Annotated in this window: 36 protein-coding genes and 1 pseudogene; 23 read left to right on the top strand and 14 right to left on the bottom strand. The window is 73.7% G+C overall.

Features of this window, described 5'->3' with window-relative positions; translation table 11 throughout:
• Window positions 1-234: 234 nt before the first annotated feature.
• Complete coding sequence (locus AC0680_RS15970; protein WP_384431233.1) at window positions 235-876, top strand: superoxide dismutase; 642 nt, start codon at window positions 235-237, stop codon at window positions 874-876.
• A 155-nt stretch (window positions 877-1,031) separates the two neighbouring features.
• On the opposite strand, the gene AC0680_RS15975 is transcribed toward AC0680_RS15970, so the two are convergent.
• Window positions 1,032-1,676, bottom strand: a complete 645-nt coding sequence (locus AC0680_RS15975) for a mycothiol-dependent nitroreductase Rv2466c family protein (protein WP_478628736.1) — start codon at window positions 1,674-1,676, stop codon at window positions 1,032-1,034.
• Between the two features lie 133 nt (window positions 1,677-1,809).
• Here AC0680_RS15975 and pepN (AC0680_RS15980) point away from each other — a divergent pair, with 133 nt between their 5' ends.
• Window positions 1,810-4,398, top strand: a complete 2,589-nt coding sequence (gene pepN / locus AC0680_RS15980; RefSeq protein ID WP_478628739.1) for an aminopeptidase N — start codon at window positions 1,810-1,812, stop codon at window positions 4,396-4,398.
• Between the two features lie 124 nt (window positions 4,399-4,522).
• Window positions 4,523-5,545 carry a hypothetical protein gene (locus AC0680_RS15985; RefSeq protein WP_478628741.1) on the top strand — a complete coding sequence of 341 codons (1,023 nt, stop codon included), beginning with the start codon at window positions 4,523-4,525 and terminating at the stop codon, window positions 5,543-5,545.
• 41 nt (window positions 5,546-5,586) lie between these two features.
• Here the strand turns inward: AC0680_RS15985 and AC0680_RS15990 are convergent, their stop codons facing one another.
• Window positions 5,587-7,332 (bottom strand): TIGR03767 family metallophosphoesterase, encoded by a 1,746-nt coding sequence (locus AC0680_RS15990; protein ID WP_478628743.1) that lies wholly within the window; start codon window positions 7,330-7,332, stop codon window positions 5,587-5,589.
• 444 nt (window positions 7,333-7,776) lie between these two features.
• Between AC0680_RS15990 and AC0680_RS15995 the strand changes: the two genes are divergently transcribed.
• Window positions 7,777-8,808, top strand: a complete 1,032-nt coding sequence (locus AC0680_RS15995) for an aspartate-semialdehyde dehydrogenase (protein WP_478628746.1) — start codon at window positions 7,777-7,779, stop codon at window positions 8,806-8,808.
• A 75-nt stretch (window positions 8,809-8,883) separates the two neighbouring features.
• On the opposite strand, the gene AC0680_RS16000 is transcribed toward AC0680_RS15995, so the two are convergent.
• A complete protein-coding gene (locus AC0680_RS16000) occupies window positions 8,884-9,408 on the bottom strand; it encodes a DUF1203 domain-containing protein (protein WP_478628749.1) in 525 nt (174 codons plus the stop codon).
• Between the two features lie 185 nt (window positions 9,409-9,593).
• Here AC0680_RS16000 and pepN (AC0680_RS16005) point away from each other — a divergent pair, with 185 nt between their 5' ends.
• Complete coding sequence (gene pepN, locus AC0680_RS16005) at window positions 9,594-12,158, top strand: aminopeptidase N (protein WP_478628752.1); 2,565 nt, start codon at window positions 9,594-9,596, stop codon at window positions 12,156-12,158.
• A 179-nt stretch (window positions 12,159-12,337) separates the two neighbouring features.
• Here pepN (AC0680_RS16005) and alc read toward each other — a convergent pair whose 3' ends face one another.
• From alc to AC0680_RS16045, 8 genes are all read right to left on the bottom strand, one after another.
• Window positions 12,338-13,489: an allantoicase gene (gene alc, locus AC0680_RS16010; protein WP_478628753.1), complete on the bottom strand. Its 1,152-nt coding sequence runs from the start codon at window positions 13,487-13,489 to the stop codon at window positions 12,338-12,340.
• A 131-nt stretch (window positions 13,490-13,620) separates the two neighbouring features.
• Window positions 13,621-14,595 carry a LysR family transcriptional regulator gene (locus AC0680_RS16015; protein WP_478628756.1) on the bottom strand — a complete coding sequence of 325 codons (975 nt, stop codon included), beginning with the start codon at window positions 14,593-14,595 and terminating at the stop codon, window positions 13,621-13,623.
• Between the two features lie 29 nt (window positions 14,596-14,624).
• Entirely contained in the window at window positions 14,625-15,626 is a 1,002-nt protein-coding gene (locus AC0680_RS16020) for a DMT family transporter (protein ID WP_478628758.1), read from the bottom strand.
• Window positions 15,627-15,749: 123 nt separating this feature from the next.
• On the bottom strand, window positions 15,750-16,727 hold the full coding sequence (locus tag AC0680_RS16025) for an acyl-ACP desaturase (RefSeq protein ID WP_478628761.1): 978 nt from the start codon (window positions 16,725-16,727) through the stop codon (window positions 15,750-15,752).
• A gap of 271 nt (window positions 16,728-16,998) precedes the next feature.
• Entirely contained in the window at window positions 16,999-17,241 is a 243-nt protein-coding gene (locus tag AC0680_RS16030) for a hypothetical protein (RefSeq protein ID WP_384431200.1), read from the bottom strand.
• 59 nt (window positions 17,242-17,300) lie between these two features.
• On the bottom strand, window positions 17,301-18,989 hold the full coding sequence (locus tag AC0680_RS16035; RefSeq protein ID WP_478628765.1) for an alpha-L-fucosidase: 1,689 nt from the start codon (window positions 18,987-18,989) through the stop codon (window positions 17,301-17,303).
• Between the two features lie 130 nt (window positions 18,990-19,119).
• Window positions 19,120-21,252 carry a 4-alpha-glucanotransferase gene (malQ, locus tag AC0680_RS16040; RefSeq protein WP_478628768.1) on the bottom strand — a complete coding sequence of 711 codons (2,133 nt, stop codon included), beginning with the start codon at window positions 21,250-21,252 and terminating at the stop codon, window positions 19,120-19,122.
• 6 nt (window positions 21,253-21,258) lie between these two features.
• Window positions 21,259-21,528, bottom strand: coding sequence for a hypothetical protein (locus AC0680_RS16045; protein WP_384431191.1), 270 nt, complete (start codon window positions 21,526-21,528; stop codon window positions 21,259-21,261).
• Window positions 21,529-22,011: 483 nt separating this feature from the next.
• On the opposite strand from AC0680_RS16045, the gene AC0680_RS16050 reads away from it, so the two are divergent.
• Complete coding sequence (locus AC0680_RS16050; RefSeq protein ID WP_478628931.1) at window positions 22,012-24,963, top strand: beta-N-acetylglucosaminidase domain-containing protein; 2,952 nt, start codon at window positions 22,012-22,014, stop codon at window positions 24,961-24,963.
• A gap of 87 nt (window positions 24,964-25,050) precedes the next feature.
• On the opposite strand, the gene AC0680_RS16055 is transcribed toward AC0680_RS16050, so the two are convergent.
• Window positions 25,051-25,587: an HNH endonuclease gene (locus tag AC0680_RS16055; protein WP_018538909.1), complete on the bottom strand. Its 537-nt coding sequence runs from the start codon at window positions 25,585-25,587 to the stop codon at window positions 25,051-25,053.
• Between the two features lie 286 nt (window positions 25,588-25,873).
• Between AC0680_RS16055 and AC0680_RS16060 the strand changes: the two genes are divergently transcribed.
• The 7 genes from AC0680_RS16060 (at window position 25,874) to AC0680_RS16090 (ending at window position 34,334) form a co-directional block, all read left to right on the top strand.
• Complete coding sequence (locus AC0680_RS16060) at window positions 25,874-26,965, top strand: mechanosensitive ion channel family protein (RefSeq protein WP_478628772.1); 1,092 nt, start codon at window positions 25,874-25,876, stop codon at window positions 26,963-26,965.
• A gap of 333 nt (window positions 26,966-27,298) precedes the next feature.
• A complete protein-coding gene (locus AC0680_RS16065; RefSeq protein WP_478628775.1) occupies window positions 27,299-28,438 on the top strand; it encodes an ROK family transcriptional regulator in 1,140 nt (379 codons plus the stop codon).
• 88 nt (window positions 28,439-28,526) lie between these two features.
• Window positions 28,527-29,867 carry an ABC transporter substrate-binding protein gene (locus AC0680_RS16070; RefSeq protein ID WP_478628778.1) on the top strand — a complete coding sequence of 447 codons (1,341 nt, stop codon included), beginning with the start codon at window positions 28,527-28,529 and terminating at the stop codon, window positions 29,865-29,867.
• Between the two features lie 190 nt (window positions 29,868-30,057).
• Complete coding sequence (locus tag AC0680_RS16075; protein ID WP_478628781.1) at window positions 30,058-31,011, top strand: carbohydrate ABC transporter permease; 954 nt, start codon at window positions 30,058-30,060, stop codon at window positions 31,009-31,011.
• Window positions 31,012-31,017: 6 nt separating this feature from the next.
• Window positions 31,018-31,926: a carbohydrate ABC transporter permease gene (locus tag AC0680_RS16080; protein ID WP_478628784.1), complete on the top strand. Its 909-nt coding sequence runs from the start codon at window positions 31,018-31,020 to the stop codon at window positions 31,924-31,926.
• 183 nt (window positions 31,927-32,109) lie between these two features.
• Window positions 32,110-33,351 (top strand): 6-phospho-beta-glucosidase, encoded by a 1,242-nt coding sequence (locus tag AC0680_RS16085; protein WP_478628786.1) that lies wholly within the window; start codon window positions 32,110-32,112, stop codon window positions 33,349-33,351.
• Window positions 33,342-34,334 carry an N-acetylglucosamine kinase gene (locus AC0680_RS16090; RefSeq protein WP_478628788.1) on the top strand — a complete coding sequence of 331 codons (993 nt, stop codon included), beginning with the start codon at window positions 33,342-33,344 and terminating at the stop codon, window positions 34,332-34,334. Before AC0680_RS16085 ends, AC0680_RS16090 begins: the two co-directional genes overlap by 10 nt.
• Window positions 34,335-34,489: 155 nt before the next feature.
• On the opposite strand, the gene AC0680_RS16095 is transcribed toward AC0680_RS16090, so the two are convergent.
• On the bottom strand, window positions 34,490-34,843 hold the full coding sequence (locus AC0680_RS16095) for a hypothetical protein (protein ID WP_478628792.1): 354 nt from the start codon (window positions 34,841-34,843) through the stop codon (window positions 34,490-34,492).
• 181 nt (window positions 34,844-35,024) lie between these two features.
• On the bottom strand, window positions 35,025-35,684 hold the full coding sequence (locus AC0680_RS16100) for a FadR/GntR family transcriptional regulator (RefSeq protein WP_478628794.1): 660 nt from the start codon (window positions 35,682-35,684) through the stop codon (window positions 35,025-35,027).
• A gap of 318 nt (window positions 35,685-36,002) precedes the next feature.
• On the opposite strand from AC0680_RS16100, the gene AC0680_RS16105 reads away from it, so the two are divergent.
• The 10 genes and pseudogenes from AC0680_RS16105 (at window position 36,003) to AC0680_RS16150 (ending at window position 52,666) form a co-directional block, all read left to right on the top strand.
• Window positions 36,003-37,376: a hypothetical protein gene (locus AC0680_RS16105; RefSeq protein WP_478628795.1), complete on the top strand. Its 1,374-nt coding sequence runs from the start codon at window positions 36,003-36,005 to the stop codon at window positions 37,374-37,376.
• A 26-nt stretch (window positions 37,377-37,402) separates the two neighbouring features.
• On the top strand, window positions 37,403-38,425 hold the full coding sequence (locus tag AC0680_RS16110; protein ID WP_478628934.1) for a glutamate ABC transporter substrate-binding protein: 1,023 nt from the start codon (window positions 37,403-37,405) through the stop codon (window positions 38,423-38,425).
• A 183-nt stretch (window positions 38,426-38,608) separates the two neighbouring features.
• The gene (locus tag AC0680_RS16115; RefSeq protein WP_478628797.1) at window positions 38,609-39,934 is read left to right on the top strand and encodes a hypothetical protein; all 1,326 of its coding nucleotides are present in this window, start codon (window positions 38,609-38,611) and stop codon (window positions 39,932-39,934) included.
• A complete protein-coding gene (locus AC0680_RS16120; RefSeq protein ID WP_478628800.1) occupies window positions 39,931-42,516 on the top strand; it encodes a serine/threonine-protein kinase in 2,586 nt (861 codons plus the stop codon). Before AC0680_RS16115 ends, AC0680_RS16120 begins: the two co-directional genes overlap by 4 nt.
• A gap of 1 nt (window position 42,517) precedes the next feature.
• Window positions 42,518-43,906 carry a protein phosphatase 2C domain-containing protein gene (locus tag AC0680_RS16125; protein WP_478628803.1) on the top strand — a complete coding sequence of 463 codons (1,389 nt, stop codon included), beginning with the start codon at window positions 42,518-42,520 and terminating at the stop codon, window positions 43,904-43,906.
• A 2-nt stretch (window positions 43,907-43,908) separates the two neighbouring features.
• A pseudogene (locus tag AC0680_RS16130) lies at window positions 43,909-44,136 on the top strand (hypothetical protein); the annotation flags it as partial.
• An 86-nt stretch (window positions 44,137-44,222) separates the two neighbouring features.
• A complete protein-coding gene (locus AC0680_RS16135) occupies window positions 44,223-45,734 on the top strand; it encodes an FHA domain-containing protein (RefSeq protein WP_478628805.1) in 1,512 nt (503 codons plus the stop codon).
• 133 nt (window positions 45,735-45,867) lie between these two features.
• The gene (locus AC0680_RS16140) at window positions 45,868-46,272 is read left to right on the top strand and encodes a globin (protein WP_478628808.1); all 405 of its coding nucleotides are present in this window, start codon (window positions 45,868-45,870) and stop codon (window positions 46,270-46,272) included.
• 168 nt (window positions 46,273-46,440) lie between these two features.
• Entirely contained in the window at window positions 46,441-49,875 is a 3,435-nt protein-coding gene (locus tag AC0680_RS16145; RefSeq protein WP_478628810.1) for an FtsX-like permease family protein, read from the top strand.
• A 61-nt stretch (window positions 49,876-49,936) separates the two neighbouring features.
• Window positions 49,937-52,666 carry an FtsX-like permease family protein gene (locus AC0680_RS16150; protein WP_478628813.1) on the top strand — a complete coding sequence of 910 codons (2,730 nt, stop codon included), beginning with the start codon at window positions 49,937-49,939 and terminating at the stop codon, window positions 52,664-52,666.
• The last annotated feature ends 143 nt before the right edge of the window (window positions 52,667-52,809 follow it).

The raw sequence follows: 52,809 nt of genomic DNA on the forward strand, positions 1-52,809 counted from the left end.
AAACCCACCACCCGAACCCCACCCCCCTCCCCCCCCCCCCCCCCCCCCCCCCCCCCCCCCCCCCCCCCCCCCCCCCCCCCCCCCCCCCCCCCCCCCCCCCGCCTCCGTCTTTGGGACCAGGAAACCGCCCGCAACCGACCGGAGATCATTCCTGCTGATAGCGTGCTCTTGCACATCGATTGCAACTACTGCACTGCTACTACTGCATGTACGCAGCTTGGAGGCGGGATCGGCATGGCGACCTACACACTTCCGGAACTCCCCTACGACTACTCGGCGCTGGCGCCGGTCATCAGCCCCGAGATCATCGAGCTGCACCACGACAAGCACCACGCGGCGTATGTGAAGGGCGCCAACGACACCCTCGAGCAGCTCGCCGAGGCGCGCGACAAGGACCAGTGGGGCAGCATCAACGGCCTGGAGAAGAACCTCGCGTTCCACCTCTCCGGCCACATCCTGCACAGCATCTACTGGCACAACATGACCGGCGACGGCGGCGGTGAGCCGCTGGAGAAGGACGGGGTGGGCGAGCTGGCCGACGCGATCGCCGAGTCCTTCGGCTCGTTCGCGAAGTTCAAGGCCCAGCTGACCAAGGCCTCGGCCACCACCCAGGGCTCCGGCTGGGGCGTGCTGGCCTACGAGCCGGTGACCGGCCGGCTGATCGTCGAGCAGATCTACGACCACCAGGGCAACGTCGGTCAGGGCTCGGTTCCGATCCTGGTCTTCGACGCCTGGGAGCACGCGTTCTACCTGCAGTACAAGAACCAGAAGGTGGACTTCATCGAGGCCATGTGGCAGGTCGTCAACTGGCAGGACGTGGCCAAGCGCTACACGGCCGCCAAGGAGCGCGCCCACAACCTGCTGCTGGCGCCGTAGCCGCCCAGGATGCGTCCCGCCTCGTGATCGTCTTCTCACCTTTCGCCGGGCGGGCGGAGTAACGGCGAGGCCCCACGAGTGGGGGCACCTCCCAGCGATAGCTGGGGGAGTGACTCGTGGGGCCTCGCCCATGCGCCGACGGCGCGGTCCGGACGTCAGCCGAAGACCGGCGGCTGGGTCCGCGTCCGCTTGATCTCGTAGAAGCCGGGGATCGACGCCACCATCAGCGTGCCGTCCCACAGCTTGGCGGCCTGCTCGCCCTTGGGGGCCGGGGTGACGACCGGGCCGAAGAAGGCGATCTGCTCGCCGTCGGATCCGGGGACCGCGATGACCGGGGTGCCGACCTCCTGGCCGACCAGGTCGATGCCCTCCTTGTGGGAGGCGCGCAGCTGTGTGTCGTAGGTGTCCTTGTCGGCGTACTCGATCAGGTCGGCGGGCAAGCCGGCGTCTTCGAGGGCGGCGGCGATGCTCTCGGGGTTCACACCGAGGCCCTCGTCGTGGAAGCGGGTGCCGAGCGCGGTGTAGAGCCGGCCCACGGCCTCGTCGCCGTGCAGCTGCTGGGCGGCGATCACCACCCGGACCGGGCCCCAGGCCTTGCCGCCCGGGCGCATGTTCGCGCGGTACTCCTCCGGCAGCGTGTCGAGTTTGTCCTCGTTGAGAACGGCCAGGCTCATCACATGCCAGCGCACCTCGACCGGGCGGACCTTCTCCACCTCCAGCATCCAGCGGGAGGTCAGCCAGGCCCAGGGGCACAGCGGGTCGAACCAGAAGTCTGCCGGGGTCTTCGCGGTTTCGGACAAGGGTCTCGTCTCCTCAGGCAAGCCGTGCTGGGTCTGTTCTCGGTCGTGCTGTCCGGTGGCAGGTTCAACCGTCGGGGGGCGTGCCATGATTCCCCGTGTTCGATATTCGAGACGAGGACGAGGGAGTCACGTCGTGCCAGGTGAGAATCTGTCCCGGGACGAGGCACGTGAGCGGGGTCGACTGCTGAGCGTCGACGCCTACGACGTGGCGCTCGACGTCCGCTCAGCGGTCGGGCAGGGGCAGGCCGCGGCCACGTTCCGGTCCCGTACGGCCATCCGCTTCCGCTGCGCCGAGCCGGGCGCGTCGACGTTCGCGGACCTGCTGGCGCCGTCGGTCACCTCCGTCACCCTCAACGGGCGGGAGCTGGACCCCGCGGCAGTCTTCGACGGCACCCGGATCGCGCTGGACGGCCTGGCCGCCGAGAACACCCTCGTCGTCGACGCGCAGTGCGCCTACAGCCGCACCGGCGAGGGGCTGCACCGCTTCGTCGACCCCGAGGACGGCGAGGTCTACCTCTACACCCAGTACGAGCCGGCCGACGCGCGCCGGGTGTTCGCCAACTTCGAACAGCCCGACCTGAAGGCCCCGTTCACCTTCGAGGTGACCGCTCCCGAGGGGTGGGTGGTGCTCAGCAACGGCGCCCAGGAGGGCGACGCCGAGGCCGGGACGCACCGGTTCGCGCGGACCCGGCCGATCTCCACGTACATCACGGCCGTCGTCGCCGGCCCGTACCACTACGTCACCGACAGCTACCGCCGCACCTTCGACGACGGCACCGAACTGGTCGTCCCGCTGGGCGCGCTGTGCCGCAAGGGGCTGGCCAAGCACTTCGACGCGGACGACGTCTTCACCGTCACCAAGCAGGGCCTGGACTTCTTCCACGAGCACTTCGACTTCCCCTACCCCTTCGGGAAGTACGACACCGCGTTCGTACCGGAGTACAACCTCGGTGCGATGGAGAACCCGGGGTGTGTCACCTTCCGCGAGGAGTTCGTCTTCCGCGGGAAGGTGACCGAGGCGTCCTACGAGCGCCGGGCCAACGTCATCCTGCACGAGATGGCGCACATGTGGTTCGGCGACCTGGTGACCATGCAGTGGTGGGACGACCTGTGGCTCAAGGAGTCCTACGCGGACTTCATGGGCGCCTTCGCGCAGGTGGAGGCGACCCGCTTCACAGGCGGCTGGATCACCTTCGCCAACCGCCGCAAGTCCTGGGCCTACCGCGCCGACCAGCTGCCCTCCACCCACCCGGTCACCGCCGACATCCGCGACCTGGAGGACGCCAAGCTCAACTTCGACGGCATCACCTACGCCAAGGGCGCCGCGGTGCTCAAGCAGCTGGTGGCGTACGTGGGCCAGGACGCGTTCCTGGAGGGCGCTCGGCGCTACTTCAAGCGCCACGCGTACGGCAACACCCGGCTGGCGGACCTGCTGGCGGTGCTGGAGGAGACGTCGGGCCGGGACATGGCGGCCTGGTCGCGGTCCTGGCTGGAGACCGCGGGCGTCAACTCACTGACCCCTCAGGTCACTTATGACGCACACGACCGGATCACCGAGCTGAGCATCCTGCAGGAGGCGGCCCCGGAGCACCCGGAGCTGCGGCCGCACCGGGTCGCGGTGGGCCTCTACCGCCGCCTGGACGCGGACTCGGCGCTGGTGCGCTACGCCCGCGCCGAGGTCGACGTCACCGGGCCGCGGACGGCCGTGCCGGAGCTGGCCGGCTCCGAGCGGCCCGAGCTGATCCTGGTCAACGACGAGGACCTGACGTACTGCAAGGTCCGGTTCGACGAGGGGTCGCTGGCCACGCTGCGGGCCCGCCTCGGCGACCTGCCCGACCCGATGGCGCGGGCGCTGTGCTGGGCGGCGCTGTGGGGCCTGACCCGCGACGGCCTGATGCCGACCCGCGACTACCTCAACCTGGTGCGGCGGTTCGCCGGCCAGGAGACCGACATCGGCGTACTGCAGTCGCTGCACGGGCAGGCCCAGACGGCGCTGGAGCACTACTGCGCGCCGGACCGCCGCGAGGCGGCCGCCCGCGAACTGGCCGAGGGCGCGCTGCACGAGCTGCGGCTGGCCGATCCGGGCAGCGACCACCAGCTGACCTGGGCCCGGCACTTCGCCGCGGTCGCCACCACCCCCGCCGACCTCCAGCTGCTCGAGGGCCTGCTGGACGGCACGGCGAAGATCGACGGCCTGGAGGTGGACCAGGAGCTGCGCTGGTCGTTCCTGGAGCCGCTGGCCGCGCACGGCCTCGCGGACGAGGACGTGATCGCCGCGGAGCTGGCCCGGGACGACACCGCCTCCGGCAAGCGCCACCAGGTGCGCTGCCTGGCGGCCCGCCCGTCGGCGGAGGTCAAGGCGCAGGCGTGGGCGGACGTGGTGGAGTCCGACGCGCTGTCCAACGCCCTGGTGGAGGCGACCATCGCCGGTTTCGCGCAGCCCGGGCAGCGGGAGTTGCTGACGTCGTACGCCCCGCGCTATTTCGCGGCGATCGAGCGGGTGTGGCGGGAGCGGTCCATCGAGATCGCGATGGACGTGGTGCGCGGGCTGTTCCCGGCGTGGCTGGTGGAGCGCGCCACCCTGGAGGCCGCGGACGGCTGGCTGGCCGCGCACGCCCAGGCGGCGCCCGCGCTGCGCCGGCTGGTGCTGGAGGAGCGGGACGACCTCGCCCGGGCGCTGCGCGCACAGGCTTGTGACGAGGCGGCCGGGCCCAGGCCGTAACCCCGGCTGCCACCAGCCCTTTTCGGCAGTCGAACGCCCGTACTTTAGCCCAGGATTGTCCGGTTTGAGGTACGGGCGTGTAACAGCGGTTAGGGGGCGGAGCGGGTGCGGGAATCTCGCGGTCATGAACCACGACACCCCGCTCTCCCCCCTCCCCCTCCAGCACCTCTCCGGGCTCCGCAGCCGGGTGCTGACCACCCGTCAGCTGCGTGAGCACGGCGTCCCGGCGGCGGAGCTGACCGAGCGCTGCCGCCCCGGCGGCTGCTGGCAGCAGGTCCTGCCGGGCGTCTACCTGCTCCACCCGGGGCCGCCCACCAGCGAGGAGCGGCTGCAGGCGGTGCTGCTGTACGCCAGCCACCGGGGGCCGTCCGTGCCCCGCCAGCCCGGCGGGTCCGGCGACGCCCCCGAAGCGATGATCACCGGTCTGGCGGCGCTCGCCCTGCACGGCTTCTCCGAGGCTCCCCCGCTGCTCGTGCTGGACCGCATCGAGGTGCTGGTCGCCCGCACCCGGCGGCTGCGCTCGACCGGTTTCGCGCAGGTCGTCCGGGCCGTGGACCTGCCGGTACCGCAGCAGGTCACCGGCGTGCCCACCGCGCCGGTGCCCCGCGCGCTGGCCGACGCGGTCGCCGGGCTCAACGACGCCGCGGCGGTGCGCCGGCTGCTGACCGAGGCGGTGCGCGGCGGCCACAGCGAGGCGAGCGCGGTGGTACGGGAGCTGAGCCGGGCGCGGCTGCTGACCCGGCCGCACGTGGTGGACGCGGTCGACGCCCTGCTCGCCGAGGGCCGGGCGCTGGCCGAGCAGCGGCTGTACGCCATGGTGCGCGAGCACGGCCTGTCCGAGCCGCTGTGGAACGTCGATCTGCGGCTGCCGGGCGGGCCGCACCTGGGCGGCGTGGACGCCTACTGGCCGGAGCACGCGGTGGCCCTGGAGATCGACACCCGTGCACCGCGCCCCGAGGAGGACCCGCTGCACTCGGCCTTCGACCACAAGCGCGAGCATCTGGAGCGGCTGGGCATCACCGTCGTCCGCTGCCTGCCGCGCACCCTGCGCGAGGCCCCCGCGGAACAGGCCGCGGTGGTCCGTACCGCCCTGATGGCGGCGCCGGAACGGGAGCCGAGCGCCTATGTGGTGGCGCTGCCGCGCTGAGAGCCCGGCTCCGTCCCCGCCTCCGGCTCCGTTCCCGTCCGTCAGCGCCGCTTGAGCAGCAGCTCGACGTTGCGGTCCCGGGCCGTGCCCACCAGGTCCGTACGGGCCGCGGGCGCGTTGAAGGACAGCTCGCGGTAGAGGGCGGCCAGCCCGGTCTGCGAGAGGTCGGTGAAGTCCGTGCGGTGCGGGGCGGCCGACTCCACCAGCGTGGTGATCAGCGACAGCGTCCCGTCGTGGTTGTCCACCAGCTCGACGACCCGGGCCAGCTGCGGGAAGTCGATGTGCGAAGCGGTGGAGACCTCCCAGAAGGTGCCGTGCGCGGTGATGTCGTTCTTGTGGCTGTGGCCGTTGATCCAGCCGACGACCGAGGGATGGGCGGCCAGCAGCTCGACCAGCTCCGCGCCGCCGTACCGCTTCTCGTGCGGCCGGGCCGGGTCGGGCCGGGTGTTGTTCATGGTCTTGCTGGTGTGGTGGCTGAAGACCAGCACATGCGCCTTCTCGCCCCGCTCGTTCTGCTTCAGCGTCCGCTCCAGCCAGCGCAGTTGGGCCTCGCCGACCGAGCCGGTGTAGTGGCCGCCGGGGTCGGTGGTGTCCAGGCTGATGCCGAGGACGTCGTCGGAGACGCGGAAGGTGTAGTAGAGGCGGCCGGAGTCCAGGTGCGCCGCGGTGTAGCCGTGGCCGTGCGGGCCGGGGCCGGTGTGCGCCGGGTCGAGGTGGGCGCGCAGGTACTCGGCGCGGGTGAAGGGCGCGCGGCGCGGGTCGGGGGTGACGTTCCGGGCCTGCCGGGCGTGGCTCTTCAGCAGCCGCTTGAAGTCCTCGCCCTTGGGGTCGAGGCCGTTCTTGACCGCCTTCCACACCTTGGCGGCCTCGGCGGCGGGCAGCGTCTCCAGCTTGCGGCCCCCGGTGGCGACCTCGGTCCAGAACGGATCACCGGGCGCGTAGCACCCGCCGGGCAGCGAGTCGTGGTTGCCGACCGTGGAGTACCAAGGAAGCCGCAGCCCGGGGCTGTGGACCGTGCGGATGGCTGCGTCCAGGAACCCGTGCAGCCGCGGGAAGCCCAGCTGCTTGTCGGCGTCGCGCAGTGCGCTGTCCGGCTGCCAGTACAGCTTCAGCCCGCTGTCCTGGACGCCTTCGTAGCGGCGCGGGTCGCCGGAGTTGGGGGTGATCCGGCCGCCGCTCATCGCGGTCAGGAACCACGCCAGCTCCAGCTTGGAGTTGTTGTCGGTGTTGTCGCCGGTGGTCATCACGAAGGACAGCGGGGCGCCGGTGGCGGGCCCGCCGGGCAGCGCGTTGACCCGCTCGATCAGCGAGACCACGCCGGCGACGGACAGCGCCTCCTGCGGCCGCCAGGCGCTCGCGGTCTCGGCGCGCAGGTACTCGTAGCGCAGCGGGCTCTGCACATCGACCAGGTGCAGGTCGGTGAACTGCACGAACGACGCCAGCGCGGTGCGCCGCCGCTCGCGCCCGCCGTGGGCGGCGGCCAGCTCGGCGCGCACGACCCGGTCCCAGCCGGGGCCGTCGGCGAGCCGGCGGTAGCCCCCGCTGCCGCGCGGGGCGGCGGCGGAGCCGAGGGTGGTGCCCCTGGCGTAGGGCACCCGGGGGACGGCGGGGGCGTCGACGGCGACGGGCGCGGCCGGGGCCGGGCCGGGGGCGGCGGTGGCGGCCTGCGCCGCCCGGTCGGGGCCGACGCCGAAGGCGAGCCCGAGCCCGGTGGCGGCGCCGACGGCTCCGGTGGCGGCGAGGAACGTACGGCGGTCGAAAGTGGCGGCGGACCGTATACGGGACATACGCGAGGCTCCCCGAGTGCGAACGCAAAGGCGGCCGGGACCAGTGGTGGCGGGAGTGGGACCGCTCGTCGCCCTCCAGCACAACTGCCCTGTCACCAGGGATGGTTGGCATCCGGAGTGACCTGCGCGTGAACGCCACCGCAACGCGGGGAACCCATCACCGCACAGGGATCTGCCGGCCACCGGCCCGCCACACGGCCCTGCCCGGGGGTGCGACCGGCGGTCACCGTGCGTTCACTCCGCGGGGTATCAGGAGGGCCACACCCCGACCCGGCGAACGCGCTCCACTACGACCCGAGTACGCTGCGTGTCCACCCGGTCCCTCGACCCTCCACAGACTGGAATGGATTGGACAAGGCGACGGGTGTCACACACATGATGGAGGCACTACTGAGCAGGTGTTCTGGAGCAGTCACCGAAGCCAGGCCAGAAAGAAGGAGTCCCATGAGGGTCGGAATCGTCGGAGCCACCGGACAGGTCGGCGGCGTGATGCGGGGCATTCTCGCCGAGCGGAACTTCCCGGTCGAGCAGCTGCGGCTGTTCGCTTCGGCCCGGTCCGCCGGACGCACCCTGCCGTGGCAGGACACCGAGATCACGATCGAGGACGCGGCCACCGCCGACTACTCCGGGCTCGACATCGTCCTGTTCTCGGCCGGCGGCGCGACGTCCAAGGCGCTGGCGGAGAAGGTCGCCGCCGCGGGCCCCGTCGTGATCGACAACTCCTCGGCCTGGCGCCGCGACCCCCAGGTGCCGCTGGTCGTCTCCGAGGTCAACCCGCAGGCGATCACGGACCGCCCCAAGGGCATCATCGCCAACCCGAACTGCACGACCATGGCCGCGATGCCGGTGCTGCGCCCGCTGCACGACGAGGCCGGCCTGGTCTCGCTGGTCGTCGCCACCTACCAGGCGGTCTCCGGCAGCGGTCTGGCCGGTGTCGAGGAGCTGGACGGCCAGGTCCGCAAGGCGGTCGAGCAGGACGCCACCAAGCTGACGCACGACGGCTCGGCCGTGGAGTTCCCCGCGCCGGACAAGTACGTCCGCCCGATCGCCTTCAACGTCCTGCCGATGGCCGGCTCGATCGTCGACGACGGTCTGAACGAGACCGACGAGGAGCAGAAGCTCCGCCACGAGAGCCGCAAGATCCTGGAGATCCCGGAGCTGAAGGTGTCCGGCACCTGCGTCCGCGTCCCGGTCTTCAGCGGCCACTCGCTGCAGGTCAACGCCCGCTTCGCGCGTCCGATCAGCCCGGCACGCGCCCAGGAGGTGCTGGCCGGCGCCCCCGGCGTCGCCCTCTCCGACGTGCCCACCCCGCTCCAGGCCGCCGGCCAGGACGCGTCCTTCGTGGGCCGGATCCGCCGGGACGAGACCGTCGACAACGGCCTGGCGCTGTTCCTGTCCAACGACAACCTCCGCAAGGGCGCGGCGCTGAACGCCGTCCAGATCGCGGAGCTGGTCGCCGCGGAGCTGCGCGGCTGACCGCACCCGAGCACACCGAGTGCCCGTACGGACCCCTGTCCCGTGCGGGCACTCGCGCGTTCGGCGGCGGGCGGCTCAGCCGGCCCGCCGGACCTCGAACTGGAAGCAGCCGTACTCGACGGCGCGTACGTGCACCAGCGCCACCTCCGGGTCGGCGAAGGCCTCGGCGAAGGCCGCGTCGAACCCGGCCCCGGCGTCCTGGGGGATCTCCAGGAGCCGCCCGCCGACGATCTGCCCCCGGGCGTCGTAGCGGCGCAGGGTCCGCAGCGCTCCGGGCCGTGCGAAGGGGTAGCCGGCGGTGTCCCCGTCCGGCCCGGCGCACTCCTCGGCGTGGATGAACACCGGCCCCTGTTCGTCGTACGCGCCGGGAGCGGCTCCCGTCCGGGCCGCCCAGCGGCGCAGCGGCGCATAGGACACCAGCGCGACCCGCTCGCCGGCCCGGATCTCCCGAAGGCAGCAGCGCAGCGGGCTGCCGACGGAGTCCACCGGTACGCCGTCCTCGCGGGCGAGGTACGGCTCGAGGGGCCGCCCGGCGTCGTCGGCGACGCGGAGTTCCTTCAGCGCGGTGGCGGGGATGGGGTGCGGGGTGTAGGTCGTCATGCGTCCAGCGTCGTCCGCGTGGGCGGCGATTACCGGCGGCTTTCGGACGCCGCGTTCGTGGCGGGCCGTTCCCCGGCCCCGGCGCTCGCGCCTGCCACTCACCCTACTCACGGGTCACAGCGCCGGCCGCGTGGAAGGATGGCCGAAGAGTCCGATGCGACAACCGATGCGAAGGAGATGACCGGGTGCCTGGCACGAATCTGACCCGCGACGAGGCGCAGGCGCGGGCGCGGCTGCTGACCGTGGACGCGTACGAGATCGATCTCGACCTGTCCGGTGCGCAGGAAGGCGGCACGTACCGGTCCGCGACGACGGTGCGGTTCGATGTCGCGGAGGCGGGCGCCGACTCCTTCATCGACCTGGTGGCGCCGGCCGTGCGCGAGGTGGTGCTCAACGGCGCCGCGCTGGATCCGGACGAGGTGTTCAAGGACTCGCGGATCGCGCTGCGCGGGCTGCCGGCCGGCCGCAACGAGCTGACGGTCGTCGCGGACTGCGCCTACACCAACACCGGCGAGGGTCTGCACCGTTTCGTGGATCCGGTGGACCAGCAGGCCTACCTCTACACGCAGTTCGAGGTGCCGGACGCGCGGCGGGTGTTCGCCTCGTTCGAGCAGCCGGACCTGAAGGCGACGTTCCAGTTCACCGTGAACGCCCCGGAGGGCTGGACGGTGATCTCCAACTCCCCGACGCCGGAGCCGAGCGGGACCGTCTGGCGCTTCGAGCCGACGCCGCGGATCTCGACGTATGTCACCGCGCTGATCGTCGGCCCGTACCACAGCGTGCACAGCTCCTATGAGAAGGACGGGCAGTCGGTGCCGCTGGGCATCTACTGCCGGCCGTCGCTGGCCGAGCACCTGGACGCGGACGCGATCTTCGAGGTCACCCGGCAGGGCTTCGACTGGTTCCAGGAGAAGTTCGACTACGCCTACCCGTTCGCGAAGTACGACCAGCTCTTCGTGCCGGAGTTCAACGCCGGTGCGATGGAGAACGCGGGCGCGGTCACCATCCGCGACCAGTACGTCTTCCGGTCGAAGGTGACGGACGCGGCGTACGAGGTGCGGGCGGAGACGATCCTGCACGAGCTGGCGCACATGTGGTTCGGCGACCTGGTCACCATGGAGTGGTGGAACGACCTGTGGCTGAACGAGTCGTTCGCCACGTACACCTCCATCGCCTGCCAGGCCTACGCGCCCGGCAGCAAGTGGCCGCACTCGTGGACGACGTTCGCCAACTCCATGAAGACCTGGGCCTACCGGCAGGACCAGCTGCCGTCCACGCACCCGATCATGGCCGAGATCCGCGATCTCGACGATGTGCTGGTGAACTTCGACGGCATCACCTACGCCAAGGGCGCCAGCGTCCTCAAGCAGCTGGTCGCCTACGTCGGCATGGAGGAGTTCTTCAAGGGCGTGCAGGCCTATTTCAAGGCGCACGCCTACGGCAACACCCGGCTGAGCGATCTGCTGGGCGCGCTGGAGGAGACCAGCGGGCGCGATCTGAAGACCTGGTCCAGGAAGTGGCTGGAGACGGCCGGGATCAACATCCTCCGGCCGGAGATCGAGGTCGACGCGGACGGCGTGATCACCTCGTTCGCGGTCCGGCAGGAGGCTCCGGCGCTGCCCGCCGGCGCGAAGGGCGAGCCGGTGCTGCGGCCGCACCGGATCGCGATCGGCTCCTACGAGCTGCAGGACGGCAAGCTGGTGCGCACCGGGCGGATCGAGCTGGACGTCGACGGTGCGCGGACCGCCGTGCCGCAGCTGGTGGGCACGCGGCGGCCGGCCGTCGTCCTGCTCAACGACGACGACCTGTCGTATGCGAAGGTCCGGCTGGACGAGGAGTCGCTGAAGGTCGTCACCGAGCACCTCGGGGACTTCACCGAGTCGCTGCCGCGTGCGCTGTCGTGGGCGTCGGCCTGGGACATGACGCGGGACGCCGAACTGGCCACCCGTGACTACCTGTCGCTGGTGCTGTCGGGCATCGGCAAGGAGTCGGACATCGGTGTCGTGCAGTCGCTGCACCGCCAGGTGAAGCTGGCGCTGGACCTGTACGCGGCGCCGAAGTGGCGCGAGCAGGGGCTGGCGGTCTGGACCGACGCGGCCCTCGCGCACCTGCGGGCGGCCGAGCCGGGCAGCGACCACCAGCTGGCCTGGGCCAGGGCGTTCGCCGCCGCGGCCCGTACCGACGAGCAACTCGACCTGCTCCAGGGGCTGTTGGACGGCACGGCGGAGATCTCCGGGCTGGCGGTGGACACCGAGCTGCGCTGGTCGTTGCTGCAGCGGCTGGCGGCCACCGGCCGGGCGGACGAGCAGGCCATCGCGGCGGAGCTGGAGCGGGACAAGACCTCGGCGGGCGAGCGGCACGCGGCGACGGCCCGCTCGGCCCGTCCGACCGAGGAGGCCAAGGCCGGGGCCTGGGCCTCGGTCGTGGAGTCCGACAAGCTCCCCAACGCCGTGCAGGAGGCCGTCATCGGCGGCTTCGTGCAGACCGACCAGCGGGAGCTGCTGGCGCCGTACACCGCGAAGTACTTCGACGCGGTGAAGTCCGTCTGGGACTCCCGCAGCCACGAGATGGCCCAGCAGATCGCGGTGGGCCTCTACCCGGCGCTGCAGGTCTCCCCCGAGACCCTGGACGCCACCGACGCCTGGCTGGCCTCGGCCGAACCGAGCGCGGCACTGCGCCGCCTGGTCACCGAGTCGCGAGCGGGTATCGAGCGGGCGCTGAAGGCGCAGGCGGCGGACGCGGCGGCGTAGGGCCGGTCCGCGAAGTCGCCGGCCACCGCGGAAGTGTGGTGCCGCCCGGCGGACGGGCGCCAGATGCGTTGCCGTCCGCCGGGCGATGGGGTCTCCCCCGGCTCCTCGAAGGGCGCGGGGGAAGTGCGCGCCGGGCCCCGCCCCCTCCTACCGGGGCCCGGTGGCGAACAGGGGGCGGCTCAGCCGCTGAGCTCGTCGAAGCGGCGGACCAGGTCGGCGCGGCCGGTTTCGGTGAGGTCGCCGTGCAGCCGCATGCGGGCGAGGCCGCCGTCGGGGAAGACGTCCAGCCGTACGTGGGTGGCCCTCACCCGGCGCGGCAGCGCGAAGCGGTGCGGGGTGTCGGGCTGCAGCTTCGTGCGCGGCAGGATCTCGAACCACGCGGCGTCGTCGGCCGGGTCGCCCACGGCCGCGTCACAGCCGTACAGGGCGGCCCAGCCCGCGGAGTTGCCCTTGAGGTAGGCGGTGTCGATCTCGACGGCGCGGATCTCGCCCTGGGCCGCGAGGCGGAAGCGCACCCAGTCGTGGGTGCCCTTGACCCGGCGGCGGCGGTTCTCCCAGCCGTCGTCCATCTTGCGGGACAGATCGGGCTGGATGATCTGGGTGGGCGAGGAGTAGAAGCGGTCGGAGGCGTCCTCGACGGTGCCGCCGTGCATGACGGAGGCCAGGTCGAGGGTGCCGAGCACATCGAGCCACTCCGGGTCCGGCACGACCTCGCCGTGGACCCGGAGGCGGGCTATACCGCCGTCGGGGTGCTGCTTGAGGCGCAGGTGCGTGAAGCGGCGCTCGACGGTGACCTCGAAGCCGTTGGCGGCGTGACCGCGGACGGGCGTGCGCGGTACCAGCTCCTCCCACTTCACGTCGTCGGCGAGCAGCTCCTCGGGGCTGGGGCTGCCGGGCAGCGACGTCGCCTCGACGGTGACCTGCTGGGGGTAGTTGCCCCGGAAGTGGGCGGTGTCGACGATGACGCCGCGGATCACGCCGGGGGCGGCGAGGCGGATCAGCGCCCAGTCGTGCTCGTCGTCGGTCGGGAAGGGGTTCTCGCCGTCGGCGCCGCGGCGGCGCCGGGTCTCCCAGCCGTCCATGATCTTGCCCTTGTGGCCGAAGTGCTCGGGGTCGAAGACCGCCGGAGTCGGCTTCAGCAGATTCTCGCGCTCGGCGAAGAACTCGTCGTTCGCGGCGATCACACCGGCGCCGAAGCGGCGGTCGGCGAGATCGACGAGCGAGGTGAAGGGGAAGTCCCCGCCGCGGTAGTCGGCGTAGGGGTCTCCGCCGCCGTACGGGTTGGCGTCGTTGGCGTGCGGGTCGGTGGGGTCGGCCGGGGTGTTGGTCATCGTTGCCCTTCGATGTGCCGGGTGGTGCGGACCGGTCCACCGTCGCAGCGGACCACCCCACAGGTCCATCGAAAGTTTTTGAGGAATATGTTCAGCAGGGCTGAATGGTGGGAGAGGAGTGGTCCGCCCGTTCAGCCGCCGGTGTGGTAGCCCTCGCGGGGTGCCTGGGCGATGGCCGCCTGGCGGAGCGCGGCCAGCACGCGGGCCAGCCCCGGCGCCCCTTCGGAGCCGCGCCGGACGGCCGCGACCACATGGCGCCGCGGCTGGTCCCCGGACAGCACCCGCAACGCGACCCGGGCGCGGCCCTCCCGTCCGCCCGGCTCCCCGCCCCCGAAGGCGCCGATACCGCCCGCCATCGCCATCCGGGGCACCAGCGCCACCCCCATGCCCGCCGCGACCATCGCCCAGATCGCGCTCCAGTCGGCGGCGGCGTGCGCCTGCTCGGGCACGAACCCGGCGTTCTCGCAGGCGGCGGTGGTGATCTGCGACCAGGGCCCACTGCTGCCGAAGATCCAGGGCTCGCCCGCCAGGTCGGCCAGCCGCAGTCCGGGCTCGGAGGCCAGCGGATGACCGGCCGGCAGCGCCACGTCCAGCGGGTCGGCGAGCAGCGCGACCCGGCTGAACTTCGGGTCGCGCGGGGTGGGGGCGTGCGCGGCCAGCGACAGCGCCAGGTCGACGCTGCCCTCCGCCAGCAGCTCGTAGGCGGCCTCCGCCTCCGCCTCCCGTACGGCGACGGACAGGCCCGGGTGGGTGCGGCGCAGCTCCTGGACGGCGGGGACCACCAGCGCGGGGATGGCCGTGGAGAACGCGCCGAGGCGCACCTGGCCGGCCTCGCCCTGGAGGTAGCCCAGCAGCTCCGCGTCCGCGCGCTCCAGTTGCGCGAAGACCGCCTCGGCGTGCCGCAGCACCAGCTGCGCGGCGTCGGTCAGCCGCACCCGCCGGCCCTGGGCCTCCAGCAGCGTCACCCCGAGCGACTTGGCCAGCCCGGTCAGCTGCTGCGAGACCGCCGAGGGCGTCATGTGCAGCGCCTCGGCGGTCGCGGTGACCGTGCCCAGCTCTTGAAGGGTGCGCAGGATACGCAGCTTTTTGATGTCCCAGTCGGCCATGCGGGCAGCGTACGCACCCGGCGCGGCGCTCACCGCCGGGCGCCCGCCGCCCCCAGGGCGACACCGGCCACGATCAGCGCCATGCACAGCAGTTGCACGGGCCCGACGGGCTCCCCCAGGACGGCCGTCGAGAGCAGCGCCACGCACACCGGCTGGAGGTAGTAGACGACCCCGACGCGGGCGGCGCCGACCAGGGCGATCGCCTTGTTCCAGGTGAAGTAGGCGACGGCGGAGGACAGCAGGCCTATGTAGAGCAGCGGCCCGACCGTCGCGGCGCCGGGGGTGAAGCCGCCCTCGACGGCGAGGCTCACGCCGTAGGCGGGCGCCAGCATGGCCGCGCCCAGCGCGAAGGTCATGAACAGGAAGGCGCGCCCGCCGATCTCCGGGGGGCGGCGGCGCAGCAGGGCGCTGTAGCCGGCGAACGTGGCGGTCGCGGCGAGCATCCACAGGTCGCCGGCGGTGAAGTCGAGTTGCCACAGGGCGGCCGGTGAGCCCTTGCCGACCAGGGTGACGACGCCGAGCAGCGCGATCAGCATGCCGGCCGCCCGGCGCGCGCCGAGCCGCTCGCGGGGCCCGCCGCGCCGCCCGCCGACGAGGTCGAAGAGGGCGATCATCATCGGCGAGGCGGCCGCGATCATGGCCATGTTGGTGGCCGAAGTGGAGCGCCCGGCTTGGTAGATGAGGGTGTTGAAGCAGGTGACGCCCAACAGGGCGGCCAGCGTCAGGAATCCGAGGTGCCGGCGGATCGCCGGCCACTGGCGGCGGACCTGCGTGAGGGCGAGCGGTGCGACCGCGAGCAGCGCGATGATCCAGCGCCAGAAGGCGGTCTGGACGGGCGGGACGGTGTCGTGCAGGGCCCGGGCGATGACGAAGTTGCCGGACCAGACCACGGTCGCCGCCAGGGCGAGGGCCAGGCCCGCCCCCGCTCGCGACGTCGCCCCCGCCCTTGGCTCCTCCCCCGCCCGCGCGGGAGTGCTCCCGCCCTGCGCGGAGGGTGTGCGGTGCCTACGGACGCGCTCCAGGACTGCCACGGCTTCCTCTCCTCGGTGGTGGTGAGCCTCCACCGTGGCAGCCCCGAACCCATCAGGTCCATCGAATAATTTCGATCGAACCTTTTAGGCAAACTGAAAGGTGATGTGCGGCCGGTGGCCGCCTTACCCGCGGGCCTGCCGACGGGCGAGGATCGCCGCCTGCCGCTCGTCGAACTTCCGGGCCTGGCTGTCCAGGCCGTTCATGTACAGCCCCAGCTCCTCCTGCGCCGCCAGGCCGGCGGCACCCAGACCGCCGATCTCCAGCACCTTCAGATAGCGCAGCACCGGCTGCAGCACGTCGTCGTGGTGGATGCGCAGGTTGTAGATCCCGCCGATGGCCATCCGGGCGGCGGCGCGCTCGAAGCCGGGCATGCCGTGGCCGGGCATCCGGAAGCCGGTGACCACGTCGCGTACGGCGCACATGGTCTGGTCGGGGGCCAGCTCGAACGCCGCGCCCAGGAGGTTGCGGTAGAAGAGCATGTGGAGGTTCTCGTCCGCGGCGATCCGGGCGAGCATCCGGTCGCAGACCGGGTCACCGGAGTGGTGGCCGGTGTTGCGGTGCGAGATGCGGGTGGCCAGCTCCTGGAAGGCGACGTAGGCCACCGAGTGCAGCATGCTGTGCGAGTTGTCGGACTCGAAGCCCTCCGACATGTGGGCCATGCGGAACCGCTCCAGCTCGTCGGGGTCGACGGCCCGGCTGGTGAGGAGGTAGTCGCGCATCACGATGCCGTGCCGGCCCTCCTCGGCGGTCCAGCGGTGCACCCAGGTGCCCCAGGCGCCGTCGCGCCCGAAGAGGGTGGCGATCTCGTGGTGGTAGCTGGGGAGGTTGTCCTCGGTGAGGAGGTTGACCACCAACGCGATCCGGCCGATCTCGGTGACCTTGGACTGCTCGGGAGCCCAGGCCTCGCCACCCTCCAGCACCCCGGGGAAGTTCCGGCCGTCGCTCCAGGGGACGTACTGGTGGGGCATCCACTCCTTGGCGACCTTCTCGTGCCGGTTGAGTTCCTTCTCGACGACCTCTTCGAGTGCGTAGAGCAGCTGGGCGTCGCTCCAGGCGGCCTGGCCGCGCTCTCCGTTATGGCGGGCGGGGGCGATGGTCACGGGGGAACTCCAGGGGGACGATGACCTACGGGGCCGTAGGTTTGACCTACGGCTGCGTAGGTTACGTCATCGTAGGTTAGGGCCGGTTAAACGCCGGCCCCTCGCAAACCGGCCGAAAATCGCTCGATAGCCGCCTCGCAACCCCTTTTTCACCTGCGGAAATATCCGGGTACGACAAAGGGCGCCCCTCGGTTCTTGTCACCGATGGGCGCCCTTGAGGCGTCGCTGGTACCCGTGCCGGCCGCAGCGGCGGCCGTCGGGCGAGCAGGTCCTAGGACTTGGCCTGCTTGCGGGACTTGTCACTCACCATGACCAGTCCGGCGATGATCAGGAAGATCACGATGGGGGCTACGACATAGAGGCCGAGCGTCTCGATCACGCTCAGGCCCGGACCCGGGTCGTCACCGTCGTCGCGGGCGAGCGCAAACGCGGGGGACGACATCAGCAGCAGCAGCGCGGTGCCGGCGGTGATGGTTCCGGCGCGCAGGACATTCTTATTGACCTTGTTGCTCACGAAGTCAACGTATCGGACGCCCCGCCGCCCCGCGCGCCCGGGGTGGCGCAACGGGCCCCTCAGCCGCCCGCTCCCCGGCGCAGGTGGAGCGTCACGGGTGCCAGGCGGGTCCGCCCGCGGGCTTCCTCGACGACGACCCGTAGGGCGTCCGCCGTCACCGGCCGCGGCAGCGCGAGGATCCGCCGGTGCCCGATGGTGGTGCCGCGCGCGAGCGTCGTCCACGTCCCGCCGGTCCGCGCCTGTACGGCGAAGCGCTCGACCCGCTGGCCGTGGCGGATGTCCTCCGCGAGCCCGATCCGGTCGAAGGTCCAGGGCCCCGGCCCGGCCGCCCGCAGGTCCCTGCCGTAGGTCTCGCGCACGGCCGTACCGAAGGCGGTGAGCGAGGCGACGTCCTCGGCGGCGATCCGGCCGTCCCTGGCGGGCGGGACGTTCAGCAGCAGCGAGGCGTTGCGGCCCACGCTCCTTTCGTACAGGTCCATCAACTGCGCCGGCGTCTTGGGCCGTTCACCGGGGTGGTGGAACCAGCCCGGCCGCAGCGAGACATCGGCCTCGGCCGGGTACCACTGGAGGTACCTGGTGGTGGGCGCCAGCAGCCGGGCGCGGGAGCCGATGTCGGGGTCGGTGGAGTCGTTGGGCAGCCCGCCGGCCATGACGGTCCACGGGTCGGCCGCGGAGGGGGTGACGCTCCACTCCGTCTCGCGGGCCACGCCGCTTTCGTTGCCGACCCAGCGGGCGCCCTGCGGCCCGGCGAAGACCACGGTGTCCGGGGAGAGCCGGTGGATCAGCCGGAACCACTGAGCGACCTGGTACTTCTGGGTGATGCCGGAGTCCGTCCAGGGGTTCGCGCCGTCCACCCACAGCTCGTCGAGGGGCCCGTACTGGGTGAACAACTCGTAGACCTGATTGAGGTAGTACGCGTCGTAGTCGTCCGCCCGGACGTGGAAGACGGGCAGCCGGCCGCTGCGGACGGTGGCGGCCCGGTCGTCGCCGGGGACCAGGGTGGGGATGGTGCGCTCGGTGACCTGGCTGCCGTTGCCGAACCGGCCCAGGCCGCGCGGTGCGTGTGCACCGTCCTCCAGCGCGACCCGCTCGGGCAGGCTGAGCGGCCTGCCCTCCTGCTGCTTCTCGCGGATCTCCTCGACCCACCGGGCGTGCCAGGCGTGCGGCAGCTCGGCGCCGTCGGACGGCGAGAGGTAGATCCCGACCTTCAGCCCGGCCCGGCGCGCGGCCTTGACATAGGCGCCGACGACATCGGGCCGGCCGGGGCTCGCGGCGACGGAGTGCGGGGTGTAGCGGCTCGGATAGAGCACGAAGCCGTCGTGGTGCTTGGCGGTCAGCATCACCTGCTCGGCACCGGCCGCCTTGTACGCGCGCATCCACTGGTCGGCGTCCATCCGCAAGGAGCCGGAGCGGGCGGGCCCCAAGAGGTCGAAGAGCTTCTCGTCCTCGGCGCCGGATCCCCATTCACGGCCCGTGAAGGTGTTCATCCCGAAGTGCGTGAAGGCGGTGACCTCCCGCCGCTGCCAGGCGAGTTGCCCCTTGGTGGGCACGATGTGGGCGGCCTTGTCGATGATCCGGCCGGGGGTGTCGCAGGGCTCGACGGCCATCTGGGAGGCCGGGCGTACCGGCCGATCGCAGGGGCCGGCGGCCGGCGACGTCTGGGCCAGGGAGCTGTGGACGGGGACGAGCGCGGCGGCCGCGGTCAGCGCGAGCGCGCACAGCGTCCGCCGGATGCTGCGAGGAGCCATGGTTCCCTCCACCTCGCCGAACCATGACGAGCACACAAGCACAGGCCCGAATGGTCGGATGTCTGGATGGTGTCCAGGGCATGGTGCCGGACGGCACGGGAGACCGGAAGGGTGTGCGCAGCACCTGGCTTCAGCGCAGTTCGTGCGACAGTTCCCGCATCAGCGCGTGGAGTCGGGGCGATGCCGCCAGCTCTTCGATGGTCTGCGGACGTCCCTCGGGGCCGGCGATCGGGAGGCGCCAGTTCGGGTATTCATCCCATGTCCCCGGGAGGTTCTGCGGGCGCCGGTCGCCCACCGCGTCGGGCAGCCACACCCCGACCATCCGCGCCGGGGTGCGCAGCAGAAAGCGGTGCACGGCCTTGACCGCCGCCTCCTCGTCACCCGCCCCCTCGGGAAGCAGCCCGCGCCGCACCAACTCCCCCAGCCACTCGCCGAGTTCGTAGGCGGCCCGGGAGCGCTCCCGCTCCGGCGGCCCGGCCAGCAGCCCGAGCCGTTCCCGCAGGGCGACGTCCTCACCGGTCAGGCGGGCCGCGGTGGACGGCAGGTCGTGGGTGGTGACGGTGGCCAGGCAGGCGCTGCGCCACTCGTCGGGGGCGAGGATGCGGGCCTCGGCGGCGGGCCGTGGGGCGGCCGCCTCGGCGGCGTCCCCGGCCGCGGCCGACTCCCCCTCCCCGGCCCCGTTCCCGTAGTCCCGCTCAAACCACAGCACCGACGTGCCCAGGACGCCCCGCTCGGCCAGTTCGCCGCGCACCCCCGGCTCGACCGTGCCCAGATCCTCGCCGATCACCGCGGCGCCGGCCCGACGGGCCTCCAGGGCGAGCACCGAGAGCATCGCCTCACCGTCGTAGCGGACGTACGCGCCCTCGGTCGGCGGCCGGCCCTCGGGCACCCACCACAGCCGGAACAGCCCCATCACATGGTCGATCCGCAACGCGCCGGCGTGCCGCAGCAGTCCGCGCAGCAGCTCGCGGTACGGGGCGTAGCCCGCGGCGGCCAGGGCGTCCGGGCGCCACGGCGGCAGGCCCCAGTCCTGGCCGCGGGCGTTGAAGGCGTCGGGCGGCGCCCCGATGGACATGCCCGCGGCGAAGGCGTCCTGCTGCGCCCAGGTGTCGGCGCCGGAGGGGTGGACACCGACGGCGAGGTCGTGCACCAGCCCGACCCCCATCCCGGCGTCCCGCGCGGCCCGCTGCGCGGCGGCCAGCTGCTGGTCGGTGAGCCAGGCGAGCCGGCAGTGGAAGTCGATCCGCGCCAGCAGCCGCGGCCGCAGCCGGGCCGTGCCCGGGGAGCGCGGATCGCGCAGTTCGGCGGGCCAGCCGCGCCAGTCGGAGCCATGGCGCTCGGCGATCGCGCACCAGGTGGCGTGGTCCTCCAGCGGCTGCCCCTGTTCGGCGAGGAAGTCGCAGTACGCGGCCCGCCGGCCCGGTGTGAGCGGGACCGCCGACAGCAGCTCCAGGGCCTCGCGCTTGAGCGCCCAGACCGCGTCCCGGTCGATCAGCGCGCCGCGCTCGAGCACCTCGGCGCGCAGCGCACCGGCCCGGGCGGCCAGCTCGTCGGCCCGTAAGCGGGCGGCGCCGGTCAGCTGGGCGTACTCCGGGATGTGCTCGATGCGCAGATGGACCGGGTCGGGGAAGCGGCGGGAGGAGGGGCGGTAGGGCGAGGGGTCGGTGGGCGGACCGGGGACGGCCGCGTGCAGCGGGTTGAGCTGGACGAAGCCGGTGCCCAGCGCGCGTCCGGACCAGGCGGCGAGGTCGGCGAGGTCACCGAGGTCGCCCATGCCCCAGGACTGCCGGGACAGCAGGGAGTACAGCTGCACCAGGAAGCCGTGGCTGCGGCCGGGCGGTGCGGGCACCCGGTCGGGCGCGACGATCAGGTGGGCGCGGGCGCGGCGCCCGTCGGGGGCGTGCGCGCGCAGCGTATGGACGCCCAGGGGCAGCCGGGCCAGCTCCCGTGGTTCGGACCCGGTCAGGTCGCCGGGGGGCTCCCCGTCCTCGGGCTCCACCCGAAGGACGGTGCCCTCGGGGAGACCGGCGAGGTCGGGCGGCCGGCCCGGGCGGGCGACGACGGTGGGCGGCAGCAGGGCGCGACCCGGTCCGTCCTCGTACGCGGCCAGGGCGGTGCGTACGGCGTGCGGGGTGGAGGCGTCGACCCCCAGTGCGGCGAGCACGGCGACGACGGTGTCGTCGGCGGTCTTGATGGTCCTGCCCGGTGCGGGTGTGTACGACGTGGCGACGCCGTACAGCCGGGCGAGCCGAGCACGCCCCATGGGCCCTCAGACCTCCATGGACTCCGTGCCCAGGCCGGCGGCCGTCGGCTCGCTGGTCAGCGGCAGCTCGGCGGCGATCGGCACCTCGCTGGTCAGCGGCGCGGCGTCGGCGAGCGGGGGCTCGCTGGTCAGGGGCGGCTCGACGAAGCTGAAGGACCCGGAGCCGTCCAGGCCGGAATCGGGGTTGGACACCCCGTCGAAGAGATCGGACTCCATCGTCGCACCTCCCGGTTTGGAGGACAGAGCGTCGAGGAGCAGTTGAGCGGACGCGGCCACGAAGGCCTCCCGTTCATCGATAGTGGGACACGTGGGCCCTACCCACTCGACACGATCGCAGACGCATCTGCTCACGAAACGTGACCCACGTCACATTATCCCCCACACAGGCGATTTCACTGCCCGGGACACCCGCGGACACACAGAACGCGTCGCAACCGGCCCCCGCGACGGAATTCCTGCGGACCGGCCCCCTTGCGCACGGCCGCCCGGAGCGCCGGCCGCAACCCCCGTCCGCACAGCCGTCCGGACCCCGGCATCGCCCGGTTGACACCCTCACCGCCACAATGGTGGGCTCACGGCCGAAGGTCTGTCCGAACGGACATCGGCGGGAATACGGGGCGCCGGTGAAAGCCGGCGAGTGATGGACGGGGACGAGGAGCAGCCGTGCGAGGCCGGGGCGTGTGGAGCGTCGGAAGAATCGGTAGGAGCGGCAGGGGGAGCGGTGCGGGCGCCCGCGCGCGGGCGGCGGGGACCACCGCCCTGGCCGCCGCGGTCATCGGCGGGCTGCTCGGCGGGGTGCCCAGCGCCCAGGCGGCGCCCGCGGACCCGGCCGTCGGCACCCCCGACCAGCCGGACCGGCCGGCCGGCGCCGGGCGGCTGCCCGCCGTCTGGCCGCGCCCCCAGTCGCTGCAGGAGCTCGGCACCGCCGTACCCCTGGGCGGCGAGGCGGCGCTGGTGGCCGCGCCGGACACCGACCCGTACACCCTGGACGTGCTGCGCGGTCTGCTGCGGGACGCCGGGGTGCGCACGGTCCGCCGGCCGGCGCCCGGCGAGCGGCTGCCCGCGGCCGGGCCGGTGATCCTGGTCGGCGGCGAGCGGGCCGAGCAGGCGCTGCGGGCGCTGCGCGCACCGGCCCGCGGTGATCTGCCCTCCGGCGGCTACCGGCTGGCCGTGGGCCAGGTCGGCGGGCGGGACACGGTCGCACTGGCCGGCGTCGGCCCCGACGGCCTCTTCCACGCCGCGCAGACCCTGCGGCAGCTGGTCACCGACGGCGCGGACCACGAGGGCGGCGGACGGCAGCTGGCGTCGGTGGCCGTACGGGACTGGCCCGGCACGGCGGTGCGCGGCACCACCGAGGGGTTCTACGGCCAGCCGTGGAGCCGGGCGCAGCGGCTCGCCCAGCTGGACTTCATGGGCCGCACCAAGCAGAACCGCTATCTGTACGCGCCCGGCGACGACCCCTACCGCCAGGCCCGCTGGCGCGACCCGTACCCGGCCGCGCAGCGCGAGGACTTCCGGGCACTGGCGGAGCGGGCCCGCGCCAACCACGTCACGCTGGGCTGGGCGCTCGCCCCCGGCCAGGCGCTGTGCTTCTCGTCCGAGGAGGACCTGCGGGCGCTGCGGCGCAAGGTGGACGCGATGTGGGCGCTGGGGGTGCGCTCCTTCCAGCTGCAGTTCCAGGACGTCAGCTACGACGAATGGCACTGCGGCGCCGACGAGGACACCTTCGGCACCGGCCCCGAGGCGGCCGCCAAGGCACAGGCCCGCGTCGCCGACGCGCTCGCCGCCCATCTGCGCGAGCGGCACCCGGATGCCGCGCCGCTGTCACTGATGCCGACCGAGTACTACCAGGACGGCTCGACGGCGTACCGCAGCGCGCTCGCCGACGCGCTCGGCGACCGGGTCGAGGTGGCCTGGACCGGCGTCGGGGTGGTCCCGCGGACCATCACCGGCGGCGAACTGTCCACCGCGCGCCAGGCGTTCGGCCACCGGCTGGTCACCATGGACAACTACCCGGTCAACGACTACGCCCAGGACCGGATCTTCCTGGGCCCCTACCGCGGCCGTGAGCCGGCCGTCGCCACCGGCTCCTCGGCGCTGCTCGCCAACGCCATGGAGCAGCCGCTGGCCTCCCGTATCCCGCTCTTCACCAGCGCCGACTACGCCTGGAACCCGCGTGAGTACCGCCCGGCGGAGTCCTGGGAGGCGGCCATCGACGACCTGGCGGGCGGCGCCCCCCGGGCCCGCGCCGCCCTGCGCGCGCTCGCCGGCAACGCCTCCTCCTCGCTGCTCAACCGCGACGAGTCGGGGTATCTGCGCCCCCTGATCGACCGCTTCTGGGAGACCCGCGAGGCGGCGGTCAACGGCGGCCGGCCCGGCAAGGACCCCCACTACGCCAAGGCGGCCAGGGCGCTGCGCGCCGCCTTCCACACCATGAGCACCGCCCCCGAGGACCTCGACTCGGACCTGGCCGCCGAAATACGGCCCTGGGCCGAGCAGTTGGCGCGCTACGGCAGCGCCGGCGAGCAGGCCGTGGACGCGCTGACGGCGCAGGCCCGGGGCGACGGCGACGCCGCCTGGTCGGCCCAGCGCGCGGTGCAGCGGCTGCGCAAGGAGGCCGAGCGGAGCCCGGCGACGGTCGGCAAGGGGGTCCTGGCGCCGTTCCTCCAGCGGGCGATGACCGAGGCCGACGCCTGGGTCGGCACCCGCGGCGACGCCCCCCGTCCCACCGAGGGCGCCGACCCCACCTCCCTGACCGTCCCCTTCGAACGGGCCCGCCCGCTGGCCGCGGTCACCGCGCTGACCGACCCGGGGCCGTCCGCGGGCGGCGTCCAGCTGCAGGCGCATGTCCCCGGCGAGGGCTGGCGCCGCCTCGACCGGCTCTCCGCGACCGGCTGGACCGAGTCCCGCACCCCCCGGCTACGTGCCGACGCGGTCCGTCTGACCTGGGAGAACGGCGCGGAGGCCCCGTCCGTCCACGCACTGACCCCCTGGTTCGACGACACCCCGCCGGCCGGGCTCGAACTGTCCCGCAAGGAGGCGGACGCACAGGCCGGCGGCAGCGCGACGGTCGACGCCCGGCTCTTCTCCCGCCGCCCGGGCGACGTCCGCGAGAAGCTGACGGTCAAGGCGCCCAAGGGCTTCACCGTGCACGCGCCCAAGGAGGTCACCGCGCCGCGGGGCGGCACCGCCACCGTCCGCATCAGCATCGACGTGCCCGAATCCGCCACCTTTGGGACGTATGAGATCCCGGTGGCCTTCGGCGGCGAGGAGCAGACGCTGTCCCTGCGCGCCTATCCGCGCACCGGCGGCAAGGACCTGGCGCGCGGCGCCGTCGCCACCTCCTCGGGGGACGAGACCGCCGACTTCCCGGCCTCGGCCGTCACCGACGGCAACCCCAGGACCCGCTGGTCCTCGACCGCCGACGACGGCGCCTGGCTCCAGTTCGCGCTGGCGCACCCGGCCCGCCTCGGCCGGGTCGTGCTGAACTGGCAGGACGCCTACGCGGCCCGCTACCGCATCCAGGTCTCCCCGGACGGCCGCAGCTGGCGCACGGCCGCCACGGTGCGGGACGGCAAGGGCGGCCGCGAGTCGGTCAGGATGGACGCCAAGGACGCCCGCTTCGTACGGATACAGGGCGACAAGCGGGCCACCCGCTTCGGATACTCACTGTGGTCGGTGGAGGCGTACGCGGTCGAGGACCGCGGATAGCGCTTGGGAGCGGCGGGCGGCGTGCTGCCGCCGTGCGGACGGAGTGACGCTCCGTCCGCACGGCGGCCCAGACGCACAAAGGCCCGGCTACGCCGATACGGCGTCGATCCGGGCCAAGGCGTCATCCGCGCCGTACGGCTGCAAATACGGCAGCCACCGCGGATCGCGATGGCCCGTGCCGATGATCCGCCACGCCAGTCCTGACGGCGGGGCGGGCTGATGGCGCAGCCGCCAGCCGATCTCGGCGACATGGCGGTCTGCCTTGACGTGATTGCACCGCCGGCAGGCGGCGACGACGTTCTCCCAGGTGTGCTGACCGCCGCGACTGCGCGGGATGACGTGGTCGACGCTGGTTGCGACGCCACCGCAGTACATACAGCGCCCGCCGTCACGGGCGAACAGCGCCCGGCGGGTCAGTGGCACGGGGCCGCGAAAGGGCACCCGCACGAACCGCTTCAAGCGGACCACACTCGGAGCCGGTACGACACGGGTCGCGCTGTGCATCAGGGCGCCGGACTCCTCGAGGCTCACAGCCTTCTCATTGAGTACGAGGATGAGCGCGCGGCGGAGCGGTACGACGCCGAGCGGCTCGTACGACGCGTTGAGGACCAGGACATGCGGCACGGGTGCCTCCTTGTACGCCGGCGGCGCGTGGCTCGCGCCGGGACGATCTCCCCACAGTGTCCCCCGGTGCCTGGTCGGAGCGCCACCATGACCGAGTAACGGGCCGGAGGTGTTTTCCACCACACCCCGGCACGTCCCCGCGGATACGGCTCATTTCGGCCGCCCGGGGACCTCCCGGCTCGAACACGGGCACGGACCGCCCCGGTTGCCCCGTTAGTGTGGATGGCCTGCCCGGCCCCCGGGGCCCCTCGGTCCGGGTCTGCTGTCCCACACGGAAGGTTCGACTGTGTTCTGGTCCGCTTCGCCGGTCGCCGCCGCGCCCCTGCGCGCGGCCGCACCCGACTCCACCGGCCCGACCTCGCTCGACGAGGCCACACAGAAGGCCACCAACGCCGCCGGCTGGGTGTCGGAGAACTGGGGGACGTGGCTCACGTCCGGCCTGCAGATCCTGCTGATCATCGTGATCGCGGTGGTGCTGCGCCATGTGATTCGCCGCACCATCACCAAGTTCATCGAGCGGATGAACCGCACCGCGGCCGCCGCCCAGGGCACCGCGCTGGGCGGTCTGCTGGTCAACGCCGAGCGCCGGCGCCAGCGCTCCGAGGCCATCGGCTCGGTGCTGCGCAGCGTCGCCTCCTTCGTGATCATGGGTACCGCCGCGCTGACGGTGCTCTCGGTGCTCCAGATCAATCTCGCGCCGCTGCTGGCGAGCGCCGGTGTGGCCGGCGTCGCCATCGGCTTCGGCGCCCGCAACCTCGTCACCGACTTCCTCTCCGGTGTCTTCATGATCCTGGAGGACCAGTACGGCGTCGGTGACGAGATCGACGCGGGCGTGGCCACCGGCACGGTCATCGAGGTCGGTCTGCGGGTCACCAAGCTGCGGGGCCCCAACGGCGCCATCTGGTACATCCGCAACGGCGAGGTCAAGCGGATCGGGAACCTCAGCCAGGGCTGGTCCACGGCCGCCGTCGACGTCGTGCTCGCCGCCGACCAGGACCTGGAGCGCGCCCGCGACACCATCACCGCCGCCGGCGAGGAGATGTCCAAGGCGGAGCCGTGGAACGAGCGGCTGTGGGAGCCGGTGGAGGTGCTGGGCCTGAGCGAGGTGCATCTGGACACGGTCACCCTCAGCGTCTCGGCCAAGACCATGCCCGGAAAGGCCCTGGGGGTGGAGCGCGAACTGCGCTGGCGCATCAAGCGCGCCCTGGACGCCGCCGGCGTCCACCTCGCCCCGCGCCCCGTCCCGGACGAGGAGGAGCCGGCGGCTCCGGCGGACCCCACCGCCGCCATGGGCGCCCCCTCGGCCCTGAACAACCCGACCTCCCCGCAGTCCCTGGCGACCGACCCGATAGCGGCGCCGCCGAAGCTCGGGAAGTGACGCCGGGCGAGATGACCCCGGCGACGTGACGCCGGGCGCCTCGCACACGCCGCACAAGGGGCAGCCGCGATACCCCTCGCAGCTGCCCCTTCGCCGTACCCGCGCCCACCGCGCCGTACCCGCCCACCGCGCCCGGTGTGCTCCGCCGGCAACTCGCCGTGCTCAACCCATTGACGCCGCCCCGACCCGCGACCTACCTTCCTGTCCATCGATTGGAAGGTTTCCTAACAGATCCTCGGCGGCCGTCACGGCCGCCCGGCGAACGGGGTGACGGTCATGGCCGGCGGGCAGCAAGCGCAAGGCACCCCTGGGACGCCGCGGGTCCTGCGGGCCATGAACGACCGCGCCGCGCTCGATCTGCTGGTGTCCCAGGGGCCGCTGACCCGCACCCAGATCGGGGCGCTGACCGGGCTGTCCAAGCCCACCGCCTCGCAGCTGCTGGCGCGTCTGGAGGCCGCGGGTCTGGTGCGGACGACCGGGAACGTGACCGGGCGGCCCGGGCCCAGCGCCCAGCTGTACGAGATCGACCCGACGGCGGCGCACGTCGCGGCGCTGGCGGTCGACCAGTTGGGGATCACCGCCGCGGTCGCGGACATCACCGGGCAGGTGCTCGGCGAGGAGCGGGTGGGGACCGACGCCGTGGACGAGGCGGCGCAGAACCGGACGGCGCAGCTGGTCGCCAGGGCCGTCGACGGCGCGCTGGCCAAGGCCGGGCTGGGCCGCGAGGACCTGCACGGCGCGGTGATCGGCACCCCCGGGGCGCTGGACCCGCGGACCGGCCGACTGCGCTACGCGCCGCATCTGCCGGACTGGCACTCGCGGGCGCTGAAGGAGGAGCTGGCCGAGGTGCTGGGCACCCCGATCACCATCGAGAACGATGTGAATCTGGCGGCGGTCGCCGAGCAGCAGGACGGGGCGGCGCAGGACTTCGACGACTTCGTGCTGGTGTGGGCGGACGAGGGGGTGGGCGCCGCCATCGTCCTCGGCGGTCGGCTGCTGCGCGGAGCCACCGGCGGCGCGGGCGAGATCGGCTATATGCCGCTGCCCGGCGCGCCGCTGGCCAGGGGCGGCGACCGCAGCGCCGCCCAGCCGGACGCCGGCGGCGGCTTCCAGCGGCTGGTCGGCTCGCCGAGCGTGATCGCGCTGGCCCGGGAGTACGGGGCCGCCGGCACCCGCACGGTCGAGGAGGCGCTGGACCGCGCCGACGTACGGGCGGAGGTCGCCAGGCGGCTGGCGACGGGGCTCGCGGCCGTGGTCGCGGTCGTCGACCCGCGGCTGGTGGTGCTCTCCGGAGAGGTCCCGCAGGCCGGCGGGGAGGCGCTGCGTGCCCTGGTCGAGGAGGAGTTCACCGGGCTCGCGCTGCCCCGGCCCGAACTGCGGCTGAGCGATATCGGCGGCAATCCGATTCTCATCGGCGCGCTGCAAACGGCGCTCGCGGACGCCCGCGACGCGGTGTTCGACACCACCGGCTGAACCACCGCTCCCCCGCACGGCCCGGCACGGCACCGCACACCCCACCGCGCCGCTTCCCCGACTCCCCCTGCCGTAAAGGAAGTCCGCCATGCCGATCTCGCGACTGCGCATCCGGGTGTCAGCGGCGCTGGCCGGCGCCGGGCTGCTCGTTTCGGGCTGCGCCAACCCGAGCGTCGGCAGTGACCGTGACGATCCCACCCAGCCGGTCACCCTCACCTTCTGGCACGGCTGGTCGACCCCGGGCGAGACGAAGGCCGTCAACGACAGCGTCGCCCGCTTCGAGAGAACCCATCGCAACATCACGGTGAAAGTGGTCCCCAACGTCACCGACGAGACCATGAACCAGGCGCTGCGGGCCGGCGGGGACGACGCACCCGATGTGGTGTCGTCCTTCACCACCGCCAATGTGGGGCAGTACTGCTCCTCGGGGATGTGGGCGGACCTCGATCCGTTCATGGCGAAGACCGGTGTGGACAAGGAGAAGGTGTTCCCCAAGACCCTGCTGGATTACACGAGTTATCGAAAGAAGCAGTGCGCCTTGCCGCTGCTCGCCGATTCCTACGGGCTGTACTACAACAAGGACGCCTTCAAGGAAGCCGGGATCACGCGGCCACCGCACACCATGTCCGAGCTGAAGCGGGACGCCGCCAAACTGACCCGGCGCGCCGAGGACGGCTCGTACCGACGCGTGGGCTTCATGCCCAACTTCCGGCTCTACCAGAACAGCCCGGACCGGATGTTCGCCCAGTGGGGACCGTCCTACTTCGGCCGAAACGGCAAGGCCCGGCTGGCCGCGGACCCGGCGACCAGGGAATTCCTCACCACCGCCGGCGAGCTGGTCGACGCGCAGGGCGGCTACGGCCCGCTGGAGAGGTTCCGCACCACCTTCGGCGAGGAGATGTCCTCGCAGAACGCCTTTCTGACGCAGAAGCTGGCCATGCACATGGACGGTGAGTGGCGCGGGCTGATGCTCCGGCAGGCGAAGGCGTCGTTCGCCTGGGCCACCGCGCCGATGCCGGTGCCGGACGACCGGCCCGAGACCTACGGGCGGGGGTATCTGACCGGCACCGTCGCCGGCATCGCACACAGCAGCCGGCATCAGAACGCGGCATGGGAGCTGGTGAGATTCCTGACCGTGGACACCGATCAGGTGGTGCGGTTCGCCAACGACATCCATAACGTGCCGTCGACGAAGGCGGCGCTGAAGTCGCCCGCGCTGGACACCGACCCGACGTTCCGCACCTTCCTCGACATCGCGCGCAACCCGCACAGCGTCGCGCTGCCGCCCTCCACCAACGGCGGGCAGTACGTCACCGCGCTGCAGGACTTCTCCTACGACGTCGAGGCCGGAAAGGTCCCCGACCTCGACGCGGGCCTGCGCGCACTCGACGCCCGGATCGACGCCGACAACCTCCAGTCCGAGAACTGATCCGGCCGACCCGCGAACTGATACCGCGAATTCGCGCACGCTCTGCGGCAATTCACGAAGGGCGGCCGCGCACCGCTCGCCACGAAATACCCGAGCACCACCTACCGGCACCACCTCCCGGCACCGATTCCCGCACCACCTCCCAGCACCGCCTCCCCGGACCGACTCCGAGAGCTGACGGAGAACCGCCATGGCAACCACCACCCCCGCGCCCGCGCTACGGCGTAAACGCACCCGCGACCGGCTGCGCACCCTCGGTTTTCTCTCCCCCTGGCTCATCGGCTTCTCGGTCTTCTTCGGCTATCCGCTGATCGCCACCGTCTACTTCTCCTTCGTGCACTACAACCAGATCGAACCGCCCGATTTCGTCGGGCTGCGGAACTGGAAATACGTGCTGACGCAGATGCCGCTGTTCGGGCCCGCGCTGTGGAACACCCTGTGGCTGGTCGTGGTGATGGTCGCGCTGCGGGTGCTCTTCGGTCTGGGCATCGGCCTGCTCGTCACCAAGCTCAAATCGGGCGTGGGGTTCTTCCGTACGGCCTTCTACGTGCCGTATCTGGCGCCGCCGGTGGCCGCCACCGTCGCCTTCGTCTTCCTGCTCAACCCCGGCACCGGGCCCGTCAACGAGATCCTCGGGTCGCTCGGTATCCCCGCGCCGTCCTGGTTCAACGACCCCACATGGGCCAAACCGTCGCTGGTGATGCTGTCGCTGTGGGGCATCGGCGACCTGATGGTGATCTTCATGGCGGCGCTGCTGGACGTGCCGAAGGAGCAGTACGAGGCCGCCGAGCTGGACGGGGCGGGCGCCTGGGGGAAGTTCCGGTATGTCACCTGGCCCTCGATCACCCCCATCGTGATGTTCGCGGTGGTCACCGGCGTCGTCCAGACCATGCAGTACTACACCCAGGCGCTGGTCGCCGGGAAGCTCGCCTCCGGTGTCTCCATCGGCCCCGGCACGGTCATCCAGCCCGGCTACCCGGACCACGCCACCCTCACCGTCCCGCAGCTCGTCTACTCGCTGGGCTTCCAGAACTTCAACACCGGCGCGGCCTGCGTGCTCTCCCTCGTGCTCTTCGCCATCGCCATGGCCGTCACCACCCTGCTGATGCGCAAGCGCTCAGGCCTGCTTGCGGCGGAGGACTGATCCGAGATGACCACCACGACGCTCACCGCCCGCCCCGCCCCGGCCCGCACCGGCCCGACCGGCGACCCAGCCGCCCGCGCCCGCGCCCGCCGCACCCGGCTGCTGCACTGGATCGCCGTCCACTCCCTCGCCGTCGCCACCGCCCTGTTCTTCCTCCTCCCCTTCGTCTTCGTCTTCCTGACCTCCGTGATGAGCGACTCCCAGGCCATGAGCGGCCAGCTGTGGCCGCACGAGTGGCACTGGTCCAACTACCGCACCGTCTTCCAGACCCCCGGGTTCGTGGACTGGTGGAGGAACTCCCTGCTGTACGCGGGCCTGGGAACCCTGTTCACCGTCTGCTCGGCGGTCCCGGTCGCCTACGCACTCGCCAAGTTCCGCTTCCGCGGCCGCCGCACCGCGATGGTGCTGGTCATCTCCACGATGATGCTGCCCCCTCAGGTGGTCGTGGTCCCGATGTATCTGGTCTGGGCCCAGCAGCTGCACCTCTCGGGCTCGCTGTGGCCGCTGATCATCCCGATGGCGTTCGGCGACGCGTACTCCATCTTCCTGCTGCGGCAGTTTCTGCTGACCATCCCCCAGGAGTATCTGGAGTCGGCGAAGGTCGACGGCTGCGGGGAGCTGCGCACCCTGCTCAAGATCGTCGTACCGATGGCCAGGCCGGGCATCGCCGCCATCGCCCTCTTCCAGTTCTTCTACTGCTGGAACGACTACTTCGGACCGCAGATCTACGCGGCGCAGAACCCCGCCTCCTGGACGCTCTCCTACGGGCTGGAGTCCTTCAAGAGCGCCCACAGCGTCAACTGGAACCTCACCATGGCCGCGACGCTGCTGGTCATGGCCCCGGTCGTCATCGTCTTCTTCTTCGCACAGAAAGCCTTCGTCGAAGGCGTCACCCTCACCGGAGTAAAGGGCTGATCCCGCATGCTGCCGTCCTCGTCTCCCACCCCCTCCACCTCGTCCGCTTCTGCTGTCTCCTCTGCCTCCTCGACTGCCTCTCCTGTCTCCTCTGCCTCCTCTGCCTCCTCGGCTGCTGCAAAGTCCTCCGCTCGGGGAGGACTCCCCGAAGGCCGGTCCCCAGGCCCCGGCGTCAAACTCGCCGTGATCGGCGGTGGCTCGACCTACACCCCCGAACTCATCGACGGCTTCGCGCGGCTGCGTGACGTCCTGCCGCTGAAAGAGCTCGTCCTGATCGACCCGGCCATGGACCGGCTGGAGAGGGTGGGCGGTCTCGCCCGGCGGATCTTCGCCAAGCAGGGCCACCCGGGCACGATCTCCTGGACCCACGACCTCGACGCCGGGATCGACGGCGCCGACGCCGTCCTGCTGCAGCTGCGCATCGGCGGTCAGGCCGCCCGCAACCAGGACGAGACCTGGCCGCTGGAGTGCGGCTGCGTCGGCCAGGAGACCACCGGCGCCGGCGGCCTCGCCAAGGCGATGCGCACCGTTCCCGTCGTCCTCGACATCGCCGAGCGGGTCCGCCGCCGCAACCCCGACGCCTGGATCGTCGACTTCACCAACCCCGTCGGCATCGTCACCCGCGCCCTGCTCACCCATGGCCACAAGGCCGTCGGCCTGTGCAACGTCGCCATCGGCTTCCAGCGCAGGTTCGCGAAGCTGCTGGGCGTCTCCCCCGACCAGGTCGAGCTGGAGCACATCGGCCTGAACCACCTCACCTGGGAGCGGTCCGTCCGTGTCGCCGGCGAGGACGTCCTGCCCGCGCTCCTCGCCGAGCACGGCGACGCCATCGCCGACGACCTGCGCCTGCCCCGCCCGCTCCTCGACCGCCTTGGCACCGTTCCCTCCTACTACCTGCGCTACTACTACCAACACGACGCGGTAGTACGGGAGTTGCGCAGCAAGCCCTCCCGCGCCGCGGAGGTGGCCGCCATCGAGCGGCAACTCCTCACGCTCTACCAGGACCCGACGCTCGACGAGAAGCCGGAACTGCTCGCCCGGCGCGGCGGCGCCTTCTACTCCGAAGCGGCCGTGGCACTCACCTCCTCCCTGCTGGGCGACACCGGCGACACCCAGATCGTCAGCGCCCTCAACAACGGCACCCTCCCCTTCCTCCCCGACGACGCCGTGATCGAGGTCCCCGCAACCGTCGATGCCACGGGCCCGACCCCCCTCCCCGTACGCCCCCTGGAACCCCTCTACGCCGGGCTGGTCGCCAACGTCACCGCCTACGAGCACCTGGCCCTGGAGGCGGCGCTGAAGGGCGGCCGGGACCGGGTCTTCTCCGCCCTCCTCTCGCACCCCCTCATCGGCCAGATCGACTACGCCGACCGGCTCACCGACGAGCTGATCGCGCACAACCGGGAGCACCTCACGTGGGCCTGACGGGCACGGCGCTCGCCGTCGACGCGGGCAACAGCAAAACCGACGTGGCGCTGGTGGCCGCCGACGGCAGGCTGCTCGGCACGGCACGCGGCGGCGGCTTCCAGCCACCCCTGGTGGGTGCCACCCGCGCGGTCGACGTACTGGCACCCCTGGTGGAATCGGCCCTCGCCCAGGCCGGGCCGACCGGCGCCGGCCCCGTCGGCCACCTCTCCGCCTTCCTCGCCAACGCCGACCTCCCCGTCGAGGAGACCGCCCTCACCTCCGAAATCGCCCGTCGCGGCTGGGCCCGCACGGTCTCCGTCCGCAACGACACCTTCGCCCTGCTGCGGGCCGGACTGCCCGACGACGGGGAGCCGGTGGGTGTCGCCGTGGTGTGCGGGGCCGGCATCAACTGCGCCGGCCTCGGCCACCACGGAGCCACCGCCCGCTTCCCCTCCATCGGCCGGATCTCCGGCGACTGGGGAGGCGGCTCCTTCCTCGCCGACGAGGCCCTGTGGCACGCGGCCCGCGCCGAGGACGGCCGCGGCGCCCCGTCCGAGCTGGCCCACGCGCTCCCCGCCCACTTCGGCCTGACGACCATGCCGGAGCTGATCGAGGCGCTCCACCTACGGGGCATCCCCGACCGCCGCCGCCACGAACTGGCCCCGGTCCTCTTCGCCGTCGCCGCCTCCGGCGACCCCGTCGCCCGCGGCATCATCACCCGGCAGGCCGAGGAGGTGGTCCTCATGGCCACCGTCGCCCTGCGACGCCTCGACCTGCTGACCGAACCCGCCCCGGTGGTCCTCGGCGGCAGCGTCCTGGCCGCCCGCCACCCCCTCCTCCACGACCACGTCCGCCACCTCCTGTCCGAACGCGCTCCCAAGGCGGTGCCCCACGTCGTCACCGCACCACCGGTCCTGGGCGCGGCCCTCGACACCCTGGACCGAGCGGGTGCCGAGGCGGAGGCCTACGGACGGCTGAGGGCGTCTTGGCAAGAGAACTGAGGGCGTCTTGGCAAGAGAGGGGACTTGGAGAGGGGGAGAGAGGTCGGCTTGAGGGTCTGGGCGTGGAGGGCGCGGGCGTGGTGGCGCGGGCGTCACCGCGTCGGCTTGGGCGCCCGTCCCCCTTTCGAGCCCTGGCCCCTCACACGACCTTCCCCTCACACGACCTGCACGCTGTCCCCCCGTCGCGTCTCGGTGCGTTCGCCCGGGGCCAGGACGAGCTCTGCGGCCGGGGTCAGGACGAGGTCCAGGTCCGTCGCGGTGCGGTGGGGCGGGGGCGCGGCCGGAGGATGGTCGTGGTTGCGTTCCGTGACGATCGTGACGGGTTGGTCGGTGTCGTTGATGACGAGGGTCGGGCTGCCGGTCAGACGGTGATCGAGGGGGTAGATGCCGTGCGGATCGATGTAGGTCGTGCTGCCGATGGTGAGGAATCCGCTGGCGGGAGGCGTGAAGGGCGGAGTGGGGCCGGATTTGGGGATGACGCGGGCGAAGAGTTCGCCGATGCGGCGCATGAGGGTCTCCTGACTTCGGGGGCGGGGTGGTCCCCGCTCGTGGCGGTTGCCGAGTGAAGGTCGAGCTCGACTTTCGTCACTCAGCGTAGCCATCGAGCGGTGCGTGAGTCAGCAGCGCGTGGGAGTGAATGGGGAGGCGCGCAGCGCTATGGCGTGCGCCGTCGGGGTTACCGGGCGGGGCTCAGTCGTCGAGGGGGAGGGCCAGGTCGCGCACGTGGCCGGCGAGAAGGAGGACCGCGGCGTCGACGGCGGCCTGGGGGTCCTGGGCGCGAATGGCGTCGGTGAGGCGCAGGTGCGGGTCGGTGGCGGCCGCGGTGGCGGTGTCCAGGCAGGCGGCGCGGCGGAGTTCCTCGCGCAGGGCGGAGCTGAGGGAGCGGTAGATGTCGGCGAGGACGGGGTTGGCGCCGGCCTCGGCGACCAGGACGTGGAACTCGGCGTCGGCGGCGGTGAAGGCGTCGGCGTCGCGGGCGGCAAGGGCCGCCTTGCGGCGGGCCAGCGCGGCCTCGATGCCGGCGAGTTGGGCCTCCGTGCGGTGCTTGGCGGCCTGCCGGGCGGCGATCACGTCGAGGCCCTGGCGGACCTGGGTGACATGGCTGAGCTCGGCGCGTTCGAGACGGCGGCGCAGGGCGGCCGCGCTGTCGTCGTCGGAGATCACGAAGGTGCCGTCGCCCTGCCGGGCTTCGAGGAGTCCGGAGTGGACCAGGGAGCGGACGGCCTCGCGGACCGAGGCGCGGCTGACGCCGAGGGTTTCGCACAGGACGCTCTCGGGCGGGATGCGGCTGCCCACCGGCCAGGTGCCGTTCACGATCTGGGCGCGGATCTCGTCGGTCGCGGTCTCCACGAGCGACACCCTGCCCCTGCGGACTGCTTGCACGAGATCACTCCCTGGGCGCCGGCGCCGGCCGGTGTGCCGATGTCCTGCTCTTGAATCCGGTGTCTGATGTCTGATGACTCTGCGGTCACTGTAATGCCGGGCGGGGCGCTGCGGCGGGCCCGGCGGCGGATCGCGATCCGAACAAGATCAGGGCAATCGCGGTGTGCTTGTCAGTGGCGGCGGACATACTGCTGCCCATGCACCGGTCCTTGCCCCAAGCGCTCCGGGCGCCGGGCGCGGGGCCGGGTCCGCAGTCCGCGGCCAGGGGGAGGTTCTGTGTCGTCCGTGCCGACCAGCAGCGTGGCACCGCCCGCCTCGGAGCGCCGGCCGGCCTGGGCCGAGGGACTGGACGAGCTGCGTGCCGCGTCCACGACCGAACCGGGCCGCCTGCGGCTGATCGGTGCCGCCCTGGCGCTGCTGGTGGTGGTGTTCGGCGCGGTCACGGCCTGGCAGGTGTCCGACCGGGCCGCGGCCGCGGATGACGTGGTGGAGCGCAGTCAGCCGCTGACGTCGGACGCGGCGGGCATCTACCGGTCGCTGGCGGACGCGGACACCACGGCCGCCGGCGGCTTCCTGGCGGGTGAGGAGGGCGGCGGCGGCGCGCGTGACCGCTACGACCGCGATATCGCGACGGCGGCGGACCTGCTGGCCAAGGCTTCGCGGAGCGCCCGCGGTTCGGACGACGCGGCCGCGCAGATAGCCCGCCTCAATCGACAGCTGCCGCGTTACACGGGGCTGGTGGAGACGGCGCGGGCGAACAACCGGCAGGGGCTGCCGCTCGGCGGCGCCTATCTGCGGTACGCGAACGAGCGGATGCGGGCGGAACTTCTGCCCGCCGCACGGGCGTTGTACGACGCGGAGACAAGGAGACTGGCGGCGGACTACGACGAGGCCGAGGCGTGGCCGTGGTGCGCGATGGCGGCCGGGGCGGTGGCGATCGGTGCGCTGGGATGGGCGCAGCGGCGGCTCTGCCGGCGGACCAACCGGGTGTTGAATCCGGGGCTGCTGGTCGCGACGGCCGCCTCCGTCGCGGTGTTGTCGTGGCTGGTGGTGGGGCATGCGGTGGCGCGCGCGGGGCTGACGGATTCGTATGAGCACGGCGCCCGTTCGCTGCGGGTGCTCCTCGAGGCGCGGATCGAGGCGCTGCAGGCGCGCGGGGACGAGAATCTGACGCTGGTGGCCCGCGGTGCGGTGCTCACCGGCGACCAGCGGGATTTCTACGAGGTCGGCTTCCGGGCGGGGATGCGGGATCTGGCCGGCGCAGGCGATCATGGTGCGGCACAGGCGAAGAGCAGGCTGGGAACGGCGCTGGCGCTGGCGGACGACGATGCGGGGCGGGGGCCGGTGCGCGAGGCGCTCACCAACGTACGGCAGTGGCAGGCGCGGCATGCCCAGGCGCGGGCCGCGGACGAGAAGGGCGATTACGACCGGGCGCTTGCGAAGGTGATCGGCGCCGACGGCTCCACCGGTGAGTCGTTCGACCGGGTGGCGGCCGGGCTGCACAAGGCCCTGGTGCACGAGCAGGGGGAGTTCCGGTCGGCGGCGGACGGCGGGCGCGGGGCGCTGGACGGGCTGCCGGTGGGTGCCGGGGCGCTGGCGGCGCTGGCGGCAGGGGGCGCGGTGCTGGGCATCGGGCGCAGGCTGGCGGAGTACCGGTGAGGGGACCTGGTGAGGGGGACATGAGGATGCGCGCGCGAGGGCTGCGGAACCTGCGTGCCGTCCTGGCGCCGGTCGCGGCCGGGATGTCCGTGATGGCGGCGGCCGCCGCGGTGCTGGTGCCGGCACTGGGCGGCGCCGCCCACCAGGACGGTCCCGGCACTGGCGGCGCGCCCTCGCCGTCGGCGATACACCGGGCGTACGGGCCCGGAGCGCCGCCGGCCGAGCCGGCCGCGGCCACCTGCACGGCGGACAACGCCGCGGAGAGTCTGCGGCCGTCGTCGGACGAGGGTGCGGCGGTGGCGCGGATCAAGGACAGGGGCCGGCTGGTCGTCGGTGTCGACCAGAACACCTACCGGTGGGGGTACCGCGATCCGGCGACCGGCAGGTTGGAGGGCTTCGACATCGATCTGGCGCGGGCGATCGCCACGGACATCCTGGGGCCGGACCCCGAGGTCGTCTTCAAGGCGGTGCCCACCGACCAGCGGATACGGGCGCTGCAGAAACGCACGGTCGACATGGTGGTGCGGACGATGACGATCAACTGTGCGCGCAAGCGGCAGGTGGCGTTCTCGACGTCGTACTTCCAGGCGGGGCAGCAGGTGCTGGCTCCGAAGTCGTCCGGGATCAGGGCGTTCGACGATTCGCTGCGCGGCAAACGGGTGTGCACGGCCGCGGGTTCGACGGGTGAAACGGAGCTGGCGCGGCAGCGGCACGGCGCCGAGGTGCTGACGGTGCCCAGCCAACTCGACTGCCTGGTACGGCTGCAGCTGGGCCAGGCGGACGCGGTGGTCACGGACAACGCGCTGGCCGCGGCGCAGGCGGCGCAGGATCCGAAGGTGGAGCTCAAGGGCGAGCCGTTCACCGACGAGTCGTACGGCGTGGCGATGAACAAGGACGACACGGACCTGGTGCGCCGGGTCAACAGGGTGCTGGACGACTATCGGGGCGACGGGAGCGCCGACAGCCCCTGGATGCGGGCGTACCGCAGGTGGCTGCGGGCCGATATGCCGGAGATATCGGGGCCGCCGTCGCCGGAGTACAGCGACTGACCCGACAACGTCCGCAGCACGCCCGATCGCCCCGAGGTGCCCAGTACCTCACCGATCGCCGCATGGAGCGGCCCGATGCCGTTCACTATGGAAAGAGGAAGGGGAAACGGAGGGAGCCGCACCACAGCAGCCACCCGGTCACAGCAATCGCCGTGCACCGTACGCGTATTGGAGAGGTGATCGATGGGGGTCCCTGGACCCTGTCCCGGATCTCCGGGAAGGCCCGATGCCCCGGTGCTGAGCCGGGAGGAGGTGGACCGCGCGCTGGCGCGGCTCGGCGCCGAGTACGAGGCGATCGAGACCTCGCTGCTGGCGCTGCAGGACCATGCGGGGCGCCGGTTGCTGGAGGGCGCCGATCTGGCGGGCACGACCAAGGAGCGCTGGGCCGCCACGGAGCGCGCCATCACGGTCCTGTGGTCGCTGTTCGACACCTATACCGCGGCGTTGGAGGCGGCGCGCGAGCTGCGGGCGCGGCGGCGCTGGCCGTCCCCGGACGACCTGGCGGAGCTGACGCGGCTGCTGCACGGCGACGAGGTCGCGGTGCCCGGCGCGGCCCCGGAGGACGGCGGCCCGGGAGGCGGCCCGGCCCGGCCGGGCGAGCGGTTGAGCCTGGAGACGCTCGTCGAGCGGATGAACGGGCTGTACGCGCGGTCGCTGGATGTGATCGTCGCCGCCGACGCGGTCTGGTCGGCGCTGCCGGCCCGGATAGACCTGCTCTCCGCCGAGCTGCAGCGCACCCGTTCGCTGGCTCATTCGGTGGGGGTGCGCCCCGGTGAGCATCCGGCGGGCGACGACCTGGAGCGGATCACCGGCGAGCTGGCGCGGCTGCGCGCCCAGGTGATCGCGGATCCGCTGGCGTTCTGGGTGTCGTCGTCGACGGGGAGTTCGGCGCCCGGCGGGGGCCGTCCGGACACCGGGCGCTACGACCGGGCGGCCCGCGCGCTGGAGGACATCCGGCGGGAGATCGCGGCGGTCCTGGACGTGCGGCAGGACGCGGAGCAGCGGCTGATGCAGCTGCGCGACGTGCTCTCGCGCGCCGATCGGACGCTGACCGAGGCGCGCCAGGCGCGCGGTGAGGTGCTGGCGAAGATCGCCGCGTCGGAGGTGCCCGCGGTCAGCGGCCCGTCCACGGCGCTGCACGAGCAGCTGGCGGCCGCCGCGGAGTACCGCAGGCGGGCGCAGTGGCACCGGCTCTCGCCGCTGCTGGACAGCCTGGAGGAGCGCGCGGAGGACGAACTCCACCGCGCCCGCGAGTCGTTGACGGCGGTCACCGCGCCGCTGGCGGTGCGCGCCGAGCTGCGCGGCCGGCTGGACGCCTACAAGGCGAGGCTGGCCCGCCACGGCATGGCGGACGATCCGCTGCTGACGGAGCGCTACGACGTGGCCCGCCGGATGCTGTGGAGCGCCCCGTGCGATCTGCGGGCGGCCGAGCACGCGGTGTGGCGCTATCAGCAGGCGGCGGCGGAGGCGTTGGTTCCGCCGCAGCGGGAGGAGAGGGGGGATTCGTGACGGAGCGGGCCGGCGGGCGCTGTCAGCGGCGGGACTGCGCGGGCGGTTACGTCGATGCCGGCGGCGGCGAGCTGTACTGCGACCGGTGCGGTCTGGCACCGGTGGTCTCACCGGGCGGCCTGATCTCCTCGCCGCCCACCGGCCTGACGGACCGGGCCCGGGCGGGCACGGCGTCGAGCCGGGCGGCGGCCGGGGCGCTGCTGACGGTCCCCTCCCCCGGCCCGGGCGCCGGCTCCGGTTCCGCCTCGCCGTCCGCCCGCTCGTCGGCGTCCCGGCGCTCGGTGGCCGCGCGGCTCTCCCGCGCCGCGTCCGGCGGCGGGGCGACGCGCGGCAGGTCGGCGGTCTCGGTGCGCGGCAGCACGGGCAGCGGCTCGGCCTCCGGGTCCTCGCGCGGGCGGCTGGGTGCGGGCCTGGTGGCGGTGCCGGAGGTGCCGCGGCCCGATCCGCGTACGGCGGTCCTGACGGATCCGCGGGTCCCCGAGCGCAAGCGGTTCTGCAGCCGCGCGGACTGCCGTGCCCCGGTGGGGCGGACACGCGGTGAACAGGCGGGCCGGACGGAGGGGTTCTGCGCCAAGTGCGGCCATCCGTACAGCTTCGTGCCCAAGCTGCGGCCCGGTGAGCTGGTGCACGGCCAGTACGAGGTCGTGGGCTGCCTGGCCCATGGCGGCCTCGGCTGGGTCTATCTGGCGATCGACCGGGCGGTCTCCGACCGGTGGGTGGTCCTCAAGGGGCTGCTGGACACCGGTGACGAGGAGGCGCTGGCGGTCGCGATGTCCGAGCGGCGCTTCCTCGCCGAGATCGAGCACGCCAACATCGTCCGGATCTACAACTTCGTGGAGCACCTCGACCGGGGCACGGGCAGCCTCGACGGCTACATCGTCATGGAGTACGTCGGCGGCAAGTCGCTCAAGGACATCGCCAACGACCGGCGCACGCCCCACGGTCGGCGCGATCCGCTGCCGGTCGAGCAGGCCTGCGCCTACGGCATCGAGGCGCTGGAGGCGCTCGGCCATCTGCACAGCCGCGGCTTTCTGTACTGCGACTTCAAGGTCGACAACGCCATCCAGCAGCACGACCAGCTCAAGCTGATCGACATGGGCGCGGTGCGCAGGATGGACGACCACGAGAGCCCGATCTACGGCACGGTCGGCTATCAGGCACCCGAGATCGCCGAGCTGGGCCCCTCGGTCGCCTCCGATCTGTACACGGTCGCGCGCACCCTGGCCGTCCTGACCTTCGACTTCCAGGGCTATACGAACATCTTCGCGGACTCCCTGCCCGACCCGGACAACATCGAGGTCTTCCGCAGCTACGAGTCCTTCTACCGGCTGCTGGTGCGCGCCACGGACCCCGACCGGGCGCGCCAGTTCACCTCCGCGCAGGAGATGTCCGAGCAGCTGACGGGCGTGCTGCGGGAGGTGGTGGCACTCCAGTCGGGCGAGCCGCGGCCGGCGCCGTCCACCCTGTTCGGGCCCGAGCTGCGGGCCGTGGACACCGAGTTGCTGGCCCCGTGGGAGGGTGACGCTTCGCTGCTGGGCGCGCGGGGGAGGGCACCCGCGCACCGAGAACCGCAAGCCACCGGTCCGCTGCTTCGCCCCCTGGACGTCACCGGCGCCGCCCTCGCGCTCCCGGTACCGCGGGTGGACCCGGCCGACCCCGACGCCGGTCTCCTCGCCGGCCTGTCGACCGCCACCCCCGCCGAGCTGCTGAGCGCGCTGCGCCGCGCGCCCGCCGGCGGCCTGGAGGTCCGGCTGCGGGAGCTGCGCGCCCATCTGGAGACCGGCGACCGCACGGCCGCGCAGGCGGTGCTGGAGGCGATCACGGCGGAGCCGCCCGGGCCGCGGCCCGCCACGGCGGCCGGCGGGGATCCCGGGGAGCGGGGCACCGACTGGCGGGTGGTGTGGCACGGCGGCCTGGTGGCGCTGGCCACCGGGGACCGCGAGCGGGCCGCGCTGGCCTTCGACGCGGTCTACGACGCGTTCCCCGGCGAGCCGGCGCCGAAGCTGGCGCTGGCCCTCTGCGCGGAGCTGCTGGAGCAGTGGGACAACGCCGTGGAGTACTACCGCCTGGTGTGGGCGACCGACCGCAGCTATGTCAGCGCCGCGTTCGGGCTGGCCCGGGTGCGGCTGGCGGCGGGCGACCGCGGGGGCGCGGTCGAGGCCCTGGAGTCCGTACCGGAGTCGTCCATCCACTACACCGCGGCGCGGATCGCGGCGGTCCGCGCCCGGCTGCGGCAGCGTCCGCCGCGCGATCCGCTGCTGGCGGATCTGCTGGCGGCCGCCCAACAGGTCGAAGCCCTCGCGGACTTCGGCCTGGACGCCGAGCGAAGGGAACAACTCAGCACCGAAGTACTGGGCAGCGCCCTGGACTGGGTACTCTCCGGGAGCCACGGTGCCGGCCCGGACGGAGAAGGTGCCGCCGGCGGGCTGCCGGCGCTGCTCGGCAGCCCGCTGGACGAGCGCGGCCTGCGGTTCGGCCTGGAGCGGTCGTACCGGCTGCTGGCGCGGCTGACGCAGCGTGGTGAGAAGAGGATCGAGCTGGTGGAGCGGGCCAACCGCTTCCGCCCCAGGACATGGGTGTGACATGGGTGTGACTGGGCCGTCCCGGTGCGCGGGGTGCGACGAACCCCTCGACGCGGGGGACAAGTTCTGCGGTCGGTGCGGCGCCGCTCTCCTGGCGCCGGCCGCGCCGTCGGCGTACGGGACCCCTCCGGGGCACGGGGCGCCCGCCGGACCGCCGCCCGTACCACCGCTGCCGCCCATGCCGCCGGCGCCGCCCGTACCTCCTGCCCCCGCCGCGCCCGCCGGACCGCCGCCTCCGGATCCCCAGACCCGGTTGCCGTTCGGCGACGACGCGCCGCAGGTGCCGGACACCCCGGCGGCGCCCGGCACCGCGAAGCCGGCCGACGCACCGCCCGCCGACCCCCGCGTCGCCGGATACGAGGTGGTCGCCGACGCCGCCGCGGAGGCGGCCGCCGAGGCCGGCGCGCCGAGCGCACGGTCCGATGCGCCGAGCGCACCGGCGCCCGCCCCCGCCCGGGCCGCCTCCGCCGAGGACGGCCCCTCCTGCCCGGCGTGCCCGTCCGGTCCCGTGGACCCCGACGGCAACTGCGCACGGTGCGGGCAGCCCCGGCCCCCCGTCCGCGACCACATGGAGAGCGAGCTGGCGGGCCTCGCCGCGGTGAGCGACCGGGGGCACCGGCACCACCGCAACGAGGACTTCTTCGCGCTGCGGGCCACCACACTGCCGGACGGTGCGCCCGCCGTGGCCGCGGTGGTCTGCGACGGCGTCTCCTCCGCGACGCGCCCGGACGATGCGTCCAAGGCGGCGTCGGAGGCCGCCGGCGAGGCGCTGCTGGCCTCGCTGCCGCGCGGTACGCACCCCCAGCAGGCCATGCACGAGGCCGTCCTGGCGGCCTCCGCCGCGGTCGACTCGCTGGCCGTCGACCCGTCCCTGGCACATGACGAGCACCGTCAGCAGAACGCCCCGGCCTGCACCTTCGTCGGCGCGGTGGTCGGCGGCGGGCTGCTGACCGTCGGCTGGGTCGGCGACAGCCGCGCCTACTGGATCCCCAACGACCGCACGGCGCCGCCCGTACGGCTCACCGAGGACGACTCCTGGGCCGCCCAGATGGTCGCCAACAACCTGATGTCCGAGGCCGAGGCGAACGCCGACGAGCGGGCGCACGCCATCACCGGCTGGCTCGGCGCCGACGCGTACGAGGTCGAGCCGCACACCGCGACGTTCAAGCCGGACGGCCCCGGCATCGTGGTGGTGTGCACGGACGGGCTGTGGAACTACGCCGAGTCCGCGGAGCAGATGGCCGCGGTACTTCCCCACGACGCCCCCACCAGGCCCCTGCACGGCGCCCGCACGCTGGTCACCCACGCCCTCGACGGCGGCGGGCACGACAACGTAACAGTGGCGCTGGTGCCGTTCCCCGCGCCGTCGATGCGGGCAGGATCGGCCTGACCGGACCAAAACCGAACGAGTCGGCCGAAGTCCCCCGCGCGACGGCGCAACCGGGTCGCGGGGGACGGAACGCCGGCACCTGGGGGAACGGGGAGTCGGCGAAACTCCTTGCGAAGGTGGTGGGCGTCGCCGACAGGGCGACCGGTACTGTGCGACTGAAGGCGAAGGTCGCCGAGGCGGACGAGATGACTCTTGAAACGCCCTCGACAAGAACCCTTCGCAGCGAGAAAACAGCCACAAAGAATCACAGTCAGTACCGACACAATCAGTACCGAGCAGTGCCCCAAAGAAACGGTACGGAGGGGGAAATACCGACATGCCGACCTGCCCGAGCGGCCACCAGTCGGTGGCCGAAGACTGGTGCGAGGTGTGCGGCCAGCGGATGGCGGGTGCTGTCCCCCCGCCGCCCTCCCTGCCTGCCGGCTTCCTGAACACACCGCCCAGCCAGCCCGGCCCGCCGCCCGGCCAGGCCGGCCCGCCGCCCGGCCAGGCCGGCCCGCCACCGGGTCAGGCCGGACCGCCGCCCGGCGGCCCTGGTCCCGGCCCCGCCCCCGGCGGCATGGGTCCCGGCGCTCCTGACACGCAGGGCGGCCAGGGCGGCTACGGCTTCCCGCCGCCCGCACCCGGCCCCGGCACACAGGGCGGCCAGGACGGTTACGGCTTCCCGCCGCCCGCGCCCGGCCCCGGCCAGCAGGCGCAGCCCGAGCTGTGCCCGCAGTGCCGTACCCCGCGTGCGGCGATGGCGCCCTTCTGCGAGGAGTGCCGCTACAACTTCCTCACCAACTCCCCGATGTCCTACGCCCCGGCGCAGGGTCAGCAGCCGGGCCCGCCGCCCGGCATGCCCGGCCCCGGCGGCCAGGGCGGCGGCTACGGCTTCCCGCCGCCCGCGCCGGGCCCCGGCCAGCCCGCTCCCGGCACACAGGGCGGCCAGGGCGGTTACGGCTTTCCGCCGCCGCAGCCGCAGCCCCCACAGCAGGACATGGCGCCGCCCGGCTTCCCCGACCAGCCCGGCCCCGGCGGCTTCCCGGGCCAGCCCGGGCCCGGTGGTTTCCCCGGCCAGCCCGGCCCGCCGCCCGGCATGCCCGGTCCCGGCCCGGCCGGCCAGCCCGGCCCGCCGCCGCAGCAGGGCGTCGACGACTGGACGCTGAACCCGCCGAGCGCCCAGGCCGCACCCCCGCCCATGGCGCCCGCGCCGCCCGCACCCGGCCCGCAGGCCCCGTTCGAGCAGCAGCCGCCCGCGCCGTTCCCGCCGCAGCAGCCGGCACCGTACGAGCAGCAGCAGGCTCCGTACGAACAGCAGCACCCCCCGTTCGAGCAGCAGCAGATGCCGCCGCAGCAAGGGCCCGGACCGGACCAGCAGTGGAACGGCGGCCCCGGTCAGCTTCCCGCGGCACCGCCGCAGGGTCCGCAGCCGGTCGTCGGCGCCGGCTGGGTGGTGGCGGTCGCGCCGGACCGTGAGTACTTCATGGCGATGATGGGCCGCAGCGGCCCGGAGGCGGCGGGGCTCAACCTGCCCTCGTACTCCCCCGAGCAGGTGCTCCCGCTCGCCAACGGCCAGGTCGCGGTCGGCCGCCGCCGCAACAGCACCGGCGAGTCCCCGGACATCGATCTGGGCAGTGCGCCGGAGGACCCGGGCGTCTCGCACCAGCACGCCCTGCTGGTGCAGCAGCAGGACGGCAGCTGGGCCGTGGTGGACCAGAACTCCACCAACGGCACGACGATCAACCTCGGCGAGGACCCGATCCAGCCATATGTGCCGGTGCCGCTCCATGAGGGCGACCGGGTGCACGTCGGCGCCTGGACGACGCTGACCATCCGCCGGGGCTGACCCGCCGGCCGCACGGCGGGCAAACGCGGGGCGTGATCAACTGATCACGCCCCGTTCGCCTTTGCGGGGCCGAAGCACCCCCGGATCGTCCTACGACCGAAGTCCTAGCCGGGGCGTCTGCCACCATGGACGGGTGAACAAGATTCCGCGCGGCACGCTTCAGGAGCAGACCTTCTACGAGCAGGTCGGTGGCGAGGAGACCTTCCGCCGTCTGGTGCACCGCTTCTACCAGGGAGTCGCCGAGGACCCGCTGCTGCGGCCGATGTACCCGGAGGAGGACCTGGGTCCGGCCGAGGAGCGCCTCGCGCTCTTCCTCATGCAGTACTGGGGCGGCCCCCGTACGTACAGCGACGGCCGTGGGCACCCCCGGCTGCGGATGCGGCACGCCCCGTTCACCGTCGACCGGGCCGCGCACGACGCCTGGCTGCGGCACATGCGCGACGCCGTGGACTCCCTCGGACTGTCCGAGGAACACGAGACGCAGCTGTGGAACTACCTCACGTATGCGGCCGCCTCGATGATCAACTCCGCGGACTGAGGAACGCGTCACACCGGGCGCCCCCGCGCGCCCAACCGCCCGGATCCGTCACGATCCGGTCAAGGACTCCCGTAATCCGCTCACCGGACACCGCACACTCTGACAGCATCCGTTCATCTGTTTGGTGCTGTTGGTGGGGTTGTTGCTGCGAGCCTGGCAGGGGGGACCATGGCCGGCTTCGTCTTCGTGCGGGTGCGGGCGCACCGCCTGCTGCTGGCCGCCGCGCTGGTGTCGGTGCTGCTGACCACCACGGTGCTGGCGACCCTCACCGCCTTCTCCGACGCGGTCGGGGACGCCGGGCTGCGCACGACCCTGCGCACGCGCTCGACGGCGGCCGCCGCGCTCCAGGTGAAGGCCCAACTGCCCGCGGAGCAACGGGGGCAGGCCGACCGCGCGGTGCACACGGGAGCCCGGCGGGCCTTCGACGGCCTGCCGTTCGCGGTGCGCACACTGACCCGCTCCGGGCCGTATGCGCTGCCCCGCTCGCTCCGGCCGCCGCGGGCCCGTAAGGGCGAGCCCGATCTGACCCACCTCGCGGCCCTGGACCGCTCCCGCCTCACGCTCACCAAGGGGAGCTGGCCCGCGTCCGCCGCACGCGGGCCGCTGCCGATCGCCGTGCCCGAGGCCGCGGCCGCCCGGCTCGGGATCGGGCCCGGCCGGCGGCTGGCCCTCGACAACCGGCTCTCCGGCCCCGCCCGCCTGACGGTCGAGGTCACCGGCGTCTACCGGCCCAAGGACCGCACCGACCCGTACTGGAAACTCGACGACCTCGGCGGGCGCGGGGTGCGCACCCTGGACTTCACCACGTACGGGCCGATGCTCACCGACCCGGCGGCGTTCCGCGGCGGACCGCTGGTGCAGGACTCGGCCGGCTGGCTCGCCACCGCCGACTTCCGCTCGCTGACCGCGGACCGGCTGGACGCGCTGCGCGCCGCCGCTGGACGGGCCCCCAAGGCGCTGATGGCCGATCCGGCGTTCGGGGGCCGGGCCACCGCCACCACCGATCTGCCCGACGCGCTGGGGCAGTTGCAGCGGGCGCTGCTGGTGAACCGCTCGACGATCCTGATCGTCGCGCTGCAGCTGGTCCTGCTCGCCGGATACGCGCTGCTGCTGGTCGCCCGGATGCTGAGCGCCGAGCGGACCGGCGAGACGGCGCTGCTGCGGGCCCGCGGCGGCTCCCGGCGGCGGATCGCGGGGCTGGCCCTGGCCGAGTCGCTGCTGCTCGCCGCCCCGGCCGCGCTCGGCGCGCCGCTGCTGGCCGGCCCGCTGATGCGGCTGCTGGCCGGCAGCGGAGCGCCGGCCCGTATCGGGCTGCCGCTGGACACCCGGCTCACCGCCGCGACCTGGCTGACGGGGGTCGGCGTGGCCCTGGGCTGCGCGCTCGCGGTCGCCGCGCCCGCGCTGCTGCACGGCGGGGCCGAGGGTCCACCGCGGCGGCGGCCCGGCGCTCCCCGGAGCTCCCCCGGGCGGGCGGGGTGGCGGGCCTGGGGAAGGACGGGCGCGGACCTCGGACTGCTGGTGCTGGCCGGCGTCGCGTACTGGCAGCTCCGGCGGCGGACCGCGGGCGGCGACGGGCCGGACGGCGGCGGCAGCGGCGGCGGGGTGCTGACCGGCGACACCGCCGGCCGGCTCGGCATCGATCCCGTCCTGGTGGCCGCCCCGGCGCTGGCGCTGCTCGCCGGAACGGTGCTGACGCTGCGGCTGCTGCCCCTCGCCGCCCGGCTCGCCGAGCGGGGCGCGGCCCGCGGTCGGGGCCTGGCCACGGCGCTGGCCGGCTGGCAGATCAGCCGCCGCGCTTCCCCGCGCTCCGCACTCCGGTCGAGCAGGGCGCACTCCCACCACGGCGCGGGCCCCGTCCTGCTGCTGGTGCTGGCCACCGCGCTGGGCATGCTGGCGATCGGCCAGCGCGCGTCCTGGGACCGCTCGCAGGACGACCAGGCCGACTTCCGGGCGGGCGCCGCGGTGCGCGTACTGGCCGGCGGGACACCGCAGTGGGGCCAGGGCGAGGCGTACGCGGCGGTGCCGGGGGTGGCCGCGGCGCTGCCCGCCGGGCAGGCCACCTTGACCCTGTCGGGCGGCCGGACCTCCTCGCTGCTCGCCCTGGACGCCCGGCGGTCGGCGGGGGCGCTGCTGCCGCGCGGAGACCTGATGGGCGGCAGTGCGGACGACAGGTCGGGCCGGGCCGCGGACCGGGTACTGCGGGCGGTGGCGCCGCACGACGGCACACCGGTCGGCCTCGAACTCCCCGCGGACACCGACCGCTTACGGCTGACCGCCACCCTGCGCTCCCTGAAGCAGCTGCCTTCCGGGCCGGACGCCGCCGGGCACGGCACCGGGCCGGTGCCCGCCACCCTCTCCGCCCTCGTCACCGACCGCTTCGGCGCCCCGTACACCCTGCCGCTCGGCACGCTCGCCCCGGACGGCGCCCCGCACGCCCTGGGAGCGGACCTCGCCGCCGCGGCCGGTGCCCCGGCGGGACGCCCGGCCGGCGCCCTGCGGCTGACCGGTCTGGTCGCCGACATGGAGCAGTCGGCCACCTCCCACCGTCAGCGGCTGACCGTCACCAGCGCACAGGCCGTCACCGCATCGGGCCGTCACCGCTCCCTGTCCGCGCCCGCCGCACTGTCCTGGCGGGCCCAGATCGCCGGCAGGAGCGGCTCCGCGGGCGAGGAGTCCGGGCCCGCGGCGGGCCGGGCCGAGGTCCCCGCGGGCGGTCTGCTGTCCCAGACGTACGACACCGGCATCCGGCCGGACCCGTGGAGCGCCGCGGTGACGACGGTGCGGATCACCGCCGCACACCCCAAGCGCCCGCCGCTCGCCGTGGTCGCGACCGAGGCGTTTTTGCGCGACAGCGGCTCGAAGACCGGGGCCACCATCGAAGTGCCGGTCAACGGGGAGCCGTTGAAGGCGCGGATCGTGGCGGCGGTGCGCGCACTGCCGGCCGGGGCGGACGGCGGTCCGGACACCACCGGGCTGCTGGTGGACTTCGGCGCCGTCAACGAGGCGCTGGCCGATCGCGGCGCCGCGCCGCTGACCGCGACCGAGTGGTGGCTGCGCCCCGAGCCGGGTGCGGCGGCGAAGGCCGCGGGCGCGCTGCGGGCCCGCCCGGACATCGATCCGGGCCAGGTCCTGGTCCGGGACGAGATCGCCCGGCAACTGCACGACGATCCGCTGGGGCTCGGCCCGCAGACGGCGCTGACGGCCGCGGCGGCGGTCGCGGTGGCGCTGGCGGCGGTCGGCTTCGCGGTCAGCGCCGCCGGGTCGGTCCGCGAACGGGCCAGGGAGTTCGCCGTGTTGCGGGCCCTGGGCGCGCCGCGCCCGCAGCTGGCCCGGATGATCGCCGCCGAACAGGGCGTGCTGATCGCGCTGGCGCTGGCCGTCGGCGTGGCGCTGGGGACGGTGCTCACCCGGGCCGTGGTCCCGCTGGTCGTGCTGACCCAAGAGGCGGGCCGCCCGGTGCCGCCGGTACTGGTGGAGTTGCCGTCCGGCCAGGTGGTCGCGCTGCTGGCGGCGGTCGCCGCGGTGCCGCTGCTGATCGTCGCGGCCCTCGGGCTGCGCCGCGGCGACCCGGTACGGGCCCTGCGCAGCCAAGGAGCACCGTGATGAGGACGCGTACGAGTACGAGGACGGGACCGGGGACGCGGCGGCCGGTGGGTGAGGGCCGGTGAACGCGCTCACCTGGACGGCCTGGCTGCGCGTCCGGCTCGGCACGTCGCGCGCGGCGGCGACGGCGCTGGGGGCGCTGGTGCTGGTGACGGCGTTCCTGGCGGCCTCGTTCCCGCGCGGGGTCGAGGCGTACGAGACGCGCGGGGTGCGCCATGCGATCGGCTCCGCGCCGCCCGGCGACCGGACGGTGGAGATCTCCGTCTCGCCCGCCGATGTGCCCGGCACCGACCCGGCGGCCGCCTTCGCCGCCGCCGAGGGCGACCGCCAGGACCGGGCGCTCCAACGGCAGTTCGCCGCCCCGCTGCGGATCACGGCGGGCGATTCCGTCCACGGTGTCCGCACCACCAAGCCGCTGACCGCACACGACCCCTGGCTGCCCCGGCCGGACGGCGTCGCCCCCGCCCTGTCGCTCCGGGCGGTCTCCGGTCTCGCCCGGCACGCCGCGCTCACCAAGGGCCGGCTGCCGCGGGGCGCGGCTCCCGGGGCGAACACTCTGGAGGCGGCGGTGACCGTCGCCACCGCGCGGACGCTGGGCCTGCGCGTCGGCAGCCAACTGCATCTGGAGGACCTGACCCTGCGGATCTCGGGCCTGCTCACCCCGCGTGCCCCGGACGGCGCGTACTGGGCCGTGGACCCGGTGCTGACCGCCGCCCGCAGGGACGTGACCCCGGGGCCGCCGTCGAAGAGGTTCTGGCACGCCGGTCTGCTGCTGGCGCCCCAGGACGGCCCGGCGCTGCTGTCCACCCCGGGCGCACCGGAGAAGTTCTGGCGCTACCCGGTCGACGCGAGCGCACTGACCGCCCAGGACGCTCCGGTGCTGCAGGCCCGGCTGCTCTCCCTCGAACACGGCGCGGCGCTCGCCCGGCTGCACGCGGTGGCGGGCCGCGGCGCGCTGGTCGACAGCGCGGTGGACGGCCTGCTGGAGGGCCATGCCCGATCGCGGGCGGCGATCGCACCGGTCATCGCGGTGGCCGCGGCCGGAATCGGCACCGTCGCCTGTGTGGTCCTGCTGATGTCCGGCGCGCTGACGGCGGCCCGGCGGCGGCCGGAGCTGGCGCTGCTGCGGGCCCGCGGCGCCTCGCTGGCCTCGCTGACCGGGCAACTGGCGGCGGAGACCGCCGTGGTGGCGCTGCCCGCGGCGGCGGCCGGCGGCGGGCTGGCAGTGGCGCTGCTGCCCGGCGAGGGTGTCTGGCCCTCGCTGGCGGCGGCGGCCGGGGCCGGTCTGCTGGGCACGCTCGCCCTGCCGCTGCGGGCCGCCGCCGCCCATCGGCGCCCGCGCCCCACCGAACGCGCCGACCTGGCGCACGCCCGCCCCTCCCGGCGCCGTACGGTCGCCGAACTGACCGTGCTGGTACTGGCGGCCGGCGCGGTGGTGGCGCTGCGCCGCCGCGGCACGGCGGCCGGCGGCGGGGTGGACGCCCTGGTCAGCGCCGCCCCGGTGCTCGTCGGCGTGATCGCCGCGCTGCTGCTGATGCGGCTCTATCCGCTCCCGCTGCGGCTGGCCGCCCGCCCCGCCGCCCGGGGATCGGGGCTGACCGGGTTTCTCGCGCTGGCCCGCGCGGGCCGCGCGCCGGCCGCCGCCGGGCTGCCCCTGCTCGCGCTCCTGGTGGCGCTGACCACCGCGTCCTTCGGCGGCTCGGTGCTCGCGGGCATCGACGCGGCCCGCGACCACGCGGCGCTGACCGCGGTCGGCGCCGAGGCCCGCATCGTCGGTGACCGGCCCCTCCCCCGGGACCTCCGGCGCGCCGTGGCCAAGGTGCCGGGCGTCGAGGACGCGGTGGCGATCCGGATCGCCGTCCAGGCCGCCGACGACGGTGGCCCGCCCCTCTACCTGGTCATCGCCGATGCCGAGGCGTACTCCCGGCTCGCCCGCGCCACCGGGCTGGGCGCCTTCTCCGCCCGGGAGCTGGCCGACCCCGGCGGCGACCGGCCACTGCCGGCGATCGTCTCCCCGCGCGTCGTGGCCCGGTTCGGGCACGCCCCGATGATGCTGCAGCCGGACTTCGGTCAACTCGTCGTCCGCCCCACGGCGGTACGCGCCGACACCCCGGCCCAGCCCGGCGGCGACTTCGTCCTGATCAACGCGCGGAGTGTGGCACGCCGCCACCCGGACACCTACGCCGAACCCGCCAACGGGCCCGCCGTCCTGCTGCTGTCCGGCCGCCGGCTGGACACCGAGGCGCTGCGCACCACCGTCCGCGCGCACACCCCGGCGTCGCTGACCGCGCGGCTGGTGCTGCGCTCCGCCGAACGTGCGCGGCTCGCCGATCCGCCCCTCCAACAGGGCGCGCAGCGCCTGTACACCGCAGCGGTCGCGGCCGGCGCCGGATTCGCGCTGCTGGCCCTGCTCCTGGCGCGCCTCCAGGCCGCCCCGCAGCAGGCCCACCTGCTGTCCCGGCTGCGTGCGATGGGCCTGACACCCGCTCAGGGGCGGCGCCTGATGGTCCTCGAAGCGCTGCCACCGGCGCTGCTGGCGGCGCTCGGCGGTGCGCTGGCCGGCGCCGTCACGATCCGGTTGCTGCGGCCCGGTATGGACCTCACCGCGCTCGCCCTGGCCGGGGCCGCGGGGGACGCGCCGGACACCGTACGGCTGCAGTCCGATCCCGTGTCGCTGCTGCTGCCGTCGGCGGGCGTGGTCGCGCTGGCGCTGGCGGTGGCACTGGTCCAGGCCTGGCTGAGCGAACGGCGGCGCGAGCACGCCGAGTACAGAACGGGGGATCCGGGATGACCACCACACCGTCCGACCACGGCGAGGACGCCTCCGCGGCGGCGGCCGGCGCCGGGGGGGGGGGGGGGGGGGGGGGGTGCGGGGGGGGGGGGGGGGGGGGGGGGGGGGGGGGGGGGGGGGGTGTGGGGGGGGAGGGGGGGAGG

Source organism: Streptomyces sp. NPDC043738 (assembly GCF_056436545.1).

What these genes read in the sequence shown, in the direction of transcription:
- AC0680_RS15970 (WP_384431233.1), top strand. Translation starts at nt 235, where the DNA reads ATGGCGACCTACACACTTCCGGAACTCCCCTACGACTACTCGGCGCTG.
- AC0680_RS15985 (WP_478628741.1), top strand. Translation starts at nt 4,523, where the DNA reads ATGAACCACGACACCCCGCTCTCCCCCCTCCCCCTCCAGCACCTCTCC.
- AC0680_RS15990 (WP_478628743.1), bottom strand. Translation starts at nt 7,332, where the DNA reads ATGTCCCGTATACGGTCCGCCGCCACTTTCGACCGCCGTACGTTCCTC.
- AC0680_RS15995 (WP_478628746.1), top strand. Translation starts at nt 7,777, where the DNA reads ATGAGGGTCGGAATCGTCGGAGCCACCGGACAGGTCGGCGGCGTGATG.
- AC0680_RS16000 (WP_478628749.1), bottom strand. Translation starts at nt 9,408, where the DNA reads ATGACGACCTACACCCCGCACCCCATCCCCGCCACCGCGCTGAAGGAA.
- alc (WP_478628753.1), bottom strand. Translation starts at nt 13,489, where the DNA reads ATGACCAACACCCCGGCCGACCCCACCGACCCGCACGCCAACGACGCC.
- AC0680_RS16015 (WP_478628756.1), bottom strand. Translation starts at nt 14,595, where the DNA reads ATGGCCGACTGGGACATCAAAAAGCTGCGTATCCTGCGCACCCTTCAA.
- AC0680_RS16035 (WP_478628765.1), bottom strand. Translation starts at nt 18,989, where the DNA reads ATGGCTCCTCGCAGCATCCGGCGGACGCTGTGCGCGCTCGCGCTGACC.
- malQ (WP_478628768.1), bottom strand. Translation starts at nt 21,252, where the DNA reads ATGGGGCGTGCTCGGCTCGCCCGGCTGTACGGCGTCGCCACGTCGTAC.
- AC0680_RS16065 (WP_478628775.1), top strand. Translation starts at nt 27,299, where the DNA reads ATGAACGACCGCGCCGCGCTCGATCTGCTGGTGTCCCAGGGGCCGCTG.
- AC0680_RS16070 (WP_478628778.1), top strand. Translation starts at nt 28,527, where the DNA reads ATGCCGATCTCGCGACTGCGCATCCGGGTGTCAGCGGCGCTGGCCGGC.
- AC0680_RS16075 (WP_478628781.1), top strand. Translation starts at nt 30,058, where the DNA reads ATGGCAACCACCACCCCCGCGCCCGCGCTACGGCGTAAACGCACCCGC.
- AC0680_RS16080 (WP_478628784.1), top strand. Translation starts at nt 31,018, where the DNA reads ATGACCACCACGACGCTCACCGCCCGCCCCGCCCCGGCCCGCACCGGC.
- AC0680_RS16095 (WP_478628792.1), bottom strand. Translation starts at nt 34,843, where the DNA reads ATGCGCCGCATCGGCGAACTCTTCGCCCGCGTCATCCCCAAATCCGGC.
- AC0680_RS16110 (WP_478628934.1), top strand. Translation starts at nt 37,403, where the DNA reads ATGCGCGCGCGAGGGCTGCGGAACCTGCGTGCCGTCCTGGCGCCGGTC.
- AC0680_RS16115 (WP_478628797.1), top strand. Translation starts at nt 38,609, where the DNA reads ATGGGGGTCCCTGGACCCTGTCCCGGATCTCCGGGAAGGCCCGATGCC.
- AC0680_RS16125 (WP_478628803.1), top strand. Translation starts at nt 42,518, where the DNA reads ATGGGTGTGACTGGGCCGTCCCGGTGCGCGGGGTGCGACGAACCCCTC.
- AC0680_RS16135 (WP_478628805.1), top strand. Translation starts at nt 44,223, where the DNA reads ATGCCGACCTGCCCGAGCGGCCACCAGTCGGTGGCCGAAGACTGGTGC.
- AC0680_RS16145 (WP_478628810.1), top strand. Translation starts at nt 46,441, where the DNA reads ATGGCCGGCTTCGTCTTCGTGCGGGTGCGGGCGCACCGCCTGCTGCTG.